We start from the raw sequence: 55,608 nt of genomic DNA, 5'->3' as shown, positions 1-55,608 counted from the left end.
CGCAGCATCATCGACACCGACAGAATGGTCGCCAACGGGTTGGCAATGCCTTTGCCGGCGATGTCCGGGGCCGAACCGTGGCAAGGCTCGTACATGCCCTTGTTGTTCGAATCCAGCGAAGCCGACGGCAGCATGCCGATCGATCCGGTAAGCATCGAGGCTTCGTCGGAGAGAATGTCGCCGAACATGTTGTCGGTGACGATCACGTCGAACTGCTTCGGTGCGCGCACCAGTTGCATGGCGGCGTTGTCGACGTACATGTGGCTCAGTTCGACTTCAGGGTAATCCTTGGCGACCTGCTCGACCACTTCACGCCACAGTTGGCTGGACGCCAGCACGTTGGCCTTGTCCACCGAGCACAGCTTTTTGCCGCGAACCATGGCCATGTCGAAACCGACGCGGGCGATACGGCGGATTTCGCTTTCGCTGTACGGCAGGGTGTCGTAAGACTGACGCTCGCCGTTTTCCAGGGTGCGGGTGCCGCGTGGCGCGCCGAAGTAGATGCCGCCGGTCAGCTCACGGACGATCAGGATGTCCAGACCGGCAACGATTTCCGGCTTCAGGCTCGAAGCGTCGGCCAGTTGCGGGTAGAGGATCGCCGGACGCAGGTTGCCGAACAGGCCCAGTTGCGCACGGATTTTCAGCAGACCGCGCTCAGGGCGGATGTCACGCTCGATGGTGTCCCATTTCGGGCCGCCCACGGCGCCCAGCAGCACGGCGTCGGCAGCACGGGCACGCTCGAGGGTTTCGTCGGCCAACGGCACGCCATGCTTGTCGATGGCGGCGCCACCGATCACGTCATGGCTCAGCTCGAAGCCCAGGCTGTACTTGTCGTTGGCCAGCTCCAGCACCTTGACCGCTTCGGCCATGATTTCCGGACCAATACCGTCACCTGGGAGAATCAGAATCTGCTTGCTCATGCTTTCCTCGTGTCTTCAATCGGTTCGCCTCTAACAGGCGCGCCCGGAAAAATGCTTAGCGTTCGGCCATCAATACGATTACATCTGTACTGAACGAGCCGTCGGCATCAATCTCAAAATATTCGCGCACTTCGTTGCCCATCGACTGCTGCAACTGGCGGATCGCCGCGCGCATCACGTCGGGTGTGCGCATGCGCTCGACCCAACTGCTGTACTCCAGATGCAGGCGCTGACGCGTGGTGCTGCGGGTATGCAGCCCGGCCTCGCTGACCTGGCGCAGCCACTCGGCGGCGGAATAATCGCGCACGTGACTGGTGTCGCGCAGCACTTCGACGCTTTGCAGGTAAGTGTCGAACAACGGACTGCCCGGTGACAACACGTCGATGAACGCTGCCACACCGCCCGGTTTCAGCACCCGACGCACTTCGCGCAGGGCCACCCCCAGGTCGCTCCAATGGTGCGCCGAATAACGGCTGAACACGTAATCGAATTCGCCATCGGCAAACGGCAGGCGCTCGGCGGCGCCGTTGACCGTGGCAATGTTGTTCATGCCGCGATCAACCGCCGCAGCGGCGACCACATCCAGCATCTGCTGCGACAGGTCGTAGGCCACCACTTCCTTGACCAGTGGCGCCACATGAAAACTCACATGACCGGCACCGCAACCCAGGTCCAGCACCCGGGCCGCGCCCTGCCCTGCCAGTTCAGCCTGTAGCAGCGCGAATTCGGTGCCTTGAGCGTGAACGGCGCTGCTCAGGTAGGCGGCGGCCTGTTCACCGAATTGCTTTTGTACAACCTGACTGTGTTGGGCGGTGCTGGTCATGGTCACATCCTGCATTTGTGTTGTTTGAGCGGCCGTCTTCGCGAGCAGGCTCGCCCCCACAGGGGAATGCATTTCAAGTGTGGGAGCGAGCCTGCTCGCGAAGAGGCCGGCCCTGACTACATCAATCTCGAATCAATCACGCGTCGCGGAACAACCACGGCTGGCTCACACGATGCTTGGCCTCGAACGCCGCAATCGCATCACCGTCCTGCAAGGTCAGGCCGATATCGTCCAGACCATTGAGCAGGCAATGCTTGCGGAACGCGTCGATCTCGAAGCGGTACACCTTGCCGTTCGGGCTGGTCACGGTCTGTTCGTGCAGATCGATCTGCAATTGATAGCCCGGCTCGGCCTCGACCTGCTTGAACAACTCATCGACTTCAGCGTCGCTCAGAATGATCGGCAGCAAGCCGTTCTTGAAGCTGTTGTTGAAGAAGATGTCGGCGTAGCTCGGCGCGATGATGCTGCGGAAACCGTATTCTTCCAGTGCCCATGGCGCGTGTTCACGGCTGGAGCCGCAACCGAAGTTCTCGCGGGCCAGCAACACACTGGCGCCTTGATAACGCTCGGCGTTGAGCACGAACTCCTTGTTCAACGGGCGCTTGGAGTTATCCTGATACGGCTGGCCGACATCCAGGTAACGCCACTCGTCGAACAGGTTCGGGCCGAAACCGGTGCGCTTGATCGACTTCAAAAACTGCTTGGGAATGATCTGGTCGGTGTCGACGTTGGCACGATCCAGAGGCGCGACAAGACCAGTGTGCTGGGTAAAAGCTTTCATGCTGCGCTCTCCTTCAGATCAATTCACGAACGTCGATGAAACGACCGTTCACCGCCGCCGCAGCGGCCATGGCCGGGCTCACGAGGTGGGTACGACCACCGGCACCTTGACGGCCTTCGAAGTTACGGTTGGAGGTCGAGGCGCAATGCTCGCCGGACTCCAAGCGGTCCGGGTTCATCGCCAGACACATCGAGCAACCCGGCTCACGCCATTCGAAACCGGCCTCGAGGAAAATCTTGTCGAGACCTTCGGCTTCCGCCTGCGCCTTCACCAGACCCGAACCCGGTACGACAATCGCCTGTTTGATCGTCGAAGCGACCTTGCGGCCCTTGGCGATCACAGCCGCAGCGCGCAAGTCTTCGATGCGCGAGTTGGTGCAGGAGCCGATGAACACGCGATCCAGCTGAATGTCGGTGATCGCCTGATTGGCGGTCAAACCCATGTATTTCAAGGCGCGGACGATCGAATCGCGCTTGACCAGATCCATCTCTTTGGCCGGATCCGGCACGTTCTGATCAACGGCCAGCACCATTTCAGGCGAAGTGCCCCAGCTGACTTGCGGCTTGATCTGTGCAGCGTCCAACTCAACTACGGTGTCGAACTTGGCGTCGGCGTCGGAGACCAGGTCTTTCCAGGCTTCAACCGCCTGATCCCACTGCGCGCCTGTCGGTGCGAACGGACGGCCCTTGACGTATTCGACAGTCTTTTCGTCCGCAGCCACCAGGCCCACACGGGCGCCGGCTTCGATGGACATGTTGCAGATGGTCATGCGGCCTTCGACGGACAGGTCGCGGATCGCGCTGCCGGCGAATTCGATGGCATGGCCGTTACCGCCGGCGGTGCCGATCTTGCCGATCACCGCGAGGACGATGTCCTTGGCGGTCACACCGAATGGCAACTGACCTTCGACGCGCACCAGCATGTTCTTCATTTTCTTCGCGACCAGGCACTGGGTGGCGAGCACGTGCTCGACCTCGGAAGTGCCGATCCCGTGCGCCAAGGCACCGAACGCGCCGTGGGTCGAGGTGTGCGAGTCGCCGCAGACTACGGTCATGCCCGGCAAGGTTGCGCCCTGCTCCGGGCTGATCACGTGGACGATGCCTTGGCGGATGTCGTTCATCTTGAACTCGACAATGCCGTACTCATCACAGTTGTCATCGAGGGTCTGCACCTGCAAACGCGAGACCTGGTCGGCAATGGCTGCGATGCCGCCCTTGCGCTCCGGTGTGGTCGGTACGTTGTGGTCCGGGGTCGCGATGTTGGCATCGATGCGCCAAGGCTTGCGCCCGGCCAGACGCAGGCCTTCGAAGGCTTGCGGCGAGGTCACTTCGTGGATGATGTGACGATCGATATAGATCAGCGCCGAGCCATCGTCGCGCTGCTTGACCAAATGCGAATCCCAGAGCTTGTCGTAGAGCGTTTTGCCGGCCATCAGACGGTTCCTCATCAGCTTGTTTCTATGCCCTGGGCTTATCAATAACCCTTTGGCTTGTGAGGCCGATCCTATGGGGTTACATTAAATAACTCAAATTCATATTTTTTATGCTTTGGATAACTAACTGGAATACGAACCATGGATCTGGCCAACCTCAATGCTTTTATCGCCATCGCCGAGACCGGCAGCTTCTCCGGCGCCGGTGAACGCCTGCACCTGACGCAACCGGCGATCAGCAAACGCATCGCCGGACTGGAGCAACAATTGAAGGTGCGGCTGTTCGACCGACTCGGTCGTGAAGTCGGCCTGACCGAGGCCGGCCGCGCCCTGTTGCCCCGGGCTTATCAGATTCTCAACGTGCTGGACGACACCCGCCGTGCCCTGACCAACCTGACCGGCGAAGTCAGCGGTCGGCTGACCCTGGCCACCAGTCACCACATCGGCCTGCACCGCTTGCCGCCCCTGTTAAGGGAATTCACCCGCCGCTACCCACAGGTGGCGCTGGATATTCAGTTCCTTGATTCGGAAGTGGCCTACGAAGAGATTCTCCATGGCCGTGCGGAACTGGCGGTGATCACCCTGGCGCCGGAACCGCACACGCTGGTCAAAGCCGCGCCGGTGTGGGACGACCCGCTGGATTTCGTGGTGGCGCCGGAACATTCGCTGATCAGCAATGGCGCGGTGAGCCTGGCGGACATTGCCGGTCATCCGGCGGTTTTTCCCGGAGGCAACACCTTTACTCATCACATTGTCCAACGCTTGTTCGAAGCCCAGGGGCTGACGCCGAACATCGCCATGAGCACCAACTACCTGGAAACCATCAAGATGATGGTCTCCATTGGTCTGGCCTGGAGTGTTCTGCCCCGCACCATGCTTGATGAACAGGTGGCGCGCATACCTTTGCCGGGCATACAGCTCAGTCGCCAGCTAGGCTATATCGTGCACACCGAACGGACGCTGTCGAATGCGGCAAGGGCTTTCATGGCCTTGCTGGATGCGCAAATCGATCTGCCAGGGACTCCAGGCTAACTTGTGCTACTCCTATAGAGCCGCTGTCCCTGTGCCTAACGCCACCATCAGCTCAAGGCCCGTTAACAATGCCGAAATCTGTTGACCGAATTCCGCCGATGCCGCGTATTCAGGCCATTGATCCGCGACGTTCCGAGCAGAGCTGGGAGAGTGCGCCGCAATTGCTCGCCGCACTCAACGGCGCCCGGCTCGGCGCCTGGTATTGGGACATCGAGCGCGGGCAGATCAGCTGGTCACGGGGCACTCAGGCGCTGTTCGGCTTCGATCCACGTCAACCGTTGCCGCAGGACCTGGAATATCTCGACCTGCTGCCGCCCGAAGACCGGGCGAAAACCGTGCGCGCCTTCCACGCGGTGATTGCCGGCGCCCCGCTGGAACAGGCGATGCACCACCGCATCCGCTGGCCCGACGGCAGCCTGCATTGGCTGGAAATCAGCGGCAGCCTGCTGCCGGACAAAAACGGCCGGCCCCGAATGATCGGGGTGATTCGCGAAATCACCCACCAGCGTCAACGTGAACAGGCTCTGAGCAGCTCGGAGAAACGTTTCGCCACACTTTTTCACCTGTGCCCGAACATGGTGCTGCTGACGCGCCAGGAAGACGGCCTGATCACCGAAGCCAACCAGTATTTCGAAAGTCTGTTCGGCTGGCCGGTCCAGGACGCCATCGGTCGCACCACACTGGAACTGGGCCTGTGGGTGCACCCCGAACAACGCGCCGAGCTGGTGAAAAAGACCAAGGCCAAAGGTGAATTGATCAGCATGGAAGTGCAGTTCCGCGCCAGCAACGGGCAGATTCATGACGGCATCCTCAGCGCGCAGAAGGTCGAACTCGAAGGCCAGCCGTATCTGCTCAGCACGTTTCTCGACACCACCGAACGCAAAGCCGCCGAACACGCCTTGAAAGACAGTCAGGAACGCCTTGATCTGGCGCTGGACTCGGCGCAACTCGGCACCTGGGACTGGCACATCCCCAGCGGCATGCTCTACGGCTCGGCGCGGGCCGCGCAATTGCACGGGCTGGAGCCGATCCCGTTTCACGAATCATTCGAGGAGTTCTTCGAAGGCGTGCCCGGTGAGGAGCGCGACAGCATGCGCGACGCCTACCGCAGCCTGCGCGAAGGCCCGGCCGGCAACTATCAACTGACTTATCGCGTGCAACTGGCGGATGGCAGCTCGCGCTACCTGGAAAGCCGCGCCCGCCTCTACCGCGACGAAAACGGCGCGCCGCTGCGCATGGCCGGGACCTTGCTGGACATCACCGATCAGGTCGAGCGCGAGCAACGCCTGGTCGCCTCCGAAGAGAAATTCGCCACGCTGTTCCAGGTCAGCCCCGACCCGATCTGCGTCACCCGCCAGGACAGCGGCGAGTTCATCGAGATCAACAACAGCTTCACCCAGACCTTCGGCTGGAGCGCCGCCGACGTCATCGGGCGCACCGCCGAGGACATCGGCCTGTGGGACGCCTCGGCGAAGAGTCTGCAACGCATCGAGCGGGTGATCCGCGAACAGGGTCTGAGCAATGTCGCGATCATCGTCCAGCACAAGGACGGCCAGTCGCTGACGTGCGTGATTTCCAGCCGGCAGATCAGCGTCGGCAATCAGCCGTGCATCGTCACCACCTTGCGCGACATCACCCAACAACAGCGCTCCGAGGCCGCACTCAAGGCCAGCGAAGAGAAATTCGCCAAAGCATTTCACTCCAGCCCCGACGCGATCACCATCACCGAACGCGACACTGGGCGCTATCTGGAGGTCAACGACGGTTTCTGCCGCCTCACCGGTTATCGTGCCGAAGAAGTGGTGGGCAAAACCGTGTACCAGATCGGCATCTGGGCCGAAGAGAAACAACGCTCGGCGCTGCTTGCCGAACTGCAGATCAAGGGGCGCGTGCACCATCAGGAAATGCTCGGGCGCAACAAGCGCGGCGAGTTGCTGACAGTGGAGGTGTCGATCGAACCGATCACCCTCAACGAAACCGCGTGCCTGCTGCTGACCGCCCGAGATGTCAGCCTGCTGAAAAACGCCGAAGCGCAGATCCGCCATCTGGCCTATCACGATCCGCTGACCAATCTGCCCAACCGCGCCTTGCTGATGGATCGCCTGAGCCAGCAGATCGCCCTGCTCAAGCGCCACAACCTGCGCGGTGCGCTGCTGTTCCTCGACCTCGATCACTTCAAGCACATCAACGACTCGCTGGGTCATCCGGTCGGCGACACGGTGCTGAAAATCATCACCGCGCGGCTTGAAGCCAGCGTGCGCATGGAGGACACGGTGGCGCGTCTCGGCGGCGATGAATTCGTGGTGCTGCTCAGTGGCCTCGAAGGCACGCGCAACGAGGTCAGTGCACAAGTGCGGGAACTGGCCGACACCATTCGCGAACTGCTCTCGGAGCCGATGTTCCTCGACGGCCAGCGCCTGCAAGTGACACCGAGCATCGGCGTGGCACTGATTCCCGATCACGGCTCGACCCCGACCGACCTGCTCAAGCGCGCCGACATTGCGCTGTACCGGGCCAAGGATTCCGGGCGCAACACCACGCAGATGTACCACAACACCATGCAGAAAGCGGCCAGCGAGCGGCTGCGCATGGAGACCGACCTGCGTCTGGCGTTATCGCGCGGCGAGTTCAACGTGCATTACCAGCCGCAGGTCGATGCGCAGGACAACCGCATCATTGGCGCCGAGGCGCTGGTGCGCTGGAATCACCCGGAACTCGGCGCGCAATCGCCCACTGAATTCATCAAGGTGCTGGAAGACAGCGGGCTGATTCTGGAGGTCGGTACCTGGATCCTCGATGAGGCCTGTGAGGCGTTCAAACAATTGATCGCGCTGAAACTGGTCGACCCGCTCAACTTCAGCCTGTGCGTAAACATCAGCCCACGGCAGTTCCGCCAGAACGACTTCGTCGAACGCATCGAACACAGCATGAGCAGCCACGACCTGCCCTGCTCGCTGCTGAAACTGGAGATCACCGAAGGCATCGTCATCCAGAACCTGGAAGACACCATCAGCAAAATGCGCCGTCTGAAAAAACTTGGCGTGAGCTTCGCCATGGACGATTTCGGCACCGGCTATTCATCGCTGACCTACCTCAAGCGCCTGCCGGTGGACACCCTGAAAATCGACCAGTCGTTCATCCGCGACGCAACCACCGACCCCAACGACGCCGAGATCATCCGCGCCATCGTCGCCATGGCCCGCAGCCTGGAACTGGAGGTGATTGCCGAAGGCGTGGAGACGCCGGAGCAACTGGCGTTCCTGCAAGGGCTGGGCTGCCATTTGTATCAGGGCTATCTGCACAGTCGGCCGGTGGCGTTGGAGGCGTTGAAAAAAATGCTCGAATGACGAGCACAAAAAAAGGGCGCCAGTGGCGCCCTTCTTTTTTGCTCGGCCTTATTGCAGAACCGGCTTCTGCGCTCCGTTGATCGGGATGCGCTTGGCTTTCGCTTCTTCCGGGATCACCCGCAACAGGTCGATGCTCAACAGACCGTTGCTCAGATCGGCGGCCTTGATCTCGATGTGATCGGCCAGGCGGAAGGACAGCTTGAAAGCACGCTGGGCAATGCCTTGATGCAGGAAGGTCACGCCTTCGTTGGCATCACGCTTGCCACCACTGATGGTCAGCACACCCTTCTCGACTTGCAGCTCCAGGTCTTCTTCCTGGAAACCGGCTGCCGCTACGACGATGCGGTATTGATCGTCACCGTGTTTTTCCACGTTGTAGGGTGGGTAGGTGCTGCCTGGCTCGTTGCGCAGCGCGGTTTCGAACAGGTCGTTGAAACGGTCGAAACCCACCGAGGAACGGAACAGTGGTGCCAGGGAAAATGCAGTACTCATGGTTCAAATCTCCTGAAAACAATCAGCAAGGTTTTTTGACTCCGCGACCCGAATTCGGCATCGCGTAACCCTTAGATAGGGACCGCCAAAATGATTTCAAGAGAGTATTTGCAGATTTTTTTCAGGCTGCGGCGGCGACCGGCAAACCGAGCAAACGCGAGACCTGGTCCGGCTCCGTCTCGCGACGCAGCACGGTAAACAGCTCGGTCGCCTCGGGATAATTGCGCGTCAGCATCGCCAGCCATTGCTTCAAGCGACCCGGCGATTGGCGTGCGGTCATCTGCGCCTTGGCTTGCAGCCAGAAGTCCTGGATCAGCGGCAGCAGCTCGGCCCAACTCATCTCGACCACTTCTTCACCGGCGCGCGCGGCAGCGATCTGCCGGGCCAGATCCGGGCGCGAGACCAGACCGCGACCGAGCATGATGTCTTCGACGCCGCTGATCTCGCGGCAGCGGCGCCAGTCCTCGACGCTCCAGATATCACCGTTGGCGAACACCGGCACCTTGACCACGTCCTGCACCCGCGGAATCCACTCCCAATGCGCCGGCGGCTTGTAGCCATCGACCTTGGTCCGGGCGTGCACCACGATGTGTTCGGCGCCGCCCTCGGCCAGCGCAGTGGCGCAGACCAGCGAGCCGTCCGGGCTGTCGAAACCCAGGCGCATCTTCGCGGTGACCGGGATGTGCGCCGGCACGGCACGACGCACGTGCTCGACGATGGAGTTGAGCAGTTCCGGTTCCTTGAGCAGCACCGCTCCGCCCCGCGACTTGTTGACGGTTTTGGCCGGGCAGCCGAAGTTCAGGTCGATCACTTCCGAACCGAGCTCGCAGGCCAGCGCCGCGTTTTCCGCCAGGCACACCGGATCGGAACCCAACAATTGCACGCGCAACGGCACACCGGAACGGGTGCGGGCGCCGTTGAGCAACTCCGGGCCGAACTTGTGGAAGTAGGCCGGGGTGAGCAACTGATCGTTGATCCGAATGAACTCGGTCACGCACCAGTCGATGCCGCCAACGCGGGTCAGCACGTCGCGCAGGATGTCGTCGACCAACCCCTCCATGGGCGCCAGGGCAATTTGCATGGGGAAAACACTACTCAGGAAGAAAAAACGTGCGGCAGTTTACTGGATTACGAGAAAAACCGCAGATCCCTTACAGGTGTGAGCCTGCTCCCACAGGTCAGGTTTTCGCTACCCCTGAAGTCTGGATTGCCGGGCCGTAACCCTCGATGAACTCCGCCGGCATGCGCTTGGGTTTGCCGCTGGACAGTTCGATGCAGACGAAAGTGGTCTGGGCACGCAGCAGGGTGGCGTTGTCGCTCGGGCGGATCAGCTGGAAGTGCCGGGTCATTTTCAGGCGCTGGTCCCAATCGACGATCCAGGTCGCCAGTTGCAGTTCGTCGCCTTCGTAGGCCGCCGCCAGATAATCGATTTCGTGACGCACCACGGCCATCGCCCGATCCAGGCGCCGGTATTCGACCAGATCCAGCCCCAGACGCTGCGAGTGGCGCCAGGCGCAGCGCTCGAGCCAGGTCACGTACACCGCGTTGTTCGCGTGGCCCAGCCCGTCGATGTCCTCGGCGCCTACTTGCAGATCAATGGTGAACGGCGTTGCCCGATCCCAGCCCATGCCCCACTCCCGGTCAGATTATTCAACCGGGGCAGTGTAACGGATGTCAGGCCGATTGCCGCGCTTGAAGGCTGCGCCCCGCCAACAGTGATAACACGCCATCAACCACTCGAGGGTCGGCCAGCACGCGCTGGTGGCCGCCGCTTTCCAGGCGCAGCAGGCGACTGTCGAACCAGGATTCGTGGATCAATTGCGATTCCTTGACCGAGACAAAGGTGTCGTCCTCGGCATGCACGATCAGGCCCGGCATATCCAGTTGATAGTGCGCGACATCAAGGGTCGCGGCGCGCATGCCGACGTCCTGCTCGACCTGGCGGATGAACGCCGAGCGCGCCCGCGGCGGCATGCCGACATAGCGAGCAAAACCGCGCAGCACGCCGAGGATCCGTGCGGGGGCAGCGATACTGACCAGGGTTTCGGTGCGCAGGCCCAGTTGCACCGCGAGCATGGCACTGGCGCCGCCCATGGAGTGGCCGATGACGGCTTGAAGAGGAGGCAATTCGGCGGCCGCTTCGAGCATGGCGCGGGCGAACAGTACGACGTTGGCTTCACGCCCCGGCGAACGACCATGGGCCGGGCCATCGAGGGCAACGACGGTGTAACCGGCCTCAACCAGCGCCGTGATCAACGCCGCAAACTGGGTGGGCCGCCCTTCCCAACCGTGCATCAACAGCACCGCCGGCCCCTGCCCCCAACGCAGCGCCGACAGGCCGAAGCGCAGCGTGATGCGTTCGGCACTCGCCAGCAGCGGCAGCTCCCAATCACGCAGCGGCAAAGTGCGCGGCGTCATGAACGCCTGACGCATTTTGCTTGCTACTCGTTGCGGTGCAATCCAGCCCAAGGTGCCATTAACGCCACGAACCCACTTCAACGTGTTCATCGCTTTCTCCTCAGGCGTGTTGCCTTCAGGTCAACGCACCGCCGACTTGGCAGCGCGCAGCAATCGATCGGATAAATCGCCCGGGCCCAGCGCGCGTGCCAGCGCCAGACCACCCACCATCAACGCCACATCGGCCAACGCCTTGTCGGTGTCCTCGGGACTGGACGCCAACTGCGCAATCATCAGTTCCAGGTGTTCGTTCAGCGCAATGCGGAAGGATTCCGGCAGACGCCCAAGTTCGCCAATAGAGGCCGGAATCGGGCACGCGGCATCGCTGGAATCACGGTGCTTGCGTGACAGATAGAACGCAGCGACCAGGGCGCGACGCTCTTCGCCGGTCAGCTCGGAGTCCATGTCGGCAATCAGGTCGCGTCGACGGCTGAGCAGTTGCTTGAACGCCTCGAGCATCATCGCGTCCTTGCTTTCGAAGTGCGCGTAGAAACCACCGACGGTCAGGCCGGCGGCGCCCATCACTTCGCCCACGCTGGGATCCGCCGGGCCACGCTGCATCAGTGCGGCACTGGCCGCCTTGAGGATGCGTTCGCGGGTTTGAGCTTTTTTATCGTTCATCGTTGCCTCCGAATATTACGACTAGAATATTATTCGCATAATAATATTCCGCAAGTCGAGGATATGACCGCTGGTCTGAAGCACAGTGTAAGGAAAAAGGAGAGTTGGCCAAACGCCAGACAAACAAAAGGGCCATTCAATAATTGAATGACCCTTATAAATCCCGCAGAGCGGGTAATCGTGGCGTCCCCTAGGGGACTCGAACCCCTGTTACCGCCGTGAAAGGGCGGTGTCCTAGGCCACTAGACGAAGGGGACACAAACCCTTCTATACAGCTGATCAGTGCTGAGATCTGATCTGATTCAAGGCCGGTGTGGCCAGACCTTGAACTGTAAAATTGGTGGAGCTAAGCGGGATCGAACCGCTGACCTCCTGCATGCCATGCAGGCGCTCTCCCAGCTGAGCTATAGCCCCGGATTTTTCGCCTCGCGGCGGAGCGACATCTTGCAACATCGCTTCTGTAAAACTGGCGTCCCCTAGGGGACTCGAACCCCTGTTACCGCCGTGAAAGGGCGGTGTCCTAGGCCACTAGACGAAGGGGACGCAAACCCTTCTATACAACTGATCAACGCTGAGTGTTGATCGCTTCGGAGTCGGTGTGGCCAGGCTTCGAAGTGTAAATTGGTGGAGCTAGACGGGATCGAACCGTCGACCTCTTGCATGCCATGCAAGCGCTCTCCCAGCTGAGCTATAGCCCCTCATCGTTGATGTCATCGCTGAGGACGGGGCGAATCTTAAGGGCGTATCGAAAGCCTGTCAAACTTATTTTTGAAAAATTTCAAAGTTTTTTGTCGGCATAACAATCACTTACCGCCCTCCCCCAGAAAATCCGGGGGAAAAACGCCGAAGGCCGGAATCAAACGATCCCGGCCTTCGGCGGTTACCGCAGAGTCAGACGTGCTTAAGCAATCGCGCCCAGCAGCTTTTCCCACTCTTTGTTTTCTTTCTTCGACACGCCACCCAGCAGGTCAATCGCCTGGCGCAGACGGAAACGGGTCAGATCCGGGCCGAGGATTTCCATCGCATCGAGCACCGACACCGAACTCGCCTGCCCGGTGATCGCGGCAAACATCAACGGCATCGCGTCACGCAGCTTCAGCTCGAGGGATTCGACCACCGCCTGAATTGTTGCGGTGATGCTGTCCTTCTCCCACTGACGCAGGCTTTCCAGCTTCCACAGGATCAATTGCATCAACTGACGCACCTGATCACCGGAAAGTTTTTTCGATTCGAACAGCTTGGCATCCGGGTTCACGCCACCGGCAAAGAAGAAGCCGCCCAGCGGTGCAACCTGGCTGAAGGTTTCCACGCGCCCCTGAACCAGCGGTGCGATCTTCATCATGTACTCAGAATTGAACGCCCACTTCTGCACGCGTGCGGCGAACTCTTCCACCGGCAGGTCACGCAGCCACTGGCCGTTGAGCCACGACAGTTTCTCGATGTCGAAGATCGGCCCGCCAAGCGACACACGCTTGAGGTCGAAGTTGTCGACCATTTCCTGCAGCGAGAACTTCTCGCGTTCGTCGGGCATCGACCAGCCCATGCGACCGAGGTAGTTGAGCATCGCTTCGGGCATGAAGCCCATGCGCTCGTAGAAGGTCACCGAGGTCGGGTTCTTGCGCTTGGACAGCTTGCTCTTGTCCGGGTTACGCAGCAGCGGCATGTAGCACAGCTCCGGTTGTTCCCAGCCGAAATATTCGTAAAGCAGAATCAGTTTCGGCGCCGATGGCAGCCATTCTTCGCCGCGCAGCACGTGGGTGATGCCCATAAGGTGGTCGTCGACCACGTTGGCGAGGAAGTACGTCGGCAAGCCGTCGGTCTTCATCAGCACTTGCATGTCCATGCGATCCCACGGGATCTCGACATCGCCACGCAGCATGTCCGGCACCACGCAGACGCCTTCGGTCGGCACTTTCATGCGGATCACGTGCGGTTCACCAGCCGCCAGACGGGCGGCGACTTCTTCCTTCGACAGCAGCAGCGCGCGGCCGTCGTAGCGCGGGGTCTCGCCGCGCGCCATTTGTTCGGCGCGCATCTGGTCCAGTTCTTCTGCGGTGCAGAAGCATGGGAACGCATGGCCCATGTCGACCAGTTGCTGGCAATACTTCTGATAGATATCGCCACGCTCACTTTGCCGGTACGGACCGTGCGGGCCGCCGACGTCCGGGCCTTCGCTCCAGTCGATCCCCAGCCAGCGCAAGGCGTCGAAGATCTGCTGTTCGGACTCACGGGTCGAACGCAACTGATCGGTGTCTTCGATGCGCAGGATGAACTCACCGCCATGCTGCTTGGCAAAGCAGTAGTTGAACAATGCGATGTAAGCGGTACCTACGTGGGGGTCCCCGGTAGGCGATGGCGCGATGCGAGTGCGGACGGTGGTCATGGCATGTCTCGAAAAGAATGAAAAGCAAAACAATCAAGCGGCGAATGGTAACAGGCGACACCCGCCCCGCTCCAGCGGGCAGGGCATTTAAGCCAAGTTTGCGTCTGTAACGCCCATAGACCGTGGTGACGGCCCGAATATCAGCCATTGGCATTTACCGTTTATCGGCGGTATGCCAGATTCAGCCGCAGATAACTTTCCTTACAATTCCTCGACTACAGTTTGCCTCATGCCTGCCCAACTCAAGCGTCGTCTGTTTATTTTCCTGCTCTTGGTGCTGTTGATTGCCGGGGGCTTCTTCGCCCACTGGTTTTTCAAGGGGCGCTTTTATGAAAGCACCGATAACGCCTATGTCCAGGGCGAGATCACCCGCGTCTCCAGCCAGTTGAGCGCGCGCATCGACGAAGTGTTGGTGCAGGACAACCAGCACGTGGAAAAAGGCCAGTTGCTGGTGCGCCTCGAACCTAATGATTTCCGCCTCGCCGTCGATCGCGCCAATGCCGCCCTCGCCACTCGCGAAGCCGAGCGCTTACAGGCACAAAGCAAATTGACTCAACAATCGAGCCTGATCGCCGCCAGTGACGCGCAAGTGGCGACCACTCAAGCCACGCTTGGCCGCTCGCAGATGGATTTATCGCGTGCTGAAACCCTGCGCAAACCCGGCTACGTTTCCGAAGAACGAGTGACCACCCTCTCCGCTGACGCCCATATCGCCCGCTCGCAAGTGGCCAAGGCCCAGGCCGATGCACAGAGCCAGCGCCAGCAGGTCAACGCACTGACGGCCGAGATCAAACGCCTCGACGCACAGATTGCCAACGCCCGCGCCGATCTGGCGCAAGCCGAGCTCAACCTGACCCGCAGCGAAATCCACGCGCCGATCAGCGGCATGGTCGGCCAGCGCGCCGCACGCAATGGCCAAGTGGTGCAGGCCGGCGCGTATCTGCTGTCGATCGTCCCGGACGAAGACATCTGGGTGCAGGCCAACTTCAAGGAAACCCAGATCGGCCACATGCAGTCCGGACAGAAAGCCGAGCTGACCTTCGATGCCTACAGCGACACGCCGATCGAAGCGCGGGTCGACAGCCTGTTCGCCGCCTCGGGTGCGCAGTTCAGCCTGTTGCCGCCAGACAACGCCACCGGCAACTTCACCAAAGTCGTGCAGCGGATTCCGGTGAAGCTGACCTTCAAGGCCGATAACCCGCTGCACGGCAAGATCCGCCCGGGCATGTCGGTCACCGCCACTGTGAACATCAAAGACGCCCCAGACAATGGCCGGTGATTCGCTGATCCGCCCGGTCGGCGAACCGACCCGGCGGGACTGGATTGCGGTAATGAGCGTGATGCTCGGCGCGTTCATGGCGGTGCTCGATATTCAGATCACCAACTCTTCGCTCAAGGACATTCAGGGCGCGCTGTCGGCGACGCTGGAAGAAGGCTCGTGGATTTCCACCTCGTACCTGGTGGCGGAAATCATCATGATCCCGCTGACCGCGTGGCTGGTGCAGCTGCTCTCAGCGCGTCGGCTGGCGGTGTGGGTGTCGCTGGGTTTTCTGCTGTCATCACTGCTGTGCTCGATGGCCTGGAGCCTCGAAAGCATGATCGTCTTTCGCGCCATGCAAGGCTTCACCGGCGGCGCGCTGATCCCGCTGGCGTTCACCCTGACCCTGATCAAACTCCCCGAACACCACCGCGCCAAAGGCATGGCGATGTTCGCCATGACCGCGACCTTCGCCCCCTCCATCGGCCCAACCCTTGGCGGCTGGCTCACCGAGAACTGGGGCTGGGAATACATCTTTTACATCAACATTCCGCCGGGGCTGATCATGATCGCCGGGCTGATGTACGGGCTGGAGAAGAAGGAAGCGCACTGGGAACTGCTGAAAAGCACCGACTACACCGGAATTCTCACGCTGGGTGTCGGCCTCGGCTGCCTGCAAGTCTTTCTCGAAGAAGGCCACCGCAAGGACTGGCTGGAATCGAACCTGATCGTGACCCTGGGCAGCATTGCCCTGCTGAGCCTGATCACCTTCGTCATCGTGCAGATCTCCAAACCCAATCCGCTGATCAACCTAGGCATCCTGCGCAATCGCAACTTCGGTTTGTCGAGCATTTCCAGCCTCGGCATGGGCGTCGGTTTATACGGCTCGATCTATCTGCTGCCGCTGTACTTGGCGCAGATCCAGAATTACAACGCCCTGCAGATCGGCGAAGTGATCATGTGGATGGGCGTGCCGCAGCTGTTCCTGATTCCGCTGGTGCCGAAGCTGATGAAGTTCGTGTCGCCGAAGTGGCTGTGCACCCTGGGCTTCGGGTTGTTCGGGCTGGCGAGTTTTTCTTCGGGGGTGCTCAATCCGGATTTCGCCGGGCCGCAGTTCAATCAGATCCAGATCATCCGGGCGCTGGGTCAGCCGCTGATCATGGTGACCATTTCGCTGATCGCCACCGCGTACATCCTGCCGCATGACGCGGGGTCGGCATCGAGCCTGTTCAACATCCTGCGCAACCTCGGCGGCGCGATCGGCATTGCCCTGCTCGCCACGCTGCTGGATGCACGGACCAAGACTTACTTCGATTATTTGCGTGAGGCGGTGGTGCCGACCAATCCGCAAGTGGCCGAGCGGCTGGCGTCGATGACCGACCGCTTTGGCAGTGACACGGCGGCACTCGGCAAGTTGAGTGAGATCGTGCATCAGCAGGCGCTGATCATGGCCTACAACGATGCGTTTCACTTTGTCGGGATTGCGTTGGGGATCAGCATGCTGGCGATTTTGCTGACCAGGAAACTGCCGCAAGGGCTGAAGGCTGGGGAGTCTCATTAATACCGCGTTGCCGCCATTCGCGAGCAGGCTCGCTCCCACAGGGGATTTGTGAACGACACAGATCCAATGTGGGAGCGAGCCTGCTCGCGAAGAGGCCCGGTCAGACGATGAAGATCAAACCGCCAAAAGCCGCTCACGCAACTTGGCAATCTCATCGCGCATCTGCGCCGCCGCTTCGAACTCCAGATCCCGCGCCAACTGGTACATCTTCTCTTCCAGCGCGCGAATGCGTTTGGTGATTTCGCTCGGCGAGCGCAGTTCGGCTTCGTACTTGGCGTTTTCTTCGGCAGCCTTGGCCATGCCCTTGCGCTTCTTGCTGCGCGAGCCAGGCACAGTGGCGCCTTCCATGATGTCGGCGACGTCCTTGAACACCCCCTTCGGGGTGATGCCGTTTTCCAGGTTGAAGGCGATCTGCTTGTCGCGACGACGCTCGGTCTCGCCAATCGCCCGCTCCATCGAGCCGGTGATGCGGTCGGCGTAGAGAATCGCCCGGCCATTGAGGTTCCGCGCGGCCCGGCCGATGGTCTGGATCAGCGAGCGCTCGGAACGCAAGAAGCCCTCCTTGTCCGCATCGAGAATCGCCACCAGCGACACTTCCGGCATGTCCAGACCTTCGCGTAGCAGGTTGATCCCCACCAGCACATCGAAGGTGCCCAGACGCAGGTCGCGGATAATCTCGACCCGCTCGACGGTGTCGATGTCGGAGTGCAAGTAACGCACGCGCACGCCGTGGTCGGCGAGGTAATCGGTGAGGTCCTCGGCCATGCGCTTGGTCAGCGTGGTGACCAGCACCCGCTCCTCGACCGCCACCCGTTTGGTGATTTCCGAGAGCAAGTCGTCAACCTGGGTCAGCGCCGGACGCACTTCAACCTGCGGGTCGACCAGACCGGTCGGACGCACCACCTGTTCGACCACGCGCCCGGCATGCTCGGCCTCGTAGTTGCCCGGCGTTGCCGAGACAAAAATCGTCTGCGGGCTGACCCCTTCCCACTCGTCAAAGCGCATGGGCCGATTGTCCAGTGCCGACGGCAAGCGGAAGCCGTATTCGACCAGGGTTTCTTTACGCGAACGGTCACCCTTATACATCGCGCCGACTTGCGGCACGCTGACGTGGGATTCGTCGATCACCAGCAAGGCGTCGGCCGGCAGATAGTCATACAGCGTCGGCGGCGCGGCACCGGCCGGACGTCCGGACAGGTAGCGCGAGTAGTTTTCGATGCCGTTGCAATAACCCAGTTCGAGGATCATTTCCAGGTCGAAACGGGTGCGCTGTTCGAGGCGCTGGGCCTCGACCAGTTTGTTGTTGCTGCGCAGGTATTCGAGGCGTTCCTGCAACTCGACTTTGATGTGTTCGATGGCGTCGAGCAGGGTCTCGCGTGGCGTCACGTAGTGACTCTTCGGGTAGAAGGTGAAGCGCGGCATCTTGCGGATGACTTCGCCGGTGAGCGGGTCGAACGCGGAGATGCTCTCGACCTCGTCATCGAACAGTTCGATGCGGATCGCTTCCAGATCGGATTCCGCCGGATAGATATCGATCACGTCGCCGCGCACGCGGAAGGTCGCGCGGGCAAAATCCATGTCGTTGCGGGTGTATTGCAGGTCAGCCAGACGCCGCAGCAAGGCGCGCTGATCGAGTTTGTCGCCGCGATCGACGTGCAGCACCATCTTCAAATAGGTTTCCGGGCTACCGAGACCGTAAATGCACGACACCGTGGTAACGATGATCGCGTCCTTGCGTTCGAGCAACGCCTTGGTCGCCGACAGGCGCATCTGTTCGATGTGGTCGTTGATCGACGCGTCCTTCTCGATAAAGGTGTCGGACGACGGCACATAGGCTTCGGGCTGGTAGTAGTCGTAGTAGGAAACGAAATACTCGACCGCGTTGTTCGGGAAGAACGCCTTGAACTCACCATACAGCTGCGCGGCGAGGGTCTTGTTCGGCGCCAGCACCAGCGTCGGGCGCTGTACCTGCGAGATGACATTGGCGATGCTGAAGGTCTTGCCCGAGCCGGTCACACCGAGCAGCGTCTGGTGCGCCAGCCCGGCTTCGATGCCCTCGACCAATTGGCGGATCGCTTCAGGTTGATCGCCGGCGGGCTCGAAGCGGGTGACTAGCTGGAATTCGGACATACACACCTCTGGGATCGCGGCTCGCGCAGAAAACAGCCGAGCCGCGGGGATGACCGCAAACGACCGTTGTCGCCCAAGGAAAAACGAAGATTGTGCTCAATGTGGAGCCGATTGCCTCGCCTTTCAAGGCAAACGTCCTACATCCGGTAAAGTCTCTGACAGAGTCAATCGACTAACGGTCAAGAAATAATCGGAAAAACTTGCCTGAAAAGCTGAATCGCCTGTCGCCATTGCTCAGTGATGGCCTCTATACTAGCTCCCCGTTTGTGCACCGCTCTAGTGCATTCGGCTGGAGCGCGACACGTCCCTCCACTCTCCATTCAGAGCCGCCGTAATAATGAGCCTGTTCTCCGCTGTCGAAATGGCACCCCGCGATCCAATCCTGGGCCTCAACGAAGCATTCAACGCCGATACCCGGACCACCAAGGTCAACCTGGGTGTAGGTGTTTACTGCAACGAAGAGGGGCGAATTCCCCTGCTGCGCGCGGTGATCGAAGCCGAAACCATTCGCGCTGCCCAGCACGCCTCCCGTGGCTACCTGCCGATCGACGGCATCGCCGCCTACGACCAGGCCGTGCAAAAGCTGCTGTTCGGTAACGACTCGCCGCTGATCGCTGCCGGTCGCATCGTCACCACTCAGGCGGTCGGCGGTACCGGCGCGCTGAAAATCGGTGCCGACTTCCTCAAGCAACTGCTGCCGAACGCCGTCGTGGCGATCAGCGACCCGAGCTGGGAAAACCACCGCGCGCTGTTCGAAACCGCTGGCTTCCCGGTGCAGAACTACCGTTACTACGACGCCGCCACCCACGACGTGAACCGTGCCGGCATGCTCGACGACCTCAACGCCCTGCCGAACGGCTCGATCGTTGTGCTGCACGCCTGCTGCCACAACCCGACCGGCGTCGATCTGACCCCGGCCGACTGGAAAAACGTGCTGGACGTGGTCAAGGCCAAAGGTCACGTACCGTTCCTCGACATGGCTTACCAGGGTTTCGGCGACGGCATCGACGAAGACGCCGCGGCTGTTCGACTGTTCGCTGAATCGGGCCTGACTTTCTTCGTATCGAGCTCGTTCTCCAAGTCGTTCTCGCTGTACGGCGAGCGCGTTGGTGCATTGTCGATCGTCAGCGAATCGAAAGAAGAAAGCGCGCGCGTGCTGTCGCAGGTCAAGCGTGTGATCCGCACCAACTACTCCAACCCGCCGACCCACGGTGCAAGCATCGTCGCCGCCGTGTTGAACAGCCCGGAACTGCGCGCCCAGTGGGAAGCCGAACTGGCAGAAATGCGCCTGCGCATTCGCGGCATGCGCGAGCAGATGGTCGCCCTGCTGGCGGAAAAAGCCCCGCAGCGTGACTTCAGCTTCGTCGGCCGTCAGCGCGGCATGTTTTCCTACTCCGGCCTGACCACTGAGCAAGTGCATCGCCTGCGCAACGAGTTCGGCATCTACGCCCTGGACACCGGCCGCATCTGCGTCGCGGCACTGAACCAGAGCAATATCAAAGCGGTCACGGATGCGATCGTTCAGGTCATCTGATTTCGCCTGGCAATGAAAAACGGGAAGCCTTGGGGCTTCCCGTTTTTTATTTGTCCCGGAAAACTATCCGAACCCTCTAGACTGCACACAGATTCCATTGTGGGAGCGGGCTTGCTCGCGAAAGCGGTGCATCAGGCGACAAAAATACTGGCTGGGCCGACGCCTTCGCGAGCAAGCCCGCTCCCACAGGTTTTGTGTACACCTCAGAGTTCTGCGAGAACACCTATGAAAAACGACAACCTGCGCGCCGACCGAGACGATCTGGATGATTTCATCCCCCGCCCCCCGGCCAAACGCGACAAAAGCCTGGTGCTGCAAGTCGCAGCGGGCGTCTTCCTCGGCGGCCTGGCCCTGTGGCTGGTGCAACTGGCCGCCACCGCCGCTTATGCCAAGCTGATGCTCGGCACCATCACTTTCGGCGGTTAAGCCAGTTCCGTCGCCCGTTGACTGGCCGCATCGTCATACGCGACGTAGAGCGATTCGGCGATCTGGCTTTTGACCGCCTTGGTGCTTTCCAGACCGAGCACGAACCCTTCGGCCTTGCCGCCAGCACGGTTCAGCTCTTCAGCGGTGCTGGCCTGGGTGATCGCGTCGAAGAGTTTCTCGGCGTGCGGGCCAACGCCCTTGGGCAGACTGATTTGCGTGACGCTCATACGAGCACCTCGCGTGAAAGGGAAACAACAACGGTTCGAGTCATGGCGCGTACCTTTTCGGCGAATGGCCGGCAGCGCGTGTGACCACTTCCGGGCAACCATGGTAGACCTGTGAGGCGGTTCTGGTAACCGCCAATCGCTGACAAAACACCGTCCGTCCTGCCGAACGCAGAAAATTTACACCCGACGCTTGACTTCTCTTTTTGAATCAGTAACATACGCACCAATTCCGCAATAGCTCAGTTGGTAGAGCAAATGACTGTTAATCATTGGGTCCCTGGTTCGAGTCCAGGTTGTGGAGCCAAATAGCAAAGCCCCTGAATCGAAAGATTCAGGGGCTTTTTTGTGGGCGCTCGAAAAGTCAAAAGATCGCAACCTGCTGCAGCTCCGATCCCCTGTAGGAGCTGCCGCAGGCTGCGATCTTTTGCTCTTCAAACCAAAAAGGCCGATCTGTCTCACAACAGATCGGCCTCTTTCATCCATTCAGCGCTCAAACATGCTCGCTGCTCTTCATCTGGGTCTTCGGCGCGCCATGCCCATGATCGTGTTCATCAGGCTCGATCACCGGCACTTCCTTGCCATCGCAATCGTGCAGCTTGCCGTCGCTGAAGTAATCGCCTTCACGCAGCGCCGCCAGGTCGCGATAACGCAGGGTGCGCTCTTCCGCGGCGGCAAACACCGACTGCTGATCCGAGTTGCCGGCAGTGAAGTGGTTGAAGGTCAGGTTCAGCACGATCGCCATGATCGCCGACGAGCTGATGCCCGAGTGGAAAATGGTCGCGAACCAGCTCGGGAAATGATCGTAGAAGTTCGGCGCGGCAATCGGGATCATGCCGAAGCCGATCGAGGTGGCGACGATGATCAGGTTGACGTTGTTGCGGTAATCGACCTTCGACAGTGTGCGAATCCCGCTCGCCGCCACCGTACCGAACAGCACGATACCGGCGCCGCCCAGCACCGAAGTCGGCACCGCCGCGATCACCCGGCCCATGAACGGCAGCAGACCGAGAATCACCAGAAAGATACCGCCTGTGGCCACCACATAACGGCTCTTGATCCCGGTCACCGCCACCAGCCCGACGTTCTGCGCGAAGGCGCTTTGGGTGAACGAACCGAAGATCGGCGCAAACATGCTCGACAGCATGTCCGCGCGCAAACCGTTGCCAAGACGCTTGGAATCGACTTTGGTGCCGATGATCTCACCGACCGCCAGAATGTCCGCCGAGGTTTCCACCAGGGTCACCATGACCACGATGCACATCGACAGGATCGCGGCGAAGTGGAAGGTCGGCATGCCGAAATGGAACGGCGTCGGGAAGCCGAACATCGGCCCTTGGGTGACACTGGAGAAATCGGCCATGCCGAGGAACACCGCCAGAATCGTGCCGATCACCATGGCCAACAGGATCGACAGACGCGAGATAGTCGAGCTGCCGACCTTGCTCAGCAGCAACACCAGCACCAGCGTCACCGCCGCCAGACCGATGTTCTGCATGCTGCCGAAGTCCGGCGCGTGGCTATTGCCCCCCATGGCCCAGCGCGCAGCCACCGGCATCAGCGTCAGGCCGATGGTGGTGATCACGATACCGGTGACCAGTGGAGGGAAAAACTTGGTGATTCGCGAGAACACCGGGGTGATCAGCAAGCCGATCAACGACGCGGCAATCACCGCGCCCAGCACCGACTGGAAGCCGCCCTCCCCGCCACTGCTGACGATGGCGACCATGGTCGCCACACCGGAGAACGACACGCCCTGCACCAGCGGCAACTGACAGCCAAAAAACGGTAGACCCAGGGTTTGCATCAGTGTCGCCAGCCCCCCCGCAAACAATGAAGCAGCAATCAACAAACCAATGTCCGCCGGCGACAGCCCGGCCGCCTGGCCAATGATCAGTGGCACCGCAACGATACCGCCGTACATGGTCAGAACATGTTGCAGGCCGTAAGCCATATTCGCGCCGACCCCGAGATTTTCGTCCTCGGGCCGTTGGTGTGAAACATGGGGCGTTTTCATGTGGGGGGTTCCCTGGTTTTTGTTATGCGCACACTGTATTCAATACTCGGGACAAATGTCCATAGAGTTGTATACAACTTGTCAGTCACATAATGGATAGGTAGCCACCCAAGCTTCTATCTCGCCACCTCCATCTCCCACAGATCCGGCAACACATCCCCTCCTGCCCTCGGTTTTTATCGCACTAGGCTGAATTGTTCACGGCGACCAGCGGTGCACCGGCGCTCTTTTTATACATATAAAGTATGCATAATGAAGTCATTCGAAATTCAGTACGACAAAAGCAAGAACGCAGCCAACAAACTCAAGCACAGGGGCGTCAGCCTTGCCGAGACCGAGCCGGTCTTTCATGACGAACGCGCGCTGACGATCGAGGACAACGACCATGAAGAACAGCGCTGGATCACCCTCGGCCTCGACGGCAAAGGGCGCTTGCTGGTGGTTGCGTACAGTTATCGCGAAGCCAACGTCGTACGAATCATTTCTGCACGTGTCGCCACACCGAGCGAGCGTTGCGCTTATTTTCAGGAGGCTTGAACGATGAAAGACGAATACGACTTCTCGCAGGGCAAACGCGGAGCCTTGGCGTCCACCAAGGGCAAGACTCGCATCACCATCATGCTCGATGACGCGGTCATCGAAGCCGCCCGCAGCGTGGCGGAAAACGAAGGCTTCGGTTATCAGACGGTGATCAACAACACTCTGCGCCATGCCCTGCTGGAGGCTGGCAGCAAAACGCAAGACCTCGAGCCGCACCACTCCGGGCAATTCAAGAAAGGCATCACCGCCGCCGACCTCAAGAGCCTGGAAAAAAAGCTGTCGGCGGCGGTCGGGGAAATCCGCCGGGTACTGGAACCGGAGGCCAAGCCCTGAGATCAGACCGGTACGAGCATCCGCGCCAGCGACTGGCGCACATGCGGCTGGTCAGGCACGCGCAGGCCGAATTCCTGCTCCAGCACTTCAAGCAGTTCATCGACATCCGCCACCTCGCGTCGCTCGCTGGCGGCGCCCATATGATGAATCGCGAAACTGCCGTTGTTCAGGGTCCGGCGCCAGCCATCGCCAGTGCGCGCAACCATCAGCCGTTTGGCGAACGGGGACTCGGGATGGGTCGAGACGTACCAGTTGCCGAGCGTGTAATCGATGTCTTCCTGGCGCTGCAGATCAAACAGGTACATCGCGCGCCACTCCCCCGCGACATTGGCGCGCAGCATGTAGCCATCGGCCTGTTTCTCGATGCGATAGGACTCGTGCGGCGTCGCCTGTTCAGCCTCGGTATCGAGCAGCAGCGGCGCGGTCGGCACCATACCGCCAAAGCCGACGTCGGTGATGTAGCGCTCGCCATCGATGATTACCAGGCTCAAGCGGTGGGTACGCGCCGTCCACGTGCCTTCGGGTTGCGCCAGCACCACGCGGCCGGAAATGCCGCGGGCCTCGAAGCCCAATTCCTGCAGCAACGCCAGAAACAGATTGTTCAGTTCGTAGCAGTAACCACCCCGGCCACCGTGGAGAACCTTTTGTTCGACCGACGCCAAATCGATCAGCACCGGTGCGCCAGTGATCGTCGACAGGTTCTCGAAGGGAAAGACGCCGGTATGGCGCAACTGCAGTTGCCGCAGGGTTGCCAGTGTAGGGGCCGGTGGGGTGTCGAACCCCAGGTGTTGCAGGTACAACCTCGGATTCGCCAGACGTGGCTCGCTCATTGCTCAGTCCTTTTGCATGTGGCCGCGGCTCGCTGCGCCGCTGGCCGACAGGTATACGGGATTGCGCCCTGATTCCGACAATTGATTTCGCCAATCACCACTACCGACGCTTGCGCGAACCGATGCGAATCCAGGTCGGCGCATGGTCGCTGGCGTGCGGTTCGTTACGCACCCAGGCGTCTACCCCGGCCTCGTGCAGATACGGACTGAGTGCCGGGTTGAGCAGCAGATGATCGATGCGCAGACCGGAGTTGGTTTGCCAATGCTGGCGAAAATAATCCCAGAAGGTGTAGAGGCGATCGTCGGGATACAGATGGCGCAGCGAATCGGTCCAGCCTTGATCAAGCAGCCGCTGATAACACTCGCGGCTTTCGGGTTGCAGCAGCGCATCCTTGAGCCAGGAGCGGGTGTTGTAGATGTCCATGTCAGTGGGTACCACGTTGTAATCGCCGGCAAGCACCACCGGATGATCGCTGCTTTGCAAATCCTTGGCGTAGCGGATCAAGCGTTCGAACCAGGCCAGTTTGTAGTCGAACTTCGGCCCCGGCTGCGGATTGCCATTGGGCAGGTACAGGCAGCCGACCAACACACCGTGCACCGCCGCCTCCAGATAACGGCTGTGCTTGTCCTCGGGATCGCCCGGCAGACCGCGGCGACTCTCCAGCGGCTGCGCATCGCGAGCGAGAATCGCCACGCCGTTCCACGACGCCTGCCCGTGCCAGATCGCGCCGTACCCCGCTGCCTCCAGTTCGGCGGCGGGGAATGCACTGTCAACCGACTTGAGTTCCTGCAGACAAGCGATGTCCGGTTGCTCGCGCTTGAGCCACTGCAGCAGGTTCGGCAAGCGTGCGCGCAGGCCGTTGACGTTGAACGTGGCGATCCGCAGGTTTTTCATCGTTCAGGCTCCGGCGAACAAGGTGTGAAAATTGTGACCCTGTGCTAACGGCGGTGGTTGCATCGGATCAACCGGCTGCGGCGTAATAGGCGCTCGTCACTGCCCCGAACTGCCGAGACTTGATTCCATGCTCACCACCCTGCAAGGCCCGCGCATCCTCCTGCGCCCGCTTCAGTACAGCGACGCCGACGCCCTGCTCCAGGCCGCCGCTGACGGCGAACTGTGGAACCTCACCGTCACTGTGGTGCCGTCGGCGAGCACCATCGACAGCTATCTGAAAAAAGCCCTCGACGGCCGTGATGCCGGCACGGTCATGCCGTTTGTGATCGTGTTGAAGGATAGCGGCGAAGTGATCGGCTCGACCCGGTTCTGGAAGATCGACCCGCTCAATCGCAAACTGGAAATCGGCAGCAGCTGGATTTCGGCGCGCTGGCAGAAATCCTTCGTCAACACCGAAGCCAAATACCTGATGTTGCGCCACGCCTTCGAGGTGCTCGACTGCGTGCGAGTGCAGTTCACCACCGACGAGAACAACCAGAAGTCGCGCAACGCGATTCTGCGCCTCGGTGCGCAACAGGAAGGCAACGTGCGCCACGAGCGGATCATGCCCGACGGCCGCAAGCGTAACTCGGTGCGTTTCAGCATCATCGATGACGAGTGGCCGCAGGTGCGGCAGGTGCTGGAGCAGAAACTGGCTGAGGATCGAGGCTGAGGCTCGACAACCGCTCGTCAGCCAATCGGCACCAACAGCTGCGGCCGTCAGACCAAAGTCAGGTAACCGAACCTTTTTGGGAGACGTACCATGACAACGCGCAAACTGACTTCACTGTTGCTCGCCGGGCTGCTGGCCACCGCCTCGGTCGGCGCCTTCGCGGCCAATGACGGCGCCGATGCTTCAGGCACCAAATCCGGCGCCACCAGCGGCACCAACCTGCCACCCAACAGCACCCCCGGCGCTCCGAAAAACGGTGACAGTACCGATGGCGCCGGCAAGGGTACCGGCACCAACAGTGGCACCATGGGTTCTGGATCGGGAGCGGGGGGCGGCACTGGTTCGGCCGGCGGCGGAACTGGCGGTGCCGGTGGTGGCACAGGCAGCTGAACGAACAAGCGTGACCGCTGGTGATCCGGCATGAAGGCATGAATCTGTGGCGCTGGAATCTGATTCCGCGCCACAGATCAAGCGCGGAGGCTTTAGCGATCCGACCGCATCAACTCGGCAACACCCTCCTCCAGCGACAACACCGCCGCGCGATTGCGCCCGGCATTTTTTGCCTGATACAGCGCCGCATCAGCACGCTGGATAAACACTTCGAGGCTGTCATTGCCGCTCGGAATAAATGAGTAGCAGCCCAGGCTGACCGTCAGGTAACCGGTGGGCGAGCCGCTGTGAGTAATGCGTTTATCCATCACGCTGCGGCGAATCTGCCCGGCAATCGCCAGCACACCGTTGATGTCGGTATCCGGCAGTAACACCGCAAACTCCTCGCCACCGTACCGCACCGCCAGGTCAGACTTGCGTTGAGAGCAATTCTTCAACACCTGGGCCACCTGAGTCAGGCAGTGATCCCCTGCCACGTGCCCGTAGGCATCGTTGTAGCGCTTGAAGAAATCGATATCGAGCATGATCAAGCCGACTGGACTCGACTGCCGTGCACCGCGAGCAAATTCGATCTCCAGCGATTGCTCGAACAGGCGCCGATTCGCCAGCCCCGTCAGACTGTCGTGGGTCGCGATCTGCTCCAGTGTGCGCTGTGCCTTGCGCAGGTTTTTCTCGATTCGCTCGCCGTCACGCACCTGATGAATGAACACCCAGCCGAACAGGCCGACGCCAAGAATCACCAGCGCCACAATCACGCTGGACTGAAAGGCCCGCTCATACCAACCCTTGAGAATCGTGTCGCGCGAAGAGGCGGACGCTACCACCAGCGGGTAAGCCGCCAACTGGCGGTAGCCGTACAAGCGCACCACGCCGTCGACCACCGACTTGATCATCGCGGTGCCGGCCGGGGCTTCGGGCAGCAGCTTCTGGTAGATCCTGCCTTGCGCCAGCGACGAACCGATCAGGCCTTCGTCGAACGGTCGCCGCGCCAGCAGCGTGCCGTCCTTGAGTCCGAGAAACATGATGCCGTTGTCATCGAGGCTGAAACTTTTGAAGAACCGGTCGAAGTACGCCATCTTGATCCCGGCCATCAGCACGCCCTGGAAATTGCCGGCGCGGTCGTTGATGCGTTTCGAGATCGGGATGATCCACTGGCCATTCTCGCGGCTGCGAATCGCCGGGCCGATGTGCGCCACGGTAGAAGCGTTTTGCTGGTGAAACCTGAAGTACTCGCGGTCGGCCACACCCTTGCCACGGGGCAGGTCCGGGAACGAGGTGATCACCCACTGGCCCTCGCGATCGAAGAGGAACATGCCGTGCAACTGCTCCAGTTGTTGCACCCGACGCGCGAAGGTTTTTTGCAGACGTGGTCGCTGCGCGGCGCCATAACCATCGTCCTCGACCCAATCAGCGAGACTGGTGAGCACCAGGTCAGCGGCCAGAAACGTGTCCTCGGCCTGCTGCGCCATGGCTCGGGTCAGGTTGGTCGACGCGATCTGCGCGTTCGCCAGGTCCTGACGCCGTGTCTGCTCGAGTTGCAGATAGAGCAAGCCGGACAGGCACAGGCACACCGCAACGATGAACAGCGCTGCCGCCTTGCGCAGTGGCAGGCGTTTAAGCGTGCCGGGAGTCTGATGGGGGTCGTGAATGGGGATTGGCAAAAACGTGTCCTGGGCAGGTACGACAGGGGCCGCAGCCCGAAACCCTTACTTTTCATGAGCGTAGCCCAGCGGGGTGCGCACAGCAAACCCGCCCCGCCAACACACGCCTGCCCCGCTGTATCGGCGCGCAAGGGATTTGGATGACCTCCGCACGTCGATTTATTTTCAGTGGTGGTTTTGCGGGCGATCGCCCTCGCGTATCTGCGCAGGGCACCGATGACGACTATCGGGGTTTGTTGATTTCGCGCAGCAGATCCGCGACCGGCAGGTTCATGGTGTTTGAGTAGTAGGGTTTGTAGCCGTACGCGGTGACGACGACTTTGCAGGGGATTTGTTGTTTGTTCGCGAGGAGTTGATTCAGTTCTGTTACTGAAAGATTTCTCTCAGAACTTCGGTTGCTGGAAGTTTCACTGAGGAATGCGCGAGTAAGGTAGGAAAACTTTCCCTTGTTGTTGTCATTTTTTTCCGATCGTATCAAACCGGATGCGGAGAACTGTATGGCTTTGCCTACTGAGAAATCATGATCATCCGCCAATGCGCAATGAAGCATGCCCGAAATCATCCCAACTCGCTCCCCGCGATCAAAAAGATCCAACACATCAACGTCCGACTGATACCGGATGATGTATAGCAGCGACTTTTCTCTTTCCACAGATTCGAAGTTCAGGTTTGCGGGAGGCTTTGTGTGGTTCTTCGCACAACCAGAGCAAATAGCGAGTAAAACGCAAAGGAGTAGCCTGTACATCATGGAAACTCCTTCATGATTGAGTCAAAAAGCATATCGCCTGCCGGCTTGCCCCCGGCGATACGGGCAGTAAACAACCCCAAAGCATTTGCATGATTTGTGTCTACATTGACGTTTAATGAAGGGCCAAAGGAGATAAGCCACTTTTCACCAAGCCGTCGAAATTCACATTCGGCGAGCCACTGGCAATTGGATTGGTGCCATGTCCCGGGAGTGGGCAGGCGGTTGGGTCGGTGACGCGGGCGGCGGGTTTTCCGCTCATGAACAGCTCCTTGCAGTGTGGCGGGTCATCCTTTTTGGGGGCGCAAGCATGCGTGAATTTTCCGGTTGCTTCAAACCTCCAGGCAAAAAAAGGCGCCCGATCGAGGCGCCTTTTTCATTCGTGCAACCACTCACATCAACGCGACGGCGGCACCCGAATATCTCCCGCCCGGCACTGCGTCTTCACGCCCTTGCCACACGCGCCGAACTGCAGATCCTTGCCCATGCACACCCGCACTTCCGAAAGCTCCGGGCCGCTGCAGATCACCGCGATGCCATCCGCCGGGATCCCCGGGTTGGCCTTGCGGAACAGGTCGGCGATTTCCTGGGCTTCGAAGTAATACGAGGAGCTGAACGGTTGCAGCTCCTGCGGGATTTTCACCGCGCCAACCGCTTTGTCCGCTTCGTCCAGATAACCCATCGCGCCGAGACCGCTGCAGGTGCCGTGCTTGGACCATTCGTGATCGAGCAGTTTCTTGGTCGGGAACAGCGTCAGGCCCTTGGTGGTTTCCGCCGCCGACAGCGTGGTCAGCGGTGGGCAGGATTCCGGCCAGCCGCCGTTGGCGTATTGCGGCCACAAGCCGTGCAGCACGAAGCCGTAGCCCTTGCCGGAGCATTGCACGTCATCTTTGTGGGTGAGGCAGAACGTTGGCGACCAGGACAACGTCAGCAGGTAGTAATCGAACTGCCCCGCTACCGCTTCCGTTTGCACCTTGCTGGCGTTCGACTGACGCGCCGAACTCAGGCCGATGCTACCGGCCGTCAGCGCGATCAGCGCCAGAATTGTAAACAGCTTTTTCATGTACCCGCTCCTTGGGACGCCTGCGTCCGTGGTTTTCGATGCTGACCAGACTTGGCCAGCGCTGATTTCGCCATGCTTGTGTTGCAAGCGCATGACGCAAGGCAAGGCCGTACGCTGTTGAACGGTCTACGATTAACAGGCAGACATCAAACCAAGGGATCCGAAATGAGTAAAGCAGACGAACTGGCCGCCAAACTCAAGCAAACCCGGCACACCCATGCGGATGCCGCGCTGGAGATCGATTGCTGGCCGGCGCAGGTCTACGATCTGTACCACCGCATCGAGGCCTGGCTGCAGCCAGTCACTGAAGTGGGCCTGAAAATCCGTCGCAACCCGACCCACGTTTGCGAAAGCTCACCCGATGGCGAAAGCCACGATTACGCGATCGACCAACTGGTGATTGAAGCCAACCAGCAAACCCTGACCTTTGATCCCATCGCCCGGTTTACCGAAGACGGCGCCGGCCGCGTGCAGATCACCCTGCCGGATCGCAACACCTATCTGCTGCGCACCGTCGATGAACATCATGAAAGCCATTGGTGGTTGCAAACGGTGGAAACCGGTCAGGAACTGGATGCGATTGCGCTGACCGAGAACAACCTGTTGCAGGTGGTGCAGGAAGGGCTCGGCCTGTAACGCGAGTGGCCAAACTGTCAAAACTGTAATCCCCCTCTCAGCCAACTGAAAGCCAGCGCTGGGTAGCCTCCCCGTCATGAATCAAACGGGGACTTCCAGCGCATGCCTTCCAACACCTCAAGACGCACCTTCGTCAAAGGCCTGGCCGCCAGCGGCCTGCTCGGCGGCCTCGGTCTGTGGCGCGCGCCGGTCTGGGCGCTGACCCCGCCTGGGCAGATCAACGAACTGAGCGGCAGCGAATTCGAGCTGTTCATCGGCGAAACCCCAGTCAACTTCACTGGCCGCCCGCGCACGGCAATGACCATCAACGGCAGCCTGCCCGGCCCGTTGTTGCGCTGGCGCGAGGGTGACACGGTGACGCTGCGGGTGCGCAACCGGCTCAAGGACAGCACTTCGATTCATTGGCACGGCATCCTGCTGCCAGCCAACATGGACGGCGTGCCGGGTCTGAGTTTTCACGGCATCGAACCCGGCGGCGTATACGTCTACCAGTTCAAGGTGCGGCAGCACGGCACTTACTGGTATCACAGCCATTCCGGCTTGCAGGAGCAGGCCGGGGTTTACGGGCCGCTGGTGATCGACGCGAAAGAGCCGGAGCCGTTCCACTACGACCGCGACTACGTGGTGATGCTCAGCGACTGGACCGACGAAGACCCGGCCAGCCTGATGCAGACCCTGAAAAAGCAGTCCGACTACTACAACGACCACAAGCGCACCGTTGGCGATTTCATCGACGACGTCAGCGACAAAGGCTGGGGGGCCACCGTCGCCGACCGCACGATGTGGGCGCAAATGAAGATGAACCCCACCGACATCGCCGACGTCAGTGGCGCCACCTACACCTTCCTGATCAACGGCCACACGCCCGACAGCAACTGGACCGGACTGTTTCACCCCGGTGAAAAACTGCGCCTGCGGCTGATCAACGGCTCGGCCATGACTTACTTCGACGTGCGCATTCCGGGGCTGAAAATGACCGTGGTCGCGGCAGACGGTTTGCACGTCAAACCGGTCAGCGTCGACGAGCTGCGCATCGCCGTAGCGGAAACCTACGACGTGATCGTCGAGCCTGACAGCGAGGCCTGCACCCTGTTTGCCCAGGCCATGGATCGCAGTGGTTACGCCCGCGCCACCCTCGCCACCCGCGCCGGTCTGGCAGCACCGGTGCCTGCGCTGGACCCGCGCCCGCTGGTGACCATGGATGACATGGGCATGGCCGGGATGGATCACGGCTCGATGGACATGAGCGCCATGGCGGGCATGGATCACTCGGCCATGGGCCCGATGCAATCGCACCCCGCCAGCGAACAGGACAATCCGCTAGTGGACATGCAAGCCATGAGCACCGCGCCGAAACTCGACGACCCTGGCCTCGGCCTACGCAACAACGGCCGCCGCGTGCTGACCTACGCCGACCTGCGCAGCACCTTCGACGACCCGGACGGCCGCGATCCCGGGCGCACGATCGAGCTGCACCTGACCGGGCACATGGAGAAGTTCGCCTGGTCGTTCAACGGCATCAAGTTCTCCGACGCCGAGCCGCTGCGCCTCAAGTACGGCGAGCGCATCCGTCTGGTGCTGGTCAACGACACCATGATGACCCACCCCATCCACCTGCACGGCATGTGGAGCGATCTGGAAGACGAGAACGGCAACTTTCAGGTGCGCAAACACACCATCGACATGCCCCCCGGTACCCGTCGCAGCTATCGGGTGACGGCCGATGCATTGGGCCGCTGGGCCTATCACTGCCATCTGCTTTATCACATGGAAACCGGCATGTTCCGCGAAGTGCGGGTGGAAGAATGAAGGGGCCGATCATGACTCGAATCGCAGCGTTCTCCTTGTTAATCATCGGCAGCTCCGTCATGGCCGCCGACGACATGCAAGGCATGGATCACAGTCAGATGCCCGGCATGGATCACTCGATGCAGAGCATGGACGACGGCATGATGCAGCCCGCCGCGCCGACAGAAAGTCGCACGCCGATCCCGGTGCTGACCGACGCCGACCGCGCCGCCGTGTTTGTCAGCCCCGCCGGCCATCAGGTGCACGACAGCGCGATCAACAGCTACTTCCTCGCCGACAAACTCGAATGGCAAAACGCCGATGACGGCAGCGCTTTGGCCTGGGATTTGTCCGGCTGGATCGGCGGCGACATTGATCGCCTGTGGCTGCGCTCCGAAGGCGAACGCAACAACGGCAAAACCGAGGACGCCGAGCTCCAGGCATTGTGGGGCCACGCGATTTCGCCGTGGTGGGACGTGGTCAGCGGCGTGCGTCAGGACTTCAAACCCGGCGCGCCGCAAACCTGGGCCGCGTTCGGCGTGCAGGGCATGGCGCTGTACAACTTCGAAGCCGAGGCCACGGCGTTTCTCGGTGAGGGCGGACAAAGCGCGCTGCGGCTGGAGGGCGATTACGACATTCTGCTGACCAATCGGCTGATCCTGCAGCCCACCGCCGAGCTCAACGTCTACGGCAAAAACGACCCGCAACGAGGCCTCGGCTCCGGCCTGTCGAACACTGAAGCCGGCCTGCGCCTGCGCTACGAAATCCGCCGCGAATTTGCGCCGTACCTCGGCGTGACGTGGCACCGCACCTACGGCAACACCGCCGATTACGTCCGCGAAGAAGGCGAAAGTCGCAGCGAAGCACGGCTCGTGCTTGGTGTGCGGCTGTGGTTCTGAATTCCCACTGAAAAACACCCCAGAGGTCTTGCATGCGCACGTTGAATATCACCCTTGTACTCGCCAGCGGATTGCTCTTGAGCAGCCTCGCTCAGGCTCACCCGAAACTGCTGTCATCAACCCCGGCCGAAGGTGCCGACGGCGCGGCTCCCGACAAGATCGAACTGCACTTTTCCGAGAGCCTGCTGACTCAGTTCTCCGGCGCCAAACTGGTGATGACCGAGATGCCCGGCATGGCCCATTCGCCGATGCCGATGAAGGCCAGAGTCAGCGCCGGCAGCGACCCGAAATCGATGCTTGTCACCCCGCTCACGCCGTTGCCCGCCGGCACCTACAAAGTCGAGTGGCGCGCGGTGTCGTCCGACACGCACCCGATCACCGGCAACGTCACGTTCAAAGTGCAGTGAGCGATGGCTGAACTGATCAACATCATTCTGCGCCTGGCGTTGTATGTGGATTTGCTGCTGTTGTTCGGGGTGGCGCTGTTTGCGCTGTACAGCGTGAACGCGCCGCTGTGGTTCAGGCCGCTGTTGCGTGGATTGGCGTTGCTCGGTGCCCTGCTGTCAGTGGCTGGATTGCTGCTGATGACGAGCGCCATGAGTGGCGAAACCGAACTCGCCGCACTCTGGCCGCACCTGCAGATGATGCTGCTGGAAACGGACGTCGGGCTGGCGTGGGCGCTGCGCATGATTGCGTTGATCGTGGTGCTGGTTCAGCCGGGGAAGTGGCTCGCATCGATGGCCGGCGCGGTCGCCCTCAGCTCCCTCGCCTGGAGTGGGCACGGGGCAATGGACCAGGGCTCGCTGCGTTTCTGGCATTTCCTCAGCGACATCCTGCATCTGCTGGCGGCGGGGGCATGGTTGGGCGGCATGCTGGCGCTGGTGCTGCTGGCGCGGGGTGGTGTGGATGAAGCACGGATTAGCCTGCTGGCTGCGGCGGTGAAACGCTTCGAATGGATCGGCGCGGCGATTGTGCTGACGCTGTCGGCGAGCGGCGTGGTGAATTACTTGTTCATCGTCGGCCCGAGGCTGGATGAGGTGCTGCTCGGCACCTATGGGATGTTGCTGGCGATCAAGGTTTTGCTGTTTGCCGCGATGCTGGTTCTGGCGGCGCTGAACCGCTTTCACCTTGGGCCTGCGCTGGAGCGATCGCTACGCGATGGACAGCACGTCATCGCGGCGCATGCACTCAGGCGCAGCGTGCTGCTGGAACTGGGCATGGCCCTGCTGATCGTAGCGTTGGTGGCGTGGCTTGGCACGTTGAGTCCGGACGCGGGATGACACCCGCGAAGGCCTTTCACTACACTGGCTCACCGTCCTCTGCAGAAGCCCGATGTCCATGACCATTCTAAAAAGCACGATGATCCTTTGCGGCGCGCTGACCCTGGCCGCTGGCGTTCAGGCCCAGGAAAGCCCTTCGCACCTCGACAGCATCCAGCAACAAGGCCAACTGCGCGTCTGCACCACCGGCGACTACAAGCCCTACACCTTCAAGCGCACCGACGGCGACTTCGAGGGCATCGACATCGCCATGGCGCGCTCGCTGGCCGACAGCCTCGGAGTGAAAGTCGAGTGGGTGCAAACCACCTGGAAAACCCTGATGCCGGACATGCAGGCCGGCAAGTGCGACATCGGCATGGGCGGGATTTCGGTGACGCTGGACCGGCAGAAAAAAGCCTACTTCAGCGACACCCTCGACAGCGACGGCAAGATCCCGCTGGTGCGCTGTGCCGAGCAGGCCAAGTACCAGACCATCGAGCAGATCAACCAGCCCAACGTGCGTCTGGTCGAACCCGCCGGCGGCACCAACGAAGCCTTCGTCCACGCCTTCCTGCCCAAGGCCCAACTGGCGCTGCACGACAACGTGACGATCTTCCAGCAACTGCTCGACAACAAGGCAGACGTAATGATCACCGACGCCTCGGAAGCGCTGTATCAGCAGAAACTCAAACCGGGGTTGTGCGCGGTGAATCCGCACCAGTACATGCAGTATGGGGAGAAAGCCTATCTGCTGCCGCGCGATGACATCAGCTGGAAACTGTACGTTGATCAATGGCTGCATCTGAGCAAAGTCACTGGCAGTTATCAGAAGGTTATTGGTGAGTGGCTGGCCCTGCCGCAGTAATCTTCCAGGCACAAACATTTGTGGCGAGGGAGCTTGCTCCCGCTGGACTGCGCAGCAGGCCTTCTTTTCTGGGGCCGCTGCGCGCCCCAGCGGGAGCAAGCTCCCTCGCCACAGGTTCAGCCTCGATTTGTTCAATCATCATGCAACATCCCGGAGCTGTACTGATTCAAGCTGCTGCCAATGCTGTTACCACCGAATTTGAGGGTCGTTGCATTTGTGCGCCCCTCCGGCGATTGGCAATCCGAGGAGAAACAACTGGTGGTGGTCAAACCTCCGGCGCCCGAACAGGCACTCAATACCGAGACAGCTGCGGCGATCAACAGCACTTTGACGACATTGGTGCGCATGGTACAGCTCCCCTTGGGATGATCTTGTGCAAGCATCCTAGGCCTAAGCCGCACTCGGGAAGATGAAATTTTGCCGATCGACAGCACGGGTTCAGGTTGGCATCAAACCGCCCGCCACGCCTCCATCGGAATCTGCGCCATCGCCTCAAACGCCGGTTTGGCGAACCAGAAACCCTGCATCAGATAAATCCCGCAATCGGCGAGAAAGTCCCGTTCCTCCGGGTGCTCGATGCCCTCGGCAATCACCTCGATCCCCAGTTCAGTACACATGCCCACCACGCCCCGCACAATCGCCTGACGCACACGGTCGCGGTGGATATCGCGGATCAGCCCCATGTCCAGTTTGATCAGATCCGGCTGAAAGTCCGCCAGCAGATTCAGCCCGGAATACCCCGCACCGAAGTCATCAATGGCCGTCTTGAAACCAAACTCGCGATACTCGCGCAGGATGTTCATCAAGTGCTTATTGCTTTCAACGTGCTCGCCCTCGACCGCTTCGAAGATCAGTCGATCAAGCGGAAACGCGTGTGCGCGGGCCGCCTCCAGCGTGCTGCGAATGCACAGGTCCGGACGATAAACGGCGTTCGGCAGGAAGTTGATCGAAAGAAACCCGGTGAGCCCCAACTGCGCTGCCGTGGAGATCGCCCGCACGCGGCATAGTTGATCGAAGCGATAGCGGTTCTGGTCATCGACTTGCTGCAGAACCGACAGTGCGCCTTCGCCCTGCACGCCCCGGACCAGTGCCTCGTGGGCGAAGGTCGATTGATCACGCACATCGACAATCGGCTGGAACGCGAAGGAGAACGCCATATCGGCCTCGCCTTTTTGCCGGCATCCTTGGCACCCCCCGCTGGGCTGGGGGAAAATTGGTGTATTGGTCATGACGCCCCCTGAGAGCGGGTTGCAACCATCCATGGCCCAGAAAAAAATCACTGCACGGACCGGGTGGCGCCGCTTGGCGGCCCCCGCTTATACAGGCTGACCGGTCAATTCCGGCCAAGTTCATTGCGAAATGCCATCAGGTGCGGAAATGCGCCGTCATGCGTTGCAGGTCCTGGCCCAGCGATGCCAGCTCAATGGTCGCGGCAGCACTTTCTTCGCTGGCGACGGCCGACTGATCGGCCACATCGCGCACACTGACGATGCTGCGATTGATCTCATCGGCCACCGCACTTTGCTGCTCGGCGGCGGCGGAAATCTGCAGGCTCATTTGCTGGATCGTGCCGATCGAATGGTTGATCTCGGTAATCGCCTGCTCGGCTTTCTGCGCCAGCACCACGGTGTCCAGCGTGCGCTCGCGGCTGGATGTCATCAGCGTAGATGCCGCTTGCGTGCCCTGCTGCAGAGTGACAATCAGCGCTTCGATTTCCTTGGTCGAATCCTGGGTGCGCTGCGCCAGCGAGCGCACTTCATCGGCAACCACGGCAAAACCACGCCCCTGCTCCCCCGCCCGCGCCGCTTCAATCGCCGCGTTCAGCGCCAGCAAATTGGTCTGCTCAGCGACTGCCTTGATCACATCGATGACCTTGCCAATCTGCTCACTGTCCTGGGACAGCACGTTCATCGCGGCGCCCAACTCTTCGATCGCCACCGACAGTTCGCTGATCTGCACAGTCGCCTGCTTGACCACCGCACTGCCGTGACGCGCCTGCTGATCGGCCAGTGTCGCGGCGGCGGATGCGTCGGTGGTGTTGCGCGCCACCTCCTGCACCGTCGAGGCCATTTCGTGCATCGCCGTGGCGACCTGATCCACCTCGACTTTCTGCTGACGCACACCGGCGCTGGTCTGTTCGCTCATCGCCGAGAGTTTCTCCGCCGACGTCGAAATATGTGTCACGCCGTTACCGATCCCCTGCACCAACGTGTTCAGACTTTGCGCCATGTCCTGCATCGCGTTTTGCAGATCGCCCAACTCATCCTTGCGGCTGGATTTGGCTTGCACCGTCAGATCGCCCTTGGCAATCCGTCGCGCCAGCTCCACCGTCAGCGCCAGCGGCCCGGTGATCTGCCGCGAGATCAGCACCGCAGCCAACAGACCGACCACCAGTGCCAGCACCGTCAGCACGGCAATCTGGATAAACGCACGCTGTTGATCGTCCCGCGCCAGACGCTGCTGGGTGTCCATCAGGCCGGTCATGATGCTGTCCATCGCCTGGCTCTGTTGATCCACCTGCTGACGCAGGCTCTGCTTCTGCTCGAACAGCGCGGCGACCTCGACCAGCACCTCGCGATAACGGCGCATGCCGGCCTGCGCCTCTTCAAGCTGACTCGACAAGGCCGCCGGCAAACCGCTGCGCGCCTTGCTCATGTCGGCCAGGAAGGCATCGGTGGTGTCCAGCAGCACTTTTTTGTTGGCCTCGCTCGGCACGGCGATATAACGCCGCAACATCAGCCGAAACATCGTCATGCCATTGCGCAGATCCGCCACGGTGCGCAAGTCCGCCACCCGCGCGCTGTCGGCAGACGCCAACGCGCTGGCCGTGGTGCTCTCGAACATGCTGTTGAAGGTCTCGGCGTACTTGTCCGACATCGCCCCCAACGGTTTCAGCGCATCGCTGGTCGCCTTGTCCGCCTCGACCAAACGCTTGACCTGCTGATCGTAAGCCAGCGTGGTGTCCTGCAAACGCTTCAAGGCCTGCTGGTTTTCCGCCCGCGTCAGGGTCTGCAACGCCTTGGCGATCAGCCCCTGCAACACCGTCAGCTGCGACTGATAGGCCTCGGCATAAGCGACATCCGCCGCCGCTTCGTACTGCTTCTCCGACAGCCGCATGTCCTGCGTCGCATCGTTGAGCGTACCGATCAAACGCGTGGTACCCAGGCGATCAACCAGCACATTGCTGCTGTTATAGCCAATGAAGGCCACCGCCCCCACCGCCAGCAAAAGAACGCCAAACCCGGCCCCCAACTTTCGGGAAACCTTGATGTTGCCCAGGAAATTCGATGCTTCTGCCATGTTCAGCCTCTAACGCCCTGACGCGATTCAGCGTCAGGCACAAAAAATAGATCTCTGATAACCGGAGTTACCGCTCATATTCGGGGTCGTCGTCCTGGGCGAAATACGGGCAGCTTCCACTGACCCGGCTGCAACAACCTGACGCGAAAAGCCGTACCGACGGCCCACGCACCAGCGGACAAATCCAGGACTGACGCTGGATTTATCGTTTCAGCAAAGGTGTTGGAACGGATGCTATAAATTTTGGGAAAAGTTGTACAACTTTATATTTTTGTATAATCGTTGAACTTTTTTGAGCGCGTGATGACGCATTGCCATCATTTTTTGTGGCACATCGCTATTGCTGCGAAAACTGGCTGAAACACGCCAATTTGGCCGGTTGTTTTGCGCAATCGACAGAACGCCCTCCGCGATCACAAGCTCGCCGCTCGCCACGGAGGGCAGCGATCTACGCCTTGAGCTCGACGTTATCCAACGCCTGATTCACCGCCAACTCCCCCAACATCACCACCTGCGCAATGCCGAGCAGCGTCTTGCGGTGCGAAACATCCAGCAACGCGGCGAAATCGTTGAGCATGGTGGTGGCGGAACCCAATGATTCACTGGCGTTGGCGAGCAGGGATTCGGTGTCGTAGGCCGGGTTGGCGAGGAACATCGGTCTGGATTGATCACCACTGGCCATGATCTGGCTGGCCGGGGTGAGGTAGTGATCGAGGGCGCGCTCGGCGGCTTCGTGGAGTTTGCGGGAATCGAGGGATTCGTAGGGGGATGCGGGGTTGGTTTCGGGTGGGTTGGGTGTTGGTTTGAACATGGTGCAACTCCTGACGGATAAACGAAAAGGAGCCATCACTCTCGCTACCAAACGAAGGGTGGAGGCCATACGCAGGTTGGTAGACCGGTCGTCAGGAACCCCGGCGCATCCGAAGACGCCCCGCGCATGACCACCATAAAACGAAGACGAGAAACGCCCTCGCAAGACAGTAGTCTTGTGCTTCTGACGGAGACGGGCTACCAAACCCGATCACTGGTTTTCAGTGACGTAGGGACGATAGAACCCGCGAGCTAGACGCACAAGCCGGCGGATTCTGTCTTAGGTGTAGGGGGAGGCGCAAGGTGGTGTAGGGCCGGATCCGTGCTGACCACAACACTTTAAACAGGCTGAATCTCAACTGTTTAAATTGAAGGCGCTGTACCAAGACACGGGCCCAGCCGAGTCTGATAAAGTCGGCACCGGTTCATTCGTTGACAGGGAGTCAAACATGGCAAAGCCAGCCGCACGCATCAGCGATCCCACCAGTTGCCCAATGCCTGGGCACGGCCCCAAAGCCATCGCCTCCGGTTCTTCCGTAGAAACGGCAAGGACAATCAGAACTTCTAGACAGGAACGCTCACAAAAGCGGACCTCACTTAGAGAATATATAAATCATCGTGCCACCACCGTCACGAACGAAAGCTTGGCACTCAATTGCAACTCCTCTCTGCTCAACCATAGCGATCTCTCCGCTATCAATAAGCGCCCGCGCCCTACACTGCTTCGAATATTTCATAATATCGGCGGCTGGTCGTGTCGAAACCAAACTACCTGCCCTTCCTACTAGATCATAGAACTGCTGATCCGGGGTCGGACCGTCCCATGAGATCGCAACATTCGGTAGGCCGGTTGCGCAGCTAAGAGACAAAGTCATGTATCGCCCATCACGAAAGTGCGTTGTCTGTTTGCCTTCAGTTTGCCTATCCAGTGTTAAGTGACGATCCGTATAAAGTTTCGAAAGGATTGACTCGCAATTATCAGCAAGCGCGCTGTTAGAAAGCGTCAAAAGAGCAATGATGGTACCAACGCTGATCCGAAATTTACCGCTCATGAGCGTCCTTTTGTGATCGTTTTCGATCAGTTCTTCAATTAAAAGGGGGGTAGATTTATTACTGCCAAGCATTCCCCAATGCTTGGCTAATTTTTGAGCATAGACCTCCGCCAGCTACCAAACCCGTCCACCCCCCATTCCTGATAAACTCCCCCACCTCCCAGCCCCACCCAATCCTGAACCGCCAATGTCCCCAATCTCCGCCACACCCGCCCCACTCTCCCGCCGCTTCTCCGTCGCCCCGATGATGGACTGGACTGATAGGCATTGCAGATACTTCCTACGCCTCCTGTCGAAGAACGCCCTGCTCTACACCGAAATGGTCACCACCGGTGCGTTGCTCAACGGCGATCACGAACGTTTCCTCCGTCACAATGAAGCCGAGCATCCGCTGGCATTGCAGTTGGGTGGCAGCGTTCCTCTGGATCTGGCCGCTTGCGCGCGCATGGCGCAGGCGCATGGTTACGACGAGGTGAATCTGAATGTGGGCTGCCCGAGTGATCGGGTGCAGAACAATATGATCGGTGCGTGCCTGATGGGGCATCCGCAGTTGGTGGCGGATTGTGTGAAGGCGATGCGCGATGCGGTGTCGATTCCGGTGACGGTGAAGCATCGGATCGGGATCAATGGGCGGGACAGTTACGCCGAGTTGTGTGATTTCGTCGGCACGGTGCGGGATGCCGGCTGCACCAGTTTTACCGTGCATGCGCGGATTGCGATTCTTGAGGGGTTGTCGCCGAAGGAGAATCGCGACATTCCGCCGTTGCGGTATGACGTGGCGGCGCAGTTGAAGGCGGATTTTCCGGAGTTGGAGATTGTGCTGAACGGCGGGATCAAGACGATGGAGGCCTGCCATGAGCACTTGCAGAGCTTTGACGGTGTGATGCTCGGGCGTGAGGCTTATCACAATCCGTATTTGCTGGCGGAGGTCGATCAGCAGCTGTTCGGCAGCAGCGCGCCGGTGATCAGCCGGGCCGAGGCGCTGGCGCAGTTGCGGCCATATATTGCCGAGCATCTGCAAGCGGGCGGTGCGATGCATCACATTACCCGGCACGTGCTGGGGCTGGGCACCGGGTTCCCGGGGGCGCGTAAATTCCGTCAGTTGTTGTCGGTGGATATTCACAAGGCCAAGGATCCGCTGGCGTTGCTGGATCAGGCTGGCGAGTTGCTGCAAGGGCGTTGATGCCCTCCTTCCGTAAAACGCGCCAGGCGGGTTGATCCGCCTGGCGTGCGCATCACCCCGCCGCCGCTTCCGTCCAGTTCACCCAGCCAAACCCCCACGTCGCCAGAATCAACAAGCCAAACGCGATCCGATACCAGGCGAATGCGGCGTAGCTGTGGTTGGCGATGAATTTGAGCAGGCCGCGCACGGCGATCATGGCGAAGATGAAGGCGATGACGAAACCGAGGGCGAACACTGGCAGGTCGCTGGCCTGGAACAGGTCGCGGTATTTGTAGCCGGAGTACACCGCGGCGCCGACCATGGTCGGCATGGCGAGGAAAAACGAGAACTCTGTGGCGGCTTTCCGGGACAAGCCGAACAATAAACCGCCGATGATGGTCGAGCCCGAGCGCGACGTGCCGGGAATCATTGCCAGACATTGCACGAAACCGATCTTCAACGCGTCTGACCAGCGCATGTCGTCGACATGATCGACGCTCACCACATGGTTGCGCTGTTCGGCCCACAACATGACGATGCCGCCCACCACCAAGGCCATGGCTACGGTGATCGGGTTAAACAGGTATTGATGGATTTTGTCAGCGAACAGCACGCCGAGGACCACCGCCGGCAGGAAGGCGATCAGCAGGTTGAGGGTGAAACGTTGTGCATTGCGTTGGGTGGGCAGGCCTTTGACGATGTCGAAGATCTTCGGGCGAAACTCCCAGACCACGGCCAGAATCGCGCCCAGCTGAATAATGATGTTGAACGCCATCGCGCGTTCGCCGCCGAAGTCCAGCAAGTCGGCTACGATGATCTGGTGGCCGGTACTGGAGATCGGCAAGAACTCGGTCAGGCCTTCTACCGCGCCCAATATCAACACCTGGATAAAGGTCCAGAAATCCATTAATCCTCCGTCAGAGCGCTCTTGATGAGCGACCGGTCAACTGCATTCAGGAATTGAGTATCTGAAGTTAAACAATCGGTATAACGCGACACCCATTGCCCGATCAGGCGACGGAGAATATGTCTTATCAAAAGACACACTCAAGCCATGTTAATAAACGTCCGCCTACGAACTACACGAAAAATATTTAGGGCTATAGTAGAAAAAAGTTCGACTGGCCAATAAAGTGTGATCCAGCTCACATTGTCTCAGGATCGTCGACAGTGGCAATTGGACATGAATAAAGCCATCGCCATAGATTCAAAATAGTGGCACAATTCCACATCGCCATCATGTAACGACTAGTTCACAACCCCGAGAAAATCAACTAAAAGCTTGAAATGCTTAATTATTGTTAGAAAACTCGGGAGCCACGTCTAAAAATCGCGTGAATGTTACCAATTGTCAGTCACAGATGAGAACCGGTGCTTTAACATCCCGATGTCAGCACCTAATTCGAGTCAAAGCATGATGCTCTCAGGGAACTTGGCGACTAGAAGTCCGCGCCCGACAAACGACGTACCCGGTGTTCTCACACTGGGCCGTACCCGTGGCGTGGCCGAACATTTTAGTGCGCTGATCGCAAAGCACGTACGCACTGATATGGCACTTGAAGCCAGTTCGTACACTAGTTCCTATAACAATGAACTTTCTGGTTCGTATCGAGCCATCTTCATCGTTATCGACACTCCGCAAGCGCTGGAAGACAATCTTGCGCTGATCGAGAACCTGCGTTCCGACAACTTGAAACCGATCATTTGCGCGGTCATAACCGGTCGCGGCGCTTTCAACAAGATCAAGTACTTCCTGGCCGGTGCCGACTTCTGTATCAAACTCAATACCCTTTCCGACGAGGGCGACGAGTTGCTCGGTGAGTTCTTCAACAGCGAAGAATGGCAGCGGGATATCAACCTCACTCTCGACCCGACGCGCATCTGCCTGCTCGGCGGCGCCAGCCAGAAACTCGACATCTCGTTTGCCGAGATGAAGATCCTGGAAGCCTTTGCGCAGACCAGCAACCACATTCTCAGCCATGATGAAATTGCCAGCATCATGGGGCTCAATACCAATTTCTACGACCCGAGAGCGCTGGAAAAATCCATCAGCCGCTTGCGTGGAAAAATCAAGGACATGTATGGTACCAATGCGATTCAGAGCATCCGCGGCTACGGCTATCGCCTGATGCGGGGTCTGATATCGACTGCCTAACTCTCGGGCAGCCATTCTCTTTGCATAATCACGAAGGATCGTCATATGCAACCATACAGCTCAAGTTGTACTTCAAATCTACTAATAATCAAGCCATTGAATGAGCACGGCTACACCGAACCATAACAATAAACTTAACAACATAGCAGCAGAACGAGTGGAATTTATCGAGGCCATTTTGGGCCCAGACCCTGCCTGTCGGTTACTTCCAAGGAAGTCATTGCTCGCCTGCCGATTTACCTTTTCGCCCATTTTGGTGCACATTTTAGGAGAGAGACATGGAAACTAGTACAACCCTCCCAAGAAAATATTTTGTCGTCGTGACCAACAGTACAACGTCGCAGCGTGAACTTGAGAGCATTCTGTCCAGCGAGCGCTTCAATTCGTTTGGCACGTCTCAGGCACAAATGTTTATTGAAGGTGCTACTTCGCCCTCTTCCGCTCCCATGCTGATGGAGTTCACTTACCCAAGGGGCACCCGGAAAAACGTTGCCCGCACGATTGAACACGACACCCAGCGCATATTGGCCACCCTCGAATCGGAATGGCTGTCCGCACAATCTGCTAAGCCGTTTCAAAGTGCAGAGAGCGACAACCGCACTGCTGCCATCGAAGACGCCGCCACCTGCAACGAGACCTGGCATCTGGACAACGATCAAGGCGCCCTGGTCAAGGAAGGCGTCGAGATCAGCCTTACCGGACTGGAAACCGCGCTGGTGCGCAAAATGCTCCATCACGAAGAACGTGTAGTCAGTCGAGATGACCTGATCCTCAGCATCGGTCGCGAGCCGGAGCAATATCGCGGCCTGGAGATGTGCCTGAGTCGCCTGCAGGACAAGTTCAAAAACGCGAGTAATGGTGAGCGATTGTTCCGTGCCGTAAGAAACCGCGGTTATTGCCTCATCCAGGAAATCGTTGCGTAAATACCGCCGATATCCGCGAACAAAACAAACAGAAAACAGTGCGATTACAAAAACAACAAGAGCACTCTGTTTGGCCTCCCCCCTGGTAATAATAGCTCCCTGCCTCCACCCCTCCTACAGTAACAAACACAACATAATTTATTCACCCCCCGCTCTGCGACCTTTTCTAACACCCTTGTATTTGATTATTAAAAAGTTGGCACTGTGCCATCTTGTTAGAACTCGTCAGACACCCTCTCCGGCAATAACTTAGTCTATTGATTGACGACAGTTCGGCCTATCGACGTTGTTACCTCAGGACACTCGTCCAATAACAACAACAAGCCTATCTAGCAACTCGGACTTCAACTGTCGAAACCTGAATGGACGTATTTCTGGGGATATCTCATGGAACTTTCTCTACGGATCAATCGAAATAACGGCCTCAAGGGACTTACCTTCTGGGGCCAATGGGCATTGGCGCAGGCTTTCATTGTTGCGTTGTTATTCATACTGGCTGAACGGCACACAGGCACCGTCGAGTTCTATTACCGCATGTGCGCAACACTGGCGGTATTGGCCTCGGTGCCGGCATATACGTTCAGCGGCGTGTACCGCAAGCAGGACAATTACCTGACCGGGCTTGGACGCTTGTTCATGGGCTGGTCGATGACCATGGTGGCGCTGGCCGGCATCGCGTTCGTGTGCAAAGCCGACGAAGTGTTCTCCCGCGAGGTGACGCTGAGCTGGGCGGTCTACGGCTTCCTCGGTCAGGCGTTGATGTACGCGCCACTGCATGCCTTTTCCAAGTACTACCAGCGTTCCCGCACCAGCGCGCAGAAGACACTGATCGTCGGCACTGGCGAGCTGGCACTGGGTCTGGCGAAGAAGATCAGTCAGGTGGAAAACCTGCCGCTGGTAGGTTTGGTCAGCAATGGCGCGACACCGAATCTGGATGCGGATGCGCCGCGTGTGGTCGGTGATCAGGAAGATTTGCTGGAGCTGATCAAGGATCATGACATCCGCCGGTTGTACATCACCCTGCCGCTGGCCGAGGCCGCAAAAATCGAAGCGATGTACGTCGATTTGCTCGGCGCCAACGTCGATGTGGTCTGGGTGCCGGACTTGAACAGTCTGACCCTGCTCAACCACTCGGTGAAGGTCGTGGATGGTCTGCCGGCGATCTGCCTCAACGAAAGTCCGCTGACCAGCCGCCCTACCGCTGCGCTGAGCAAGAGTCTGGTGGAAAAAGGCGTGGCGCTGCTGGCGATTATCCTGCTGAGCCCGGTGCTGCTGTTCATTGCTTTGGCGGTGAAGATCAACTCGCCGGGGCCGGTGTTCTTCAAGCAGGATCGCCACGGCTGGAACGGCAAGGTGATTCAGGTGTGGAAATTCCGCTCCATGCGCGTGCACGATGATCGCGAAGTAGTTCAGGCCAGCCGTAATGACTCGCGCATTACTGCGGTCGGGCGCTTCATTCGCCGCACCTCGCTGGATGAGCTGCCGCAGTTGTTCAACGTGCTGCAGGGGCAGATGGCCCTGGTCGGTCCACGTCCGCACGCTGTAGCGCACAACCACTACTACTCGGGGAAAATCCTCGCGTACATGGCCCGTCATCGAATCAAACCGGGTATTACCGGGCTGGCACAGATCAGCGGCTGCCGTGGCGAGACCGACACCATCGACAAGATGCAGCGGCGAGTGGAGATGGACCTGCATTACATCAACAACTGGTCGTTGTGGCTGGATCTGAAGATCCTGGTGAAGACGCCGTTTACGTTGTTGTCGAAAGATATTTATTGATGGACTGGTGACAAACCAGGCGATACCGCAAGGGGACGAAAGTCCCCTTTTTTGTGGGCGGGATTTGGGTAGTGGGTCAGGCTGTTGCGAGGGTGGCAGTGCCGACGCCTTCGCGAGCAAGCCCGCTCCCACAGGGGATCTCGGTATGGATCGGGATATGTGCCTCACCACAAAACACTGTGGGAGCGTGGCTTGCCCGCGAAGGCGGTGGGTTAGGCAGCACAGATGTTGAATGTGCCGACGCCTTCGCGAGCAAGCCCGCTCCCACAAGGGATCTCGGTATGGATCGGGGTATGTGCCTCACCACAAAACACTGTGGGAGCGTGGCTTGCCCGCGAAAGCGGTGGATCTGGCAGCACAGATGTTGAATGTGCCGACGCCTTCGCGGGCAAGCCCGCTCCCACAGGTCGAGAAGGCCCGGGGTTTACTCGGTAATCTTCGAGAAGTTGCGGTAGAACATGTCACCCTCGCGGCTATCGGTCATCGAGTGCAGCTGGAAGCTGCGATTGAGCCTGGCGCCGCCGTCACGGGTCAGGGGGGCCCAGACCAGGTTGGCGCGGCGCATGGTCGACATGCTCATCATTTCGTCGAACGGGATCGACAGGTAGATGCCCTTGTCGAAACTACCCTCCCCGTACTCGGCACTGCCAGCCGTGGTGATCGTGGCCCAGGCACCGAAGCGCACCCCATTGAAGAACTCGCGGGAGATGTCCAGCGTACCGCCCCAGTCGCCGGCCAGATAACGTCCGACGCTGACTGCTGCCAGCGTGTCGTACGGCAAGTCGGTGTAACCGGTGATGTGCCCGGTCCAGACCGAGTAGTCGCGCAGGCCAAAACCCTGGTCGAACTCGCGCTGGCGCACATAGTTCAGATCCGCTCCCACCGACCAGCGCTCACCGGTCGGCCGGAACAGCACCTCACCGCCGACGCCGGCAAACATCGATTCCAGATAGCCGCCGTAGACCATGCCATACAGGTCCTTGTCCAACTGCTCGGCATGGCTGACCTGGAACAACGGCATGGTCACTTCCGAGGTGGTCAGGTACTGACGCAAGTCGGTGCGCACCCGCGGCAGGCCGCTCGGCGCATCGTAGGTGAACTTGTCGAAGTTGTTCACCAGGTTGGCACTGAGCAGACCGTTCCACCAGGTGTTGCGGTTGAAGCGGTACTCGGCGTCCGCATCGGCACTGAACTGATAGAGCAAACCATCCGGGCCGCCAACGTTCTGTTTGAAGCCCAGGCCGACGCCATAATTGAAGTGCTGCGGCGCTTCGCTGTAGAGGGTTTTCTCGTTGTGCGGCATCGCCGGGTTGATCTCGGTGGTGCGGTGCAACGCCTCCAGCGGCTCCTCGTTGTTGATCACTTCGCGGAAGGTCTGACGCGGCACACTGGTCTCTTCCAGCGGCAGGTCGTAACGCTTGTTGACCACGGTGAACCAGTTGATGTCGTCGTTCACGCTGTTATCGAGAATCCGACTCGCGCGGCCAACGGCCTTCGACGAATGGAAGTAACGCTGCTGCTCGCCGTAGACGATCAGCTCGGAATCACGCTGACTGATGCGCTCGACCTTGTACCCGGCATTCTGCTGCAGACGCTGCGACACGTCGGCCCAGTTGACCTGTTCCATCGGCGTGGTCGGCATCTTCGCCGGCAGCGGTTCCGGCGTCGGATCGTAAGTCTTGGCCGGCGCCTTGCGACTGACGAAATTGGTGTGGAAGGTGATGCCGAACATCGCCGTGTTGCCCCGCTCCCACGCCGCGCTGACGTCCACCGAATCCGCCACCTTGAACACCGCGCCGAAGTTGATCGGCGAGTCCTGCTTGATCACGTTGTCCTTCGGCTCGTGCTTGTAGTCGTTGCCTTCGTATTCGAGCTTCAGGCTGAGTCGATCCCACGGCGTCTGATAGCTCACACCACCGAAGAACGACGGCCGACCGCGAAAGTACGAGCCGGAGTTGACGTCACCGGTACCTTCGAGAGCCGGTCGAGTGTCGAAGCGATCACTGACGTAGCCCAGCGGGTTGTCGAGATCACCGCGATTACCGAGATAACCCCAGGCAATACCGACGCTGAAATCGAAATTATCGAAGCGCTTGTTGGCGACGAAAAACTCACTGGAGAACAAGCCCGTACCACCGATGTCTCGGAAGCCCAGCGCGACTTCCGGCGCCCAGTGGCTTTCCTGCCACAGCCGGACTTTGGCGTCGACCGCCTTGTCCTTGTAGCTCTGGCTGCCACTCAGCGCCTCGGAGCCGTACGGCCGGTTGGTGATCGCGGTGTAACGGAACGAACCTTCGAGCCAGTCCAGCGGCTGCAAGGACACGCTGTAGCGGCTGTAAGGCTCGGTGCGGTTGGCGTTGACGCTCAGCTCTCCGGCTGGGGCCATGCGTGCGGTCGGGGTCTGCAACAGACCGGTGCCGCCGAAATCATTTTGGGTAATACGCGGCTCGGCATGCACCAGACCGCACGGCAATAACAACACAGCTGCAAAACGTAACTTCAACGAACCACCTCAGCCAGCTGCGTGGCAATCAATTCGGCCAACTGCTGATTCAGTTCAGGAACAGGCGGATCCAGATCATCGTTTTTCACCGGCACCAGAATCTTGCTGCCGGCCACGGGGAACTGCCCGCTCTCGCGATTCCAGTGCGCGATACCCACGCGCCGCACCGCACCATTGGGCTGGATCAGCCACAGGTAATCGGCCTCGGCATCGTCCAGCGGCGTACAGCTTTCCAGGTACTCACGCGCCTCCAGCAGCGGCTGATAAGGCAGGTGGCAGGTCTCGGCGACCGCGCCCAGCACTTGCACCTCGTCGACCCGTTTCGGGTAGATCAGCCGATCGCCGTCGTCCAAACGAATGTTGCGCGCGAAACCGACTTCCACCGCGACCGGATCGAGGTCCGCCACCTGGCGGCCGGTGACCGGCATCTGCCGCACCTGCTCGGCCAGGCGCAGCGCCAGCGCCGCGCGACTGGGTCGGTCAAACAAAGACGCCATGCGCTGCAACACATCGAGATCAAACAACACCCCGGCCTTGAGCCGCGCCTGCTGTTCCAGCAACGACTGGCGCAGCAACACGCCGGCCAGCCAGTAACCTTCGGCATTCGGTACGGCCACGCTGATCACGTCGAGCAAGCGCCCGCCCGGCGGCAACTCCACCGGCCCCGGATTGGCCACATCGCCGCTGACCGTGACCGCTGCCTGACTGACGCCGCTGAGCAACAGCAAACCCGCCGATACCATCCATAAGCGCTTCATGGCAGATGCCTGCGATCAGGGGTCAGTTGCACGATGCGCACGCGCAGTTGCGTGGTCAGTTGCTGCTCGCTCTGCAGGATGAATCCGTCCAGCGGATCGACCCAGTAATGGTTGGTCGCGCGCAGCCCGATCGCCGGGACGTCGATACGTTCGTCGACACGCAGCACGGTGTATTCCTTGTCGAGAATTTGCAGGGTTTGCGTGGATCGGCGAGAGAACCGGCTGTTAACGATCAAGCCGACTTCCTGGCCCTTGTACAGGTCGATCCAGCGCTGACTGGTGAACCCGTCGGCGACTTGATGCAGGCCGCGTTTGAACGGCGCGTCGTCGGCCAGCCGCGTGCCGTCCAGGTCGCCCTCGACGCCGAGGCCGATGGTGCGCACGGCAAGGCCATCGCGCAGCAGCAACACCTGTTTGCCGGAAGCGACCCAGAACTGCAGGTCTTCACGCTCGCGCACCAGCGCCAGCACCCCGGAGCCGGACGGCGTGGTCAGTTTGACTTGCGGATACTTGACCTCGGCCACCTGCGCCGCACTCACGTCCAGCTCGTCCGGCCCGATCACCGCCGACTTGAGGTTGCGCACCGAAGCGGTCATCAGCGGGTTACAGCCACACAACATCAAGGCCGCCATCAGGCAGACGCCAACTTTCAAGGTTTTCACGGTCGGCCTTATTTGCTGTTGTTACTGAATTCGCTCCAGTTCTTCGCAGCGGAAGCCCCGGTCCCGACAATCGATGCCGACGGCACCAGTTGGCTGATGAAGCGGTTCCAGCGCGTGACGTTGGCCGGGCCGACGTACACCACATCCTGCGGACGCACTTCAAAGTGCGAAGCGAGTGCCATGGCGGTCGGCGACTGGGCTTCCAGTTGATAGATCTTCGCCGGCTCGACATCGAGGTTTTCCACCCCGCGAATCACGTACACCGCGTTGCCGTTGGAGGTGGTCTGACTCAGACCGCCGACCGAACCGAGCACGTCCGACAGGTTCATCGTCGAGGTCTTGAAGCTCAGCGCGCGGGGCTGATTGACTTCGCCCATGACGTAGATGCGCTTGTTGTCGTTGTACGGCAGATACAGCTGATCGCCGCCCTTGAGGAAGACGTGCTGCAACTCGGAATCCTGCTGGTTCAGCGAGTCGAGATTGAGCGGATACACCCGGCCATTGCGGGTCAGCAGCAGGCCCGAAAGGTCGGCGTTATTGGTGTCGATGCCGGCAGTGCCGAGGGCCTCGACCACGCTCAACGGATTGGTGGAAATCGGCTGCGGACCAGCCTTGGCCACGGCACCGGAAACCACCACTTTCTGACTGGCGAAACGCAGCACCGCGACATCCACCTGCGGCTCGGCGATGAACGCCGACAGGCGCGTTTCGATGTCCGAGCGCAGCTGTTGAATAGTCTTGCCGGCCGCCTGCACTTCCTTGATGAACGGGTAGTACAGCGTGCCATCGGAGCGCACCAGTCGACCGTTGGCGTCGATCTGCTGTTGTGCCCCCGATGGCGCGGTCAGCTCCGGGTGGTCCCAGACCGTGATGTACAGCACATCGTTGCTGCCGATGCGGTATTCGGCAGGCGTGGCCAACAGCTCCGCCGGCACCGTCTCACGCTTCTGCGTGGCACGGGTCATCGAGATCAGCTTGGGCGTGATCGGAATCAGCTCGACTCGACTGCTTTCACTGGCGCCCTGGCGCGTGATGTCGCCGGTGCTCAGGTACTGGCCGGGGGAAAACATGCAACCTTGCAAAGCGATACTTGCCAACAGCAAAAGAGAAAAACTACGAGTCATAATGGCACTACGCTATTCAAGGGCGAATCTAAAAATAAAGTCACCCGACTTGCGTCGGGCGACCCTGTACTGCACTAACAAATGTTCCTGTTAGTTGTGCGTGCCGGTGGTGCCGGTAGTACCGGTGGTGCCAGTGGTACCGCCGTTGGCACTTCCGCCGCTGTTGGACGCCGCGACTGCACTGGCAACCATTGCAGTACTGGCAGCAGGCGCTGTAGAAGCCGCAACACTGCCAGATACATTGGTCACCGCAGTTAGCGGTGCTTCAGCAGCGGACGCCCAGTTGCTCAACATCGTCAACAGGGCAATCGCCATCACTTTTTTCATATCAACTCCTTTCTAACATTCGACCTGTTAAAAACCGGTCTTTGTTAGCGGTGGTAGCGTTCAAGTCCGCGAAAAGCGCGAACAAGATCCGTCGTTCTTTCACAGTCTTACCCAACTGATAAAAGTCGAACGGCAGGTTTATATCTACGGACTTGCAAAAGGCATTTCCAGCGTATTTTCCCGACGATATCTAACAGCTGACCGAAACTAACATTCAGTATTAGAACGACATCATTCGAGATAACCGCGTGGATGATTCGATTGCCAGCGCCAGGTGTCGGTGACCATGTCCTGCAAACTGCGCGTGGCTTTCCAGCCGAGTTCTTTTTGCGCTTTCGAGGCGTCGGCCCAGCTCTCGGCAATGTCCCCGCTGCGCCGTGGCATCACCCGGTACGGCACCGGACGTCCACTGGCTTGTTCGAAGGCATGCAGCACTTGCATCACGCTGTAGCCGTCGCCGGTGCCAAGGTTCCAGGTATGAATGCCCGGACGGTCGGCAATCGATTGCAAGGCTTTGAGATGGCCATCGGCGAGGTCGACGACGTGGATGTAATCGCGAACCCCGGTGCCATCGATCGTCGGGTAATCGTCGCCGAAAATCGACAGTTCCTGCAGGCTGCCGACCGCGACCTGGCTGATGTAAGGCAGCAGGTTGTTGGGAATGCCGCTGGGGTCTTCGCCCATATGCCCGCTGTGATGCGCGCCGATCGGGTTGAAGTAACGCAGCAAGGCGATGCTCCAGCGCGGCTCGGCCTGACTCAGGTCGCGCAGCACGTTCTCGACGATCAGCTTGGATTGACCGTAAGGATTGGTCGGAATGCCGGTGGGGAAATCCTCGCGGATCGGCATCTGCTCAGGCTCGCCGTACACCGTGGCCGACGAGCTGAACACCAGCCGGAACACCCCGGCTGCGGCCATCGCTTGACACAGCGTGATACTGCCGCCGACGTTGTTCTCGTAATAATCCAGCGGCTTGCGCACGCTCTCGCCGACGGCTTTGAGCCCGGCAAAATGCAGCACCGCGTCGATCGCATGCTCGCGGAAAATCCGGTCGAGCAACGCCCGGTCGCAGACATCGCCGCGAATCATCAACGCGCTTTTGCCGCAGATACCTTCTATCGCGTGCAATGCCGCATCGCTGCTGTTGCAAAGATTATCCAGTACAACAACTTCATAACCTGCTTCAAGCAGCGCAAGTGTGGTGTGCGAGCCGATATAGCCGGCACCACCCGTTACCAGAATCTTCATAGCGCGGTCCGTCATTGGATAAGTGACAAGTAGCCTGTCAAGTCCCTTTCATTGAATCTGTGGCGCACCACACAAATAAGGACGACAACAGCCTTAAACAAAATTAGTTCAACCACTGGCAATAAATATTTTTGCAGGTCAAACTGTATTGCCCGGTACTTATTAGCACCCCAAGTACACTCATCACTATCAACAGATACCGACTAAAAATAACTAATAACGCCTTAACCGACATCTCATAACATTGTCATGTTTTACCCCCTGCGCTAATTGCCATTAACAACCTGACTCAGGTATTAAAGTACTCGTTCAATAATCATTGAAACTTGTGCGCTTTGATAAGTGCGCGCACCCGTTGCCTGTGTTCCATGACTGTCCAGGATACTTTTATGATTCGTAAATGTTTGTTCCCCGCTGCCGGTTACGGCACGCGTTTCTTGCCGGCGACCAAAGCCATGCCGAAAGAGATGCTGCCGATCGTCAACAAGCCGTTGATCGAATACGCCGTTGAAGAAGCACGGGACGCCGGCCTGCAACACATGGCCATCGTCACCGGTCGGGGCAAGCGTGCGCTGGAAGACCACTTCGACATCAGCTACGAACTCGAACACCAGATCCGCGGCACCGAGAAAGAGAAGTTCCTCGCCGGCACCCGCGAGCTGATCGACACCTGCACCTTCTCCTACACCCGTCAGGTGGAAATGAAGGGCCTCGGTCACGCGATTCTCAGCGGCCGTCCGTTGATCGGCGATGAACCCTTTGCCGTGGTGCTGGCCGATGACCTGTGCCTGAACCTGGAAGGTGACGGCGTGCTGTCGCAGATGATCCAGCTGTACAAGAAATTCCGCTGCTCGATCGTCGCCATCCAGGAAGTTCCGGCCGACCAGACCCACAAGTACGGGGTGATCGCCGGCGAACTGATTTCCGAGGGCATCTACCGGGTCAATAACATGGTGGAAAAACCGGCACCGCAGGATGCGCCGTCGAACCTAGCGATCATCGGCCGCTACATCCTGACGCCGGACATCTTCGACCTGATCGCCGACACCCAACCGGGCAAGGGCGGCGAGATCCAGATCACCGACGCGCTGATGAAACAGGCGCAGAACGGTTGCGTGCTGGCTTATAAGTTCAAGGGCCTGCGCTTTGACTGCGGCGACGCCGAGGGTTACCTGCAGGCGACCAACTTCTGCTACGACAACGTCTACCTCAAGGGCCGCTGAGACGGTCCCCGCCCACTTCTCTTTTCAGGAGGCAACCCATGAACATGGCACAGCATGCAGCAGAGATTGAACGGGAGGTGGGCAACCTCGGCACGGTGAGCTGGCTGGCACACCATCAGCCGTTGGCCAGCGCCAACGAGTCATGGCTGGGCAGTATTTTGCTGGTGGAACGCATCGGCATGTTTCCCTCGTCCGGCGACATTCGCCGCACGCTGGCGGATCCCTATCCCCTGCTCGCCCATCTGAAACAACTGTATGCCGAGCAGGCGCTGGAAATGGACGACCGTGATGGCCTGAAAGTGATCTTCAGCGACTGGCGCTTCCGCGTACGCCTGTGCTGCAACGAGCCGGCGATCATCATCAATGTCGAGACGCGGTGTGCCACGCAACTGATGCCGCAGAAGACTGCGGAGCTCCTGAGCCAGATAGATAACTTCAAATAAAACACGCCCCTGTAGGAGCTGCGGCACGCTGCGATCTTTTGATTTTGTTTTCAAGAGCAAGATCAAAAGATCGCAGCGTGCC

The 55,608-nt window shown here is 59.7% G+C and carries 52 protein-coding genes, 5 tRNA genes and 3 pseudogenes (1 of these 60 cut by a window edge); 24 read left to right on the top strand and 36 right to left on the bottom strand.

Annotated elements, in window-relative coordinates:
- From leuB to leuC, 4 genes are all read right to left on the bottom strand, one after another.
- Window positions 1–920, bottom strand: partial view of a 3-isopropylmalate dehydrogenase gene (leuB, locus tag LVD08_RS22670; RefSeq protein WP_027611530.1) — the 5' portion only. 163 nt of this gene lie to the left of the window's left edge; the window shows 920 of its 1,083 coding nt (coding positions 1–920); the start codon lies at window positions 918–920; its stop codon lies off the left edge, out of view.
- 55 nt (window positions 921–975) lie between these two features.
- On the bottom strand, window positions 976–1,743 hold the full coding sequence (locus LVD08_RS22665; protein ID WP_247269309.1) for a class I SAM-dependent methyltransferase: 768 nt from the start codon (window positions 1,741–1,743) through the stop codon (window positions 976–978).
- Window positions 1,744–1,879: 136 nt separating this feature from the next.
- The gene (leuD, locus tag LVD08_RS22660; RefSeq protein ID WP_007969234.1) at window positions 1,880–2,524 is read right to left on the bottom strand and encodes a 3-isopropylmalate dehydratase small subunit; all 645 of its coding nucleotides are present in this window, start codon (window positions 2,522–2,524) and stop codon (window positions 1,880–1,882) included.
- Window positions 2,525–2,537: 13 nt separating this feature from the next.
- A complete protein-coding gene (gene leuC, locus LVD08_RS22655) occupies window positions 2,538–3,956 on the bottom strand; it encodes a 3-isopropylmalate dehydratase large subunit (protein WP_027611528.1) in 1,419 nt (472 codons plus the stop codon).
- 141 nt (window positions 3,957–4,097) lie between these two features.
- Between leuC and LVD08_RS22650 the strand changes: the two genes are divergently transcribed.
- Together LVD08_RS22650 and LVD08_RS22645 are read left to right on the top strand one after the other, a co-directional pair.
- A complete protein-coding gene (locus tag LVD08_RS22650) occupies window positions 4,098–4,988 on the top strand; it encodes a LysR family transcriptional regulator (protein ID WP_103367614.1) in 891 nt (296 codons plus the stop codon).
- A gap of 68 nt (window positions 4,989–5,056) precedes the next feature.
- Window positions 5,057–8,335 carry a sensor domain-containing protein gene (locus LVD08_RS22645; RefSeq protein WP_247269308.1) on the top strand — a complete coding sequence of 1,093 codons (3,279 nt, stop codon included), beginning with the start codon at window positions 5,057–5,059 and terminating at the stop codon, window positions 8,333–8,335.
- Window positions 8,336–8,383: 48 nt separating this feature from the next.
- On the opposite strand, the gene LVD08_RS22640 is transcribed toward LVD08_RS22645, so the two are convergent.
- From LVD08_RS22640 to gltX, 10 genes are all read right to left on the bottom strand, one after another.
- Window positions 8,384–8,827: an Hsp20 family protein gene (locus LVD08_RS22640; protein ID WP_007969230.1), complete on the bottom strand. Its 444-nt coding sequence runs from the start codon at window positions 8,825–8,827 to the stop codon at window positions 8,384–8,386.
- 121 nt (window positions 8,828–8,948) lie between these two features.
- Complete coding sequence (locus LVD08_RS22635; protein WP_027611526.1) at window positions 8,949–9,908, bottom strand: tRNA dihydrouridine synthase; 960 nt, start codon at window positions 9,906–9,908, stop codon at window positions 8,949–8,951.
- A gap of 97 nt (window positions 9,909–10,005) precedes the next feature.
- Entirely contained in the window at window positions 10,006–10,455 is a 450-nt protein-coding gene (locus LVD08_RS22630) for an acyl-CoA thioesterase (protein WP_027611525.1), read from the bottom strand.
- A 46-nt stretch (window positions 10,456–10,501) separates the two neighbouring features.
- Window positions 10,502–11,335 (bottom strand): alpha/beta fold hydrolase, encoded by an 834-nt coding sequence (locus tag LVD08_RS22625; protein ID WP_096796149.1) that lies wholly within the window; start codon window positions 11,333–11,335, stop codon window positions 10,502–10,504.
- 30 nt (window positions 11,336–11,365) lie between these two features.
- Window positions 11,366–11,905: a TetR/AcrR family transcriptional regulator gene (locus LVD08_RS22620; protein ID WP_007969225.1), complete on the bottom strand. Its 540-nt coding sequence runs from the start codon at window positions 11,903–11,905 to the stop codon at window positions 11,366–11,368.
- Window positions 11,906–12,086: 181 nt separating this feature from the next.
- Window positions 12,087–12,162 (bottom strand) — tRNA-Glu (locus LVD08_RS22615).
- An 81-nt stretch (window positions 12,163–12,243) separates the two neighbouring features.
- Window positions 12,244–12,319 (bottom strand) — tRNA-Ala (locus LVD08_RS22610).
- 53 nt (window positions 12,320–12,372) lie between these two features.
- Window positions 12,373–12,448, bottom strand: a tRNA-Glu gene (locus LVD08_RS22605).
- A gap of 79 nt (window positions 12,449–12,527) precedes the next feature.
- Window positions 12,528–12,603 (bottom strand) — tRNA-Ala (locus LVD08_RS22600).
- Window positions 12,604–12,806: 203 nt separating this feature from the next.
- On the bottom strand, window positions 12,807–14,288 hold the full coding sequence (gltX, locus tag LVD08_RS22595) for a glutamate--tRNA ligase (protein ID WP_003226448.1): 1,482 nt from the start codon (window positions 14,286–14,288) through the stop codon (window positions 12,807–12,809).
- A 229-nt stretch (window positions 14,289–14,517) separates the two neighbouring features.
- Between gltX and LVD08_RS22590 the strand changes: the two genes are divergently transcribed.
- Window positions 14,518–15,567 carry an HlyD family secretion protein gene (locus LVD08_RS22590; protein ID WP_247269307.1) on the top strand — a complete coding sequence of 350 codons (1,050 nt, stop codon included), beginning with the start codon at window positions 14,518–14,520 and terminating at the stop codon, window positions 15,565–15,567.
- Window positions 15,557–17,107: an MDR family MFS transporter gene (locus LVD08_RS22585; RefSeq protein ID WP_247269306.1), complete on the top strand. Its 1,551-nt coding sequence runs from the start codon at window positions 15,557–15,559 to the stop codon at window positions 17,105–17,107. Before LVD08_RS22590 ends, LVD08_RS22585 begins: the two co-directional genes overlap by 11 nt.
- A gap of 114 nt (window positions 17,108–17,221) precedes the next feature.
- Here the strand turns inward: LVD08_RS22585 and uvrB are convergent, their stop codons facing one another.
- Window positions 17,222–19,237, bottom strand: a complete 2,016-nt coding sequence (gene uvrB, locus LVD08_RS22580) for an excinuclease ABC subunit UvrB (RefSeq protein ID WP_007969222.1) — start codon at window positions 19,235–19,237, stop codon at window positions 17,222–17,224.
- A gap of 337 nt (window positions 19,238–19,574) precedes the next feature.
- On the opposite strand from uvrB, the gene LVD08_RS22575 reads away from it, so the two are divergent.
- Both LVD08_RS22575 and LVD08_RS22570 read left to right on the top strand, forming a co-directional pair.
- Window positions 19,575–20,771: an amino acid aminotransferase gene (locus LVD08_RS22575; RefSeq protein WP_027611521.1), complete on the top strand. Its 1,197-nt coding sequence runs from the start codon at window positions 19,575–19,577 to the stop codon at window positions 20,769–20,771.
- A 225-nt stretch (window positions 20,772–20,996) separates the two neighbouring features.
- Entirely contained in the window at window positions 20,997–21,197 is a 201-nt protein-coding gene (locus LVD08_RS22570; RefSeq protein ID WP_247269305.1) for a hypothetical protein, read from the top strand.
- Here the strand turns inward: LVD08_RS22570 and LVD08_RS22565 are convergent.
- Window positions 21,194–21,424, bottom strand: coding sequence for a hypothetical protein (locus LVD08_RS22565; RefSeq protein WP_247269304.1), 231 nt, complete (start codon window positions 21,422–21,424; stop codon window positions 21,194–21,196). The two genes, LVD08_RS22570 and LVD08_RS22565, sit on opposite strands and share 4 nt — an antisense overlap.
- Window positions 21,425–21,652: 228 nt before the next feature.
- Between LVD08_RS22565 and LVD08_RS22560 the strand changes: the two genes are divergently transcribed.
- Window positions 21,653–21,728, top strand: a tRNA-Asn gene (locus tag LVD08_RS22560).
- A gap of 186 nt (window positions 21,729–21,914) precedes the next feature.
- On the opposite strand, the gene LVD08_RS22555 is transcribed toward LVD08_RS22560, so the two are convergent.
- On the bottom strand, window positions 21,915–23,438 hold the full coding sequence (locus tag LVD08_RS22555; protein ID WP_247269303.1) for a nucleobase:cation symporter-2 family protein: 1,524 nt from the start codon (window positions 23,436–23,438) through the stop codon (window positions 21,915–21,917).
- Between the two features lie 252 nt (window positions 23,439–23,690).
- On the opposite strand from LVD08_RS22555, the gene LVD08_RS22550 reads away from it, so the two are divergent.
- Together LVD08_RS22550 and LVD08_RS22545 are read left to right on the top strand one after the other, a co-directional pair.
- Window positions 23,691–23,975: a BrnT family toxin gene (locus tag LVD08_RS22550; protein ID WP_247269302.1), complete on the top strand. Its 285-nt coding sequence runs from the start codon at window positions 23,691–23,693 to the stop codon at window positions 23,973–23,975.
- Window positions 23,976–23,978: 3 nt separating this feature from the next.
- Window positions 23,979–24,311 carry a BrnA antitoxin family protein gene (locus tag LVD08_RS22545; RefSeq protein WP_247269301.1) on the top strand — a complete coding sequence of 111 codons (333 nt, stop codon included), beginning with the start codon at window positions 23,979–23,981 and terminating at the stop codon, window positions 24,309–24,311.
- Between the two features lie 2 nt (window positions 24,312–24,313).
- On the opposite strand, the gene LVD08_RS22540 is transcribed toward LVD08_RS22545, so the two are convergent.
- Both LVD08_RS22540 and LVD08_RS22535 read right to left on the bottom strand, forming a co-directional pair.
- The gene (locus LVD08_RS22540) at window positions 24,314–25,141 is read right to left on the bottom strand and encodes an arylamine N-acetyltransferase family protein (protein ID WP_247269300.1); all 828 of its coding nucleotides are present in this window, start codon (window positions 25,139–25,141) and stop codon (window positions 24,314–24,316) included.
- Between the two features lie 100 nt (window positions 25,142–25,241).
- Window positions 25,242–26,036, bottom strand: coding sequence for an exodeoxyribonuclease III (locus LVD08_RS22535; protein WP_202370493.1), 795 nt, complete (start codon window positions 26,034–26,036; stop codon window positions 25,242–25,244).
- 127 nt (window positions 26,037–26,163) lie between these two features.
- On the opposite strand from LVD08_RS22535, the gene LVD08_RS22530 reads away from it, so the two are divergent.
- Both LVD08_RS22530 and LVD08_RS22525 read left to right on the top strand, forming a co-directional pair.
- On the top strand, window positions 26,164–26,748 hold the full coding sequence (locus tag LVD08_RS22530) for a GNAT family N-acetyltransferase (protein WP_247269299.1): 585 nt from the start codon (window positions 26,164–26,166) through the stop codon (window positions 26,746–26,748).
- Window positions 26,749–26,838: 90 nt separating this feature from the next.
- Window positions 26,839–27,138 (top strand): hypothetical protein, encoded by a 300-nt coding sequence (locus tag LVD08_RS22525; protein WP_027611513.1) that lies wholly within the window; start codon window positions 26,839–26,841, stop codon window positions 27,136–27,138.
- 92 nt (window positions 27,139–27,230) lie between these two features.
- Here LVD08_RS22525 and LVD08_RS22520 read toward each other — a convergent pair whose 3' ends face one another.
- The 4 genes and pseudogenes from LVD08_RS22520 to LVD08_RS22505 all read right to left on the bottom strand — a co-directional run bounded on the left by LVD08_RS22520 (window position 27,231) and on the right by LVD08_RS22505 (window position 30,607).
- The gene (locus LVD08_RS22520; protein WP_027611512.1) at window positions 27,231–28,799 is read right to left on the bottom strand and encodes a sensor domain-containing diguanylate cyclase; all 1,569 of its coding nucleotides are present in this window, start codon (window positions 28,797–28,799) and stop codon (window positions 27,231–27,233) included.
- 223 nt (window positions 28,800–29,022) lie between these two features.
- Window positions 29,023–29,547, bottom strand: a complete 525-nt coding sequence (locus tag LVD08_RS22515; protein WP_247269298.1) for a hypothetical protein — start codon at window positions 29,545–29,547, stop codon at window positions 29,023–29,025.
- A gap of 148 nt (window positions 29,548–29,695) precedes the next feature.
- Window positions 29,696–29,806 (bottom strand): annotated as a pseudogene (locus LVD08_RS22510) (PAAR domain-containing protein); the annotation flags it as partial.
- A 135-nt stretch (window positions 29,807–29,941) separates the two neighbouring features.
- Window positions 29,942–30,607: a ribonuclease T2 gene (locus tag LVD08_RS22505; protein ID WP_007969574.1), complete on the bottom strand. Its 666-nt coding sequence runs from the start codon at window positions 30,605–30,607 to the stop codon at window positions 29,942–29,944.
- A 165-nt stretch (window positions 30,608–30,772) separates the two neighbouring features.
- On the opposite strand from LVD08_RS22505, the gene LVD08_RS22500 reads away from it, so the two are divergent.
- The 6 genes from LVD08_RS22500 (at window position 30,773) to LVD08_RS22475 (ending at window position 36,054) form a co-directional block, all read left to right on the top strand.
- Complete coding sequence (locus LVD08_RS22500) at window positions 30,773–31,243, top strand: hypothetical protein (protein WP_027611509.1); 471 nt, start codon at window positions 30,773–30,775, stop codon at window positions 31,241–31,243.
- A gap of 102 nt (window positions 31,244–31,345) precedes the next feature.
- The gene (locus LVD08_RS22495; RefSeq protein WP_247269297.1) at window positions 31,346–33,052 is read left to right on the top strand and encodes a copper resistance system multicopper oxidase; all 1,707 of its coding nucleotides are present in this window, start codon (window positions 31,346–31,348) and stop codon (window positions 33,050–33,052) included.
- 11 nt (window positions 33,053–33,063) lie between these two features.
- The gene (locus LVD08_RS22490; RefSeq protein WP_247269296.1) at window positions 33,064–33,930 is read left to right on the top strand and encodes a copper resistance protein B; all 867 of its coding nucleotides are present in this window, start codon (window positions 33,064–33,066) and stop codon (window positions 33,928–33,930) included.
- Window positions 33,931–33,962: 32 nt separating this feature from the next.
- Window positions 33,963–34,337 carry a copper homeostasis periplasmic binding protein CopC gene (copC, locus tag LVD08_RS22485; protein WP_027611506.1) on the top strand — a complete coding sequence of 125 codons (375 nt, stop codon included), beginning with the start codon at window positions 33,963–33,965 and terminating at the stop codon, window positions 34,335–34,337.
- 3 nt (window positions 34,338–34,340) lie between these two features.
- A complete protein-coding gene (gene copD, locus LVD08_RS22480; protein ID WP_247269295.1) occupies window positions 34,341–35,210 on the top strand; it encodes a copper homeostasis membrane protein CopD in 870 nt (289 codons plus the stop codon).
- A gap of 58 nt (window positions 35,211–35,268) precedes the next feature.
- On the top strand, window positions 35,269–36,054 hold the full coding sequence (locus LVD08_RS22475) for a transporter substrate-binding domain-containing protein (RefSeq protein ID WP_096796945.1): 786 nt from the start codon (window positions 35,269–35,271) through the stop codon (window positions 36,052–36,054).
- A 131-nt stretch (window positions 36,055–36,185) separates the two neighbouring features.
- Here the strand turns inward: LVD08_RS22475 and LVD08_RS22470 are convergent, their stop codons facing one another.
- The 5 genes and pseudogenes from LVD08_RS22470 to LVD08_RS22455 form a co-directional block, all read right to left on the bottom strand.
- Window positions 36,186–36,401, bottom strand: coding sequence for a hypothetical protein (locus LVD08_RS22470; protein ID WP_150369173.1), 216 nt, complete (start codon window positions 36,399–36,401; stop codon window positions 36,186–36,188).
- A gap of 102 nt (window positions 36,402–36,503) precedes the next feature.
- On the bottom strand, window positions 36,504–37,283 hold the full coding sequence (gene rimA / locus LVD08_RS22465; protein ID WP_446739757.1) for a S6 modification regulatory phosphodiesterase RimA: 780 nt from the start codon (window positions 37,281–37,283) through the stop codon (window positions 36,504–36,506).
- A 136-nt stretch (window positions 37,284–37,419) separates the two neighbouring features.
- Entirely contained in the window at window positions 37,420–38,199 is a 780-nt protein-coding gene (locus LVD08_RS28315; protein ID WP_371917805.1) for a methyl-accepting chemotaxis protein, read from the bottom strand.
- Window positions 38,200–38,277: 78 nt separating this feature from the next.
- Window positions 38,278–39,354, bottom strand: a pseudogene (locus LVD08_RS28310) (methyl-accepting chemotaxis protein); the annotation flags it as partial.
- A gap of 448 nt (window positions 39,355–39,802) precedes the next feature.
- Window positions 39,803–40,165, bottom strand: a complete 363-nt coding sequence (locus tag LVD08_RS22455; RefSeq protein ID WP_047293169.1) for a DUF6124 family protein — start codon at window positions 40,163–40,165, stop codon at window positions 39,803–39,805.
- Window positions 40,166–40,613: 448 nt separating this feature from the next.
- Between LVD08_RS22455 and LVD08_RS28305 the strand changes: the two are divergent.
- Window positions 40,614–40,697: pseudogene (locus LVD08_RS28305) on the top strand (PAAR domain-containing protein); the annotation flags it as partial.
- A gap of 60 nt (window positions 40,698–40,757) precedes the next feature.
- Here the strand turns inward: LVD08_RS28305 and LVD08_RS22450 are convergent.
- Entirely contained in the window at window positions 40,758–41,288 is a 531-nt protein-coding gene (locus LVD08_RS22450) for a hypothetical protein (RefSeq protein ID WP_247269316.1), read from the bottom strand.
- A gap of 115 nt (window positions 41,289–41,403) precedes the next feature.
- Here LVD08_RS22450 and dusA point away from each other — a divergent pair, with 115 nt between their 5' ends.
- Window positions 41,404–42,399, top strand: a complete 996-nt coding sequence (gene dusA / locus LVD08_RS22445) for a tRNA dihydrouridine(20/20a) synthase DusA (RefSeq protein WP_247269293.1) — start codon at window positions 41,404–41,406, stop codon at window positions 42,397–42,399.
- A gap of 52 nt (window positions 42,400–42,451) precedes the next feature.
- Here the strand turns inward: dusA and LVD08_RS22440 are convergent, their stop codons facing one another.
- Window positions 42,452–43,285, bottom strand: coding sequence for an undecaprenyl-diphosphate phosphatase (locus tag LVD08_RS22440; RefSeq protein ID WP_210559163.1), 834 nt, complete (start codon window positions 43,283–43,285; stop codon window positions 42,452–42,454).
- A gap of 507 nt (window positions 43,286–43,792) precedes the next feature.
- Here LVD08_RS22440 and LVD08_RS22435 point away from each other — a divergent pair.
- The 3 genes from LVD08_RS22435 (at window position 43,793) to LVD08_RS22425 (ending at window position 47,238) form a co-directional block, all read left to right on the top strand.
- Window positions 43,793–44,533: a winged helix-turn-helix domain-containing protein gene (locus LVD08_RS22435; protein WP_134786931.1), complete on the top strand. Its 741-nt coding sequence runs from the start codon at window positions 43,793–43,795 to the stop codon at window positions 44,531–44,533.
- A 278-nt stretch (window positions 44,534–44,811) separates the two neighbouring features.
- Window positions 44,812–45,456, top strand: coding sequence for a winged helix-turn-helix domain-containing protein (locus LVD08_RS22430; protein ID WP_027611488.1), 645 nt, complete (start codon window positions 44,812–44,814; stop codon window positions 45,454–45,456).
- Window positions 45,457–45,843: 387 nt separating this feature from the next.
- Entirely contained in the window at window positions 45,844–47,238 is a 1,395-nt protein-coding gene (locus tag LVD08_RS22425; RefSeq protein WP_247269292.1) for an undecaprenyl-phosphate glucose phosphotransferase, read from the top strand.
- A 424-nt stretch (window positions 47,239–47,662) separates the two neighbouring features.
- Here the strand turns inward: LVD08_RS22425 and LVD08_RS22420 are convergent, their stop codons facing one another.
- From LVD08_RS22420 to galE, 6 genes are all read right to left on the bottom strand, one after another.
- Window positions 47,663–49,741, bottom strand: coding sequence for a YjbH domain-containing protein (locus tag LVD08_RS22420; protein ID WP_247269291.1), 2,079 nt, complete (start codon window positions 49,739–49,741; stop codon window positions 47,663–47,665).
- On the bottom strand, window positions 49,738–50,499 hold the full coding sequence (locus tag LVD08_RS22415) for a capsule biosynthesis GfcC family protein (RefSeq protein ID WP_247269290.1): 762 nt from the start codon (window positions 50,497–50,499) through the stop codon (window positions 49,738–49,740). Before LVD08_RS22415 ends, LVD08_RS22420 begins: the two co-directional genes overlap by 4 nt.
- Window positions 50,496–51,161, bottom strand: a complete 666-nt coding sequence (locus LVD08_RS22410) for a YjbF family lipoprotein (protein ID WP_247269289.1) — start codon at window positions 51,159–51,161, stop codon at window positions 50,496–50,498. Before LVD08_RS22410 ends, LVD08_RS22415 begins: the two co-directional genes overlap by 4 nt.
- Window positions 51,162–51,169: 8 nt before the next feature.
- The gene (locus tag LVD08_RS22405; protein WP_247269288.1) at window positions 51,170–52,231 is read right to left on the bottom strand and encodes a polysaccharide biosynthesis/export family protein; all 1,062 of its coding nucleotides are present in this window, start codon (window positions 52,229–52,231) and stop codon (window positions 51,170–51,172) included.
- 144 nt (window positions 52,232–52,375) lie between these two features.
- A complete protein-coding gene (locus LVD08_RS22400) occupies window positions 52,376–52,612 on the bottom strand; it encodes a hypothetical protein (protein ID WP_003226528.1) in 237 nt (78 codons plus the stop codon).
- A 231-nt stretch (window positions 52,613–52,843) separates the two neighbouring features.
- A complete protein-coding gene (galE, locus tag LVD08_RS22395; protein WP_103368819.1) occupies window positions 52,844–53,860 on the bottom strand; it encodes a UDP-glucose 4-epimerase GalE in 1,017 nt (338 codons plus the stop codon).
- 389 nt (window positions 53,861–54,249) lie between these two features.
- Here galE and galU point away from each other — a divergent pair, with 389 nt between their 5' ends.
- Together galU and LVD08_RS22385 are read left to right on the top strand one after the other, a co-directional pair.
- Window positions 54,250–55,083, top strand: coding sequence for a UTP--glucose-1-phosphate uridylyltransferase GalU (gene galU / locus LVD08_RS22390; protein ID WP_027611481.1), 834 nt, complete (start codon window positions 54,250–54,252; stop codon window positions 55,081–55,083).
- Window positions 55,084–55,121: 38 nt separating this feature from the next.
- Entirely contained in the window at window positions 55,122–55,526 is a 405-nt protein-coding gene (locus LVD08_RS22385; RefSeq protein ID WP_247269287.1) for a mannose-1-phosphate guanylyltransferase, read from the top strand.
- Window positions 55,527–55,608: the final 82 nt, after the last annotated feature.

The organism is Pseudomonas sp. YL2 (assembly GCF_023063025.1).
GTDB classification, from domain to species: domain Bacteria; phylum Pseudomonadota; class Gammaproteobacteria; order Pseudomonadales; family Pseudomonadaceae; genus Aquipseudomonas; species Aquipseudomonas putida_A.
The sequence above is the reverse complement of the archived record's forward strand: the minus strand, read 5'-3'. Positions and strand labels throughout refer to the sequence as shown.

Excerpts from the sequence above, each read along its gene's own strand:
- LVD08_RS22440 (WP_210559163.1), bottom strand. The coding sequence starts at position 43,285 with ATGGATTTCTGGACCTTTATCCAGGTGTTGATATTGGGCGCGGTAGAA.
- LVD08_RS22565 (WP_247269304.1), bottom strand. The coding sequence starts at position 21,424 with ATGAGCGTCACGCAAATCAGTCTGCCCAAGGGCGTTGGCCCGCACGCC.
- LVD08_RS22470 (WP_150369173.1), bottom strand. The coding sequence starts at position 36,401 with ATGCGCACCAATGTCGTCAAAGTGCTGTTGATCGCCGCAGCTGTCTCG.
- LVD08_RS22450 (WP_247269316.1), bottom strand. The coding sequence starts at position 41,288 with ATGCTTGGCAGTAATAAATCTACCCCCCTTTTAATTGAAGAACTGATC.
- LVD08_RS22490 (WP_247269296.1), top strand. The coding sequence starts at position 33,064 with ATGACTCGAATCGCAGCGTTCTCCTTGTTAATCATCGGCAGCTCCGTC.
- copC (WP_027611506.1), top strand. The coding sequence starts at position 33,963 with ATGCGCACGTTGAATATCACCCTTGTACTCGCCAGCGGATTGCTCTTG.
- LVD08_RS22585 (WP_247269306.1), top strand. The coding sequence starts at position 15,557 with ATGGCCGGTGATTCGCTGATCCGCCCGGTCGGCGAACCGACCCGGCGG.
- LVD08_RS22435 (WP_134786931.1), top strand. The coding sequence starts at position 43,793 with ATGATGCTCTCAGGGAACTTGGCGACTAGAAGTCCGCGCCCGACAAAC.
- leuC (WP_027611528.1), bottom strand. The coding sequence starts at position 3,956 with ATGGCCGGCAAAACGCTCTACGACAAGCTCTGGGATTCGCATTTGGTC.
- LVD08_RS22570 (WP_247269305.1), top strand. The coding sequence starts at position 20,997 with ATGAAAAACGACAACCTGCGCGCCGACCGAGACGATCTGGATGATTTC.
- LVD08_RS22650 (WP_103367614.1), top strand. The coding sequence starts at position 4,098 with ATGGATCTGGCCAACCTCAATGCTTTTATCGCCATCGCCGAGACCGGC.
- LVD08_RS22540 (WP_247269300.1), bottom strand. The coding sequence starts at position 25,141 with ATGAGCGAGCCACGTCTGGCGAATCCGAGGTTGTACCTGCAACACCTG.
- LVD08_RS22415 (WP_247269290.1), bottom strand. The coding sequence starts at position 50,499 with ATGAAGCGCTTATGGATGGTATCGGCGGGTTTGCTGTTGCTCAGCGGC.
- LVD08_RS22645 (WP_247269308.1), top strand. The coding sequence starts at position 5,057 with ATGCCGAAATCTGTTGACCGAATTCCGCCGATGCCGCGTATTCAGGCC.
- LVD08_RS22505 (WP_007969574.1), bottom strand. The coding sequence starts at position 30,607 with ATGAAAAAGCTGTTTACAATTCTGGCGCTGATCGCGCTGACGGCCGGT.
- LVD08_RS22630 (WP_027611525.1), bottom strand. The coding sequence starts at position 10,455 with ATGGGCTGGGATCGGGCAACGCCGTTCACCATTGATCTGCAAGTAGGC.
- LVD08_RS22430 (WP_027611488.1), top strand. The coding sequence starts at position 44,812 with ATGGAAACTAGTACAACCCTCCCAAGAAAATATTTTGTCGTCGTGACC.
- LVD08_RS22625 (WP_096796149.1), bottom strand. The coding sequence starts at position 11,335 with ATGAACACGTTGAAGTGGGTTCGTGGCGTTAATGGCACCTTGGGCTGG.
- LVD08_RS22550 (WP_247269302.1), top strand. The coding sequence starts at position 23,691 with ATGAAGTCATTCGAAATTCAGTACGACAAAAGCAAGAACGCAGCCAAC.
- LVD08_RS22635 (WP_027611526.1), bottom strand. The coding sequence starts at position 9,908 with ATGCAAATTGCCCTGGCGCCCATGGAGGGGTTGGTCGACGACATCCTG.
- LVD08_RS22475 (WP_096796945.1), top strand. The coding sequence starts at position 35,269 with ATGACCATTCTAAAAAGCACGATGATCCTTTGCGGCGCGCTGACCCTG.
- LVD08_RS22500 (WP_027611509.1), top strand. The coding sequence starts at position 30,773 with ATGAGTAAAGCAGACGAACTGGCCGCCAAACTCAAGCAAACCCGGCAC.
- LVD08_RS22620 (WP_007969225.1), bottom strand. The coding sequence starts at position 11,905 with ATGAACGATAAAAAAGCTCAAACCCGCGAACGCATCCTCAAGGCGGCC.
- LVD08_RS22545 (WP_247269301.1), top strand. The coding sequence starts at position 23,979 with ATGAAAGACGAATACGACTTCTCGCAGGGCAAACGCGGAGCCTTGGCG.
- LVD08_RS28315 (WP_371917805.1), bottom strand. The coding sequence starts at position 38,199 with ATGAGCGAACAGACCAGCGCCGGTGTGCGTCAGCAGAAAGTCGAGGTG.
- LVD08_RS22590 (WP_247269307.1), top strand. The coding sequence starts at position 14,518 with ATGCCTGCCCAACTCAAGCGTCGTCTGTTTATTTTCCTGCTCTTGGTG.
- LVD08_RS22640 (WP_007969230.1), bottom strand. The coding sequence starts at position 8,827 with ATGAGTACTGCATTTTCCCTGGCACCACTGTTCCGTTCCTCGGTGGGT.
- LVD08_RS22525 (WP_027611513.1), top strand. The coding sequence starts at position 26,839 with ATGACAACGCGCAAACTGACTTCACTGTTGCTCGCCGGGCTGCTGGCC.
- LVD08_RS22425 (WP_247269292.1), top strand. The coding sequence starts at position 45,844 with ATGGAACTTTCTCTACGGATCAATCGAAATAACGGCCTCAAGGGACTT.
- LVD08_RS22515 (WP_247269298.1), bottom strand. The coding sequence starts at position 29,547 with ATGATGTACAGGCTACTCCTTTGCGTTTTACTCGCTATTTGCTCTGGT.
- LVD08_RS22530 (WP_247269299.1), top strand. The coding sequence starts at position 26,164 with ATGCTCACCACCCTGCAAGGCCCGCGCATCCTCCTGCGCCCGCTTCAG.
- LVD08_RS22455 (WP_047293169.1), bottom strand. The coding sequence starts at position 40,165 with ATGTTCAAACCAACACCCAACCCACCCGAAACCAACCCCGCATCCCCC.
- gltX (WP_003226448.1), bottom strand. The coding sequence starts at position 14,288 with ATGACCACCGTCCGCACTCGCATCGCGCCATCGCCTACCGGGGACCCC.
- galE (WP_103368819.1), bottom strand. The coding sequence starts at position 53,860 with ATGAAGATTCTGGTAACGGGTGGTGCCGGCTATATCGGCTCGCACACC.
- LVD08_RS22665 (WP_247269309.1), bottom strand. The coding sequence starts at position 1,743 with ATGACCAGCACCGCCCAACACAGTCAGGTTGTACAAAAGCAATTCGGT.
- dusA (WP_247269293.1), top strand. The coding sequence starts at position 41,404 with ATGTCCCCAATCTCCGCCACACCCGCCCCACTCTCCCGCCGCTTCTCC.
- LVD08_RS22535 (WP_202370493.1), bottom strand. The coding sequence starts at position 26,036 with ATGAAAAACCTGCGGATCGCCACGTTCAACGTCAACGGCCTGCGCGCA.
- LVD08_RS22575 (WP_027611521.1), top strand. The coding sequence starts at position 19,575 with ATGAGCCTGTTCTCCGCTGTCGAAATGGCACCCCGCGATCCAATCCTG.
- rimA (WP_446739757.1), bottom strand. The coding sequence starts at position 37,283 with ATGACCAATACACCAATTTTCCCCCAGCCCAGCGGGGGGTGCCAAGGA.
- LVD08_RS22495 (WP_247269297.1), top strand. The coding sequence starts at position 31,346 with ATGCCTTCCAACACCTCAAGACGCACCTTCGTCAAAGGCCTGGCCGCC.
- LVD08_RS22385 (WP_247269287.1), top strand. The coding sequence starts at position 55,122 with ATGAACATGGCACAGCATGCAGCAGAGATTGAACGGGAGGTGGGCAAC.
- LVD08_RS22400 (WP_003226528.1), bottom strand. The coding sequence starts at position 52,612 with ATGAAAAAAGTGATGGCGATTGCCCTGTTGACGATGTTGAGCAACTGG.
- LVD08_RS22405 (WP_247269288.1), bottom strand. The coding sequence starts at position 52,231 with ATGTTTTCCCCCGGCCAGTACCTGAGCACCGGCGACATCACGCGCCAG.
- leuD (WP_007969234.1), bottom strand. The coding sequence starts at position 2,524 with ATGAAAGCTTTTACCCAGCACACTGGTCTTGTCGCGCCTCTGGATCGT.
- LVD08_RS22555 (WP_247269303.1), bottom strand. The coding sequence starts at position 23,438 with ATGAAAACGCCCCATGTTTCACACCAACGGCCCGAGGACGAAAATCTC.
- uvrB (WP_007969222.1), bottom strand. The coding sequence starts at position 19,237 with ATGTCCGAATTCCAGCTAGTCACCCGCTTCGAGCCCGCCGGCGATCAA.
- galU (WP_027611481.1), top strand. The coding sequence starts at position 54,250 with ATGATTCGTAAATGTTTGTTCCCCGCTGCCGGTTACGGCACGCGTTTC.
- copD (WP_247269295.1), top strand. The coding sequence starts at position 34,341 with ATGGCTGAACTGATCAACATCATTCTGCGCCTGGCGTTGTATGTGGAT.